Source organism: Agrobacterium sp. CNPSo 3708, from assembly GCF_028674915.1.
Taxonomy (GTDB): domain Bacteria; phylum Pseudomonadota; class Alphaproteobacteria; order Rhizobiales; family Rhizobiaceae; genus Agrobacterium; species Agrobacterium cavarae.
Genome location: NZ_JAQZSF010000003.1, coordinates 453,106 through 510,776 on the forward strand (window position 1 = coordinate 453,106; position 57,671 = coordinate 510,776).

Sequence of the window (57,671 nt, forward strand, 5' to 3'; positions counted from 1 at the left end):
TGAAGTACCGCCAGCGGGGCAGCTTGTAAGCGCGAGCGACGCTTTGAATAGAGCTGGTGTTGTCTGCATCCTGCGAGGCGCAGAGAGGATAGATGAAGGCCGACTTGAGGCCTGCCAGATATTCCAGATCATAGGCGATATCATAGGCCAGCCGCATCGGGACCAGCTTTTCCGCGATCCACTTGGCCGCCTTGCGATTGACGATATAGGCACCCGAGCCTTTTTCGCGCGTCAGTGCGATGCTCAAGGAGCGATCAGCCGTCAGCTTGCGGAAGGCATGTTTTTTCCCGTGGCTAACTGTCGATAGCCGCAGAATATCCCAATCGTTTCGATGATCGATTGCCGCCTCGACCGATTCCATGAAGCCCTGCTTGAAGACCACGTCGTCCTCCAGGATCAGCGCAAACTCTGCCTCGCTTTGCAGCAGTCGGCGTGCGCATTCCACGTGGCTCAGATAGCAGCCGATTTCCGGAGGACAGGTTCGGCGACCGTGCATAAGCTTGTAGGAAAGCTCGCTGAATTCCGGGATCGGAAATGTCAGGGCTCTGCCATCCACCGCTTCGACCCGCTCTGCCGTAAGCCCGATGGCTAAGAGCTTTTCGATCATGGCTTGGTTGCGTTGCTGTGCATTGGCCATGTTGATGAGGTAAACTGCAAGTATTGAATTAGAATTCTTGAATATATGCAATTTAACCTCAGGAGGACGAATCTGCGAAACCATGTGGTTATTGCCGAGAATCGCCCCGAGGAAAATAGTCGAAGCCGTCAGTTACTCAAAAATACGAGGTGAAAACTTAGGGGCTAGCGCGCCTTTTTTGGGCGCACGAGGCATGCTTATCGTCTTTAAGCTGGCGCGGCTTCTTTATGTTTGGGAATCAGGCCTTTTCCACGAAGCCGTCGAGCACGCGTTTCTGGCCCGCTCGGTCGAAATCGATCGTCAGCTTGTTGCCTTCGACGGTCGCGACATTGCCGTTTCCGAACTTGATATGGAAGACGCGATCTCCGACCGCAAATTTCGAGGGCGCGTCGGCCACTGACTTCGCGACCAGCTCTCCATCGATGGTTCGGGCACGCGGACCGCTCTCACCATAGCCGATCCGCTCTACCGCATGTCCCGACCGGCTGCCCCAGTTGTCGCGCGTTGCATCCGACCTGTTGGCCTGAGCGCGCTTCCAGCCGGGCGTGGCGTAATTATTGGCAAAGGGCTCGGCCTTGTCGAAGCGGGACTGGCCGTAGCCGCCGCGACCGCCATAGCCACCATAACTGCTTTCCGATGCCGTGACTTCGACATGGGATGCCGGCAGCTCATCCAGGAAGCGTGAGGGCAGGGTGGATTGCCACAGGCCGTGAATTCGGCGGTTCGAGACGAACCAGATGTGGCAGCGGCGCTTGGCGCGGGTAATGCCGACATAGGCAAGGCGTCGTTCTTCTTCGAGACCTGAGCGTCCGCCCTCATCCAGAGAGCGCTGATGTGGGAACAGACCTTCTTCCCATCCGGGCAGGAAGACGGTTTCGAATTCCAGGCCCTTGGCGGAGTGCAGCGTCATGATCGAGACGGCATCGAGCTCTTCATTCTGCTCGGCATCCATGACGAGCGCCACATGCTCCAGGAAGCCGCGCATGCTCTCGAAGGAGTCCATCGAGCGGATGAGTTCCTTCAGGTTTTCCAGGCGTCCCGGCGCTTCTGCGGTCTTGTCGGCCTGCCACATGGCGGTGTAGCCGCTTTCATCCAGAATCTGTTCTGCAAGCACCGTATGTTCGGTGTTTTCCAGCAGCCCTTGCCAGCGGCGAAAATCCTGCACCACATCGAAGAGCGCCTTGCGCGCCCTGGGCTTCAGCTCGTCCGTCTCGATAATATCGGCGGCGGCTGCCAGCATGGGGATATCGCGGGCGCGGGCATAGTCGTGCAGCGTGCGAATGGTCGTGTCGCCAAGCCCGCGCTTCGGCGTGTTGACGATGCGCTCGAAGGCCAGGTCGTCCGCCGGTTGGCAGACGAGGCGGAAATAGGCCATGGCATCGCGGATTTCCATGCGCTCATAGAAGCGTGGGCCGCCGATGACGCGGTAGTTGAGACCAAGCGTGACGAAGCGATCTTCGAATTCGCGCATCTGGAACGAGGCGCGAACGAGGATCGCCATGTCGTTGAGATTATGCTTGGTGTTGCGTTGAAGTGCCTCGATCTCTTCGCCGACGGCACGGGCTTCCTCTTCGGAATCCCATGCAGCATGCACCACGACCTTTTCGTCGTTCGGGTCGACGCGATCGGTGAAGAGCGTCTTGCCCAGACGGCCCTCATTATGGGCGATCAGGTGACCGGCTGCGCCCAGAATATGTTCGGTGGAGCGATAGTTACGCTCGAGCTTGATGACCTTGGCGCCGGGAAAATCCTTGTCGAAGCGCAGGATATTGTCCACTTCGGCACCGCGCCAGCCATAGATGGACTGATCGTCGTCGCCAACGCAGCAGACGTTTTGCGGCTCGCCCTTTGCGCGCTGCGCCAGAAGCCGCAGCCACATATATTGGCAGGTGTTGGTGTCCTGATACTCGTCCACCAGAATGTAGCGGAAGCGCTGGTGATAGTCCTTGAGGATATCGCCGTGGCGGCGGAATATGGTGATCGGGTGTAGCAGAAGATCGCCGAAGTCGCAGGCATTCAGCGTCTTCAGTCTTGCCTGATAGGCGGCATAAAGCTCGCGGCCCTTGCCATTGGCAAAGGCGCGGCTGTCGCCTTCTGGAATATCCGGCGGTGTCAGGCCTTTGTTCTTCCAATTGTCGATCATCCCGGCGAACTGTTTGGCCGGCCAGCGCTTGTCATCCAGACCTTCGGCCTGGATCAACTGCTTGATGAGCCGCACCACGTCATCGGTATCGAGAATAGTGAAGTCCGATTTCAGCCCGACGAGTTCGGCGTGCCGACGCAGAAGCTTCACGCCGATGGAGTGGAAGGTGCCAAGCCATGGCATGCCTTCGACCGCGCCGCCGACGAGGACGCCGATACGTTCCTTCATTTCGCGCGCCGCCTTGTTGGTGAAGGTCACGGCGAGGATCTGGCTTGGATAGGCTTTGTTGGTTGCGAGAATGTGGGCGATACGTGTCGTCAGCACGCGGGTCTTGCCCGTGCCGGCACCAGCAAGAACCAGCACTGGACCATCCACCGTTTCGACCGCCTCCCGCTGCTCCGGATTGAGGCCGGAGAGATAATCGGGCGTGCCACGTGCCTGATCACGCGCCGCCATGGCGCGCGCGGCAATGCCCAAGCCACCGGGTGCGGGAGCTGCGTTTGGGGCCGGACGGCGCGGCTCGTTTGGTTCTTCGTCGAAGAACGGCATATCGTCGAAACTATTGCTCATGCGGCTCAATGTAGTGATTCGGGATATAAACGCTAGAACGTCGTTCTGCTTTTATTCCCGTATTCACGGTGATCGCGACCAATAGAAGGCAAAATGCCAGTTTTATGCATGCCCGCGGCCTCTCTGCCATGTGCGTGCGATGCTGAGCCGAGGACGGTTTCAAAGCGGAATTACAACTGGCGATAAAGTATATCGGTGATTTTTCGATGTCTTGCCGCAAAATTTTCGCAAATTACAATTCGGTAAGAAACGAAATGTTGCGTTGCGTTGTTAAGCAGCAGCAAAGATACTGCCCCAAATCATTCGCCTGCCTGTCCGCGTTGCGGCACGGCTGCGGTTGTGGATGGATCACACGGAGAATTGCATGCGGGTTTGGAAGCAGGTTGGTGTCAGTCTGGCGGTCGTCGGGGCTGGTTTCTTTTTGTGGGCGTTCAATTCGTCCACAGGGCAGAACCTGCTGGCGAAGGCTGGCATCGTCACGACGGGCGAGCCTGCCGCAAACAACGCCGCCAGTGCTTCGTCCAGACCTGCAGGCCAAGGTGGCGGAGGCGGGCGCAGCAATGCCACGCTCGTGATGACCGCTCCTGCCAAGACCGGCACAGTTAACGACCGTCTCAATGCGATCGGCAACGGTGAGGCGATCCAGACCGTCGTCGTGACACCTCAGGCGTCCGGATTGATTTCCGAGATTCTCGTGTCGTCCGGTCAGAAAGTGAAGAAGGGCGATGTGCTGGCAAGGCTTGATGATGACGAGCAACTGATCGAGCGCGACAAGGCGCAGGTCTCTCTCAAAAGTGCGGTTGAAAAATCTTCCTCCTATAAAAATCTTCAGTCGGTGGCCCGTCTCGATGTTCTCGATGCGCAGATTGCCGAGGAGTCCGCCAAGCTTGCGGTCAGCACGGCCGAGCTCAATCTGAAACGGCGCAATATCGTCGCGCCGATCGACGGCATTGCCGGCATCGTCGCCATTAATGTCGGCGACAATGCAACGACACAGACCAGTATCGTCAGCATCGACGATCGTTCGAAGATCCTCGTCAATTTCTGGGCACCGGAACGATTTGCCACGGCAATCAAGGTCGGCATGCCGGTGGAAGCGACCTCAATTGCCCGCCCGGGTGAGACCTTTACGGGCCAGGTGGAGGCGGTCGACAATCGTGTGGACGAAGCAAGCCGCACCGTTCGTGTGCGCGCCGTTTTCGATAACGCCAAGGATGAGCTACGCGCCGGCATGTCCTTCAGCGTCACCATGAAGTTCGAAGGCGAAACCTATCCATCGGTCGATCCTCTGGCCGTGCAGTGGGACGCCGACGGTTCCTATGTGTGGCGCGTGAAGGACAACAAGTCGAACAAGGTCCGCGTTCAGGTGGTGCAGCGCAACCCTGACGCTGTTCTGGTGAAGGCCGAGCTTTCACCCAATGACCTCCTGGTGACGGAAGGTCTGCAGCGCGTGCGTGAAGGCGGCGCTGTGCGCATCGGCAACGAACCGAAAGCACCGGAGGTCGCCAGCCAATGAGCGGTTCATCTACTGGACAGACGCCGCCCGCAGGGCAGGACTCAAAGCTTGCCTTTACCGCGCTCTTCGTAAGACGGCCGATCCTTGCTGCGGTGATCAACACGCTGCTGGTGGTTGCCGGATTGGCAGCCCTTGTCGGCGTAGAAGTCCGTGAATTGCCGGATGTGGACCGTCCGGTCATCTCCGTGCGCACGACCTATGACGGCGCGTCGCCGCAGACGATCGACCAGGAGGTGACGCAGACGATCGAAGGCGCTGTCGCCCGTGTCAGCGGGGTCAAGTCCATCTCGTCGGCCTCGCAGTTTGGTACCAGCCGTGTGACGCTGGAATTTGGCGACAATATCGATCTCGCGGTTGCCGCCAATGACGTGCGCGACGCGATCGGTCGTGTCACCAATCAGATGCCGGAAGATGCCGATGAACCGCAGATCATCAAGGCCGATTCCGACAGCCAGCCGATCATGCGTCTTGCCGTCACCTCTTCCACGCTCAGCATGGAAGACCTGACCAAGCTTGTAGAGGATGAGGTCGTCGACCGCCTGGCTGCCGTCGATGGCGTTGCCGATGTGGAGCTTTACGGCGACCAGGAGAAGGTGTTCCGGATCGATCTCGATCAGGCGGCACTCGCAAGCCGTGGTCTCACCGTAACCGATGTATCCAACGCGCTGGCAACCGCCGCATTGGATGTTCCGGCCGGCTCGCTGAAAAGCTCCACGCAGGACATCGTGGTGCGCGCGACCGCCAATCTCACCACACCTGCCGAATTCGAAAATCTGCTGATCAAGGACAAGGTGCGTCTTCGCGATGTGGCGAGCGTGCAGCTTGGTGCCGATGATGAAAGCACATCCCTGCGTTCCAACGGCGTGCAGGGCGTCGGCCTTGGCGTGATCCGTCAGGCACAGTCCAACACGTTGAACATTTCGACCGGAGTCAAGGCAGCTGTCGATGCGATGACGCCGAACCTGCCGGAGGGCACACGAATTGTCGTTACCAGCGACGACGCTGTCTTCATCGAAGGCGCGCTTCACGAGGTGGAACTGGCGCTCGGTCTTTCTGCGCTGATCGTCGTCGTTGTTCTTTATCTCTTCCTGCGCGACTGGCGCGCGACGCTTATTCCAGCCATCACCATGCCGGTCGCGCTGATCGGCACGCTGGTGGCCATCTACATGGTTGGCTTTTCCATCAACATTCTGACGCTGCTTGCCATCGTGCTGGCGACGGGTCTTGTGGTGGACGATGCGATCGTGGTTCTGGAAAATATCGTGCGCCGCAGAGCCGAAGGGATGGGGCCGCGTGCTGCGGCCGTGCTGGGTACGCAGGAGGTGTTCTTCGCGGTTCTCGCCACCACGGCAACGCTCGCCGCTGTCTTCATTCCGCTCTCCTTCCTGCCCGGCCAGTTGGGCGGCCTGTTCCGTGAGTTCGGCTTCGTGCTGGCCTTTGCCGTTGGCTTGTCCTCGATTGTGGCGTTGACGCTCTGCCCTATGCTCGCGTCACGCATGTTGAAGAAGACTGTGGAGCATAAGACCGGCCCGCTTGCCTGGTTTGGCAATCTCTTTGCCAGCACCTACAAGAACACGCTGTCGAGCTGTCTCAACAATCCGCTGATCGTTATCGTCGTGTCGATTGCCTTTGCAGGGGTCTCCTGGGTGGCCTTTGGCATGGTGCAGAACGAATTGACGCCGCGCGAGGATCGCTCGTCGATCTTCCTGCGCGTGACTGCGCCGCAGGGCGTCAGCCTGGAATATACGCGCGACCAGTTGCAGCGCATCGAAGAGAATCTGATGCCGCTGCGCGAAAGCGGGGAAATCCGTAACGTCTATTCGATCACCGGAATGAATGGCTCGTCCAATACGGGTTTCATGGTGTTGACGCTCGCACCATGGGCGGATCGTGACCGCACGCAGAACCAGATCGCTCAGGATATCAATTCCGCCGCACAAAAGGTGCCTGCGCTTCGCGGCACGGCGCAGCAGCCGAACAGCCTGCGCATTCGCGGCGCGGGCAATGGTCTCAGCATGGCGATGGTCGGCTCCAACTATCAGGCGCTGACCGAGTCCACGCAAAAGCTGCTGCTGTCGATGGAAGAAACCGGCATGTTCGACACGCCGCGCTTCGATAACGAGCCGAACCAGGCGCAGCTTTCCGTCTCCATCGATCGCGAACGGGCATCCGATCTCGGCATCGACATCACCGGGCTGTCGCGCGCCATGCAGTCGCTCCTCGAAGGCCGCTCCATCGTCGACGTCTTTGTGAATGGTGACGCGATCCCTGTTCGTCTTCTTGCCTCCACCCGGCCGATCAACGATCCGACGGATCTTGAGAACATCTTCTTGAAGACAGATGACGGCAAGATCGTGCCGATGTCGGTGATCGCATCTCTGAAGGAAAATGCGGTCGCGCCGCAGCTGAACCGCGAGCAGCAGCTACCATCGGTCGGCTTCTCCGCCAACCTGCGCGAAGGTGTTTCTCTGGGTGATGCGGTTGCCAAGGTCAATGAACTGGCGAGCCAGATCATGCCATCCGGTGCGCGGCTGATCCCGCTCGGTGAAGCCGCCACGCTTCAGGAAAACTCCAGCGGCATGTTGCTGACCTTCGGCTTTGCCATTGCGATCATCTTCCTGGTGCTAGCGGCGCAGTTCGAAAGTGTCCTGAGTTCGTTGATCATCATGACGACGGTGCCGCTCGGTCTTGCCTGCGCGGTGATCGCGCTGCTCGTTACTGGATCAAGCCTCAATGTCTACAGTCAGATCGGCCTCGTGCTTCTGGTCGGTGTGATGGCGAAGAACGGCATTCTGATCGTGGAATTCGCCAACCATCTGCGCGATCAGGGCGCGAGCGTGCGTGAAGCCATCGAGAAGGCTTGCAGCATTCGCCTTCGCCCGGTGATGATGACGATGATCGCCACCATTCTCGGCGGTGTGCCACTGGTGCTGGCACAGGGTGCGGGTGCTGAAGCGCGTATCGCGCTGGGTTGGGTCATCGTCGGTGGTCTCGGCTTTGCAACGCTGGTGACGCTCTACATCACCCCGGTTTCGTACCTGCTCCTGGCACGCTTTGCCAAGCCGCAGGCGGATGAGGAAATTCGACTGCATCGCGAACTGGAGACCGCCATTCGCCGCCGCGCCCTGGAGGAGGAAAAGCCACTTCTCGCCGCGGAGTGATTTGGCGTCAAACACCGGACAGTCGCAAAGCCCGCGCTGGACAAAGTGAGAGCCTTGTCACATACCACGCCTTGGCCCGCGCGCGACGCGGGCTAAAAACTTGCAGCGTGGTGGAGCATGTCATGGCTTTGAAAGATGTCGTATCGGGAACACGAAACGAGGCTGGCATTGCCGCTGTTCTGACGGTGCTGAAGCGCGATCTCGGCGAAAAATTCCAGACGGGCCAGTCTTTCCGCGAACAGCACTCCCACACTACGACCTATCTGACGACCCAGCTTCCCGATGGGGTTGCCTTTGTTGAAACCGCCGACGACGTTAAGACGGTGGTAAAGGCGTGCGCGGAGCACAAGGTGCCGGTCATTCCCTTCGGAACGGGCTCTTCGCTGGAGGGCCAGGTCAATGCGCCATCCGGTGGCATTTCCATCGATTTCAGCCGGATGAACCGAATCATCGAGGTCAATGCCGAGGACTTGGACGTGACGGTCGAGCCCGGCGTCAACCGCGAGCAGCTCAACACCTATCTGCGCGATACCGGTCTGTTCTTTCCGATCGATCCCGGTGCTAATGCCTCGATTGGCGGCATGGCATCCACGCGCGCATCCGGCACGAATGCGGTGCGTTATGGCACGATGAAGGACAATGTGCTGGCCTTGACGGCTGTCACTGCCAATGGTGAGGAAATCCGTACCGGCAGGCGCGCGCGCAAATCCTCTGCCGGCTACGATCTGACGCGGCTTTTCGTCGGTGCGGAGGGCACACTCGGTGTGCTCACATCCGTTACGCTTCGTCTTCAGGGCATTCCGGAGAAGATCGCCGGCGGTGTCTGCACTTTCGAAACGATCAAGGCCGCCTGCGATGCGGTGATCATGACGATCCAGATCGGTATTCCGGTGGCTCGTATCGAGCTGCTGGACGAGGTCCAGATCCGCGCCTGCAACGCTTATTCCGGTCTGGGATACGAAGAGAGACCGACGCTTTTCGTCGAATTTCACGGGACGGAAGAAACGACTGCGCTGCAATCGCAGCAATTTGCTGAGATCGTTGCGGAATTCGGCAGCACGGATTTCAAATGGACCGGTGACGCGCAGGAGCGCAACAAGCTGTGGAAAGCCCGCCATGATGCCTATTGGGCATCGCGTGCGCTCGCGCCGCATCTCGACGGCCTTTCGACCGATGTCTGCGTTCCGATCTCGCGCCTGGCCGATTGCGTCGTGGAAACGCAGCGCGACATCATGGAAAACAACATGCTGGCGCCGATCGTCGGGCATGCGGGCGATGGCAACTTCCATGTTCTCGTGCTTTTCGACGGCAAGGATCCAGACAGTGTGGCGAAAACCGAAGCCTTTGTGGCGCGGCTCAATCGTCGTGCGCTGTCCATGGATGGCACCTGCACCGGAGAACACGGAGTGGGGCAGGGGAAGATGAGTTTTCTCGAAGAAGAGGCCGGTCCCGCACTCGATACGATGCGCGCCATCAAGCGGTCTCTTGATCCGGATAATATTTTCAATCCGGGCAAGCTCTTTCGTCTTTGATCTGGTTAGAGAGCAAAGGGCTTTCGACCAAATGATGCTTGCCCTAGGGCGAAAAACCGCTAGTTTTCAGCGGTGATTATGGGAGACGACGGGTCGTGCTCGGACGCATATTGGTTTTTCTGGGCGGACTGCTGGTTGTGGCGCTCTTTGCGGCGCTTCTGATTCCCTATTTCATCGACTGGACCGACTTCCGTCGCGACTTCGAAGATCAGGCAAGCCGCATTCTGGGCAAGAAGGTCGTGGTGCACGGACCGGTCGAAGCCCGGCTTCTGCCTTTTCCATCGGTGACGCTGCATGATGTGAGAGCAGGCACCGACGCCGATGGCTCGCCGCTCATTCAGGTGGCACGTTTTTCCATGGATGCCGAACTCGCGCCGTTTCTTTCAGGAGAAGCGCGCATCTTCGACATGCGTATCGAAGAGCCAAAAGCGAAGATCCGGCTGCTGAAGGATGGCACGCTGGACTGGATGCGTGGCGGCCGCGTCGAGATTCCGGCCCGCACCGTGGTGCTTGAAAGCGTCAACATCGAAGACGGGCAGATCGAGTTCATCGACGAGCAATCCGGTCGCAACCGCACCATCACCGGGCTGAATGCGGCGATGTCGGCAAAGTCACTCGCAGGGCCGTGGCGGGCTGAAGGTCGGGCCGCGATTGATGGCCACGCCGGATCGTTTTCGCTTTCAAGCGGCGAGCCGGACCCGACGGTCGGCCGCATGGGACTTCGCCTGCGGCTGCAGCCGGATGAGTATCCCGTCGAGATCGATCTTGATGGCGGCATTGGCGCGACGGCTGGTCGTCCTGTCTATAGCGGTTCCTTCGCCTTCAATTTCCGCCGTGACGACAATCAACAGCAGAAGGGGCAGCAGAAGCAGGATCAGTCGATCTTCTCGGCACCGCGCACACGCGGCAGCTTTGAACTGACCAACGGGCGCCTGCGCATTCCCAGCTACCGCATGGAGCTGGGCGCCATCGACAATCCCTATATCGTCACCGGCGAAGCCACGCTCGATACGGGTGCGGCGCCTGAGTTCCTGCTGACCGCCGACGGGCAGCAGATCGATTTCAACCGCTTGACGCCGGTTCCGGTCCCGTCCAGCGGCAAGACATCCCGCGTACCGACAGTGTCGGTGCGTCAGCGTATCGAGGCTTTTGCCGATCTGATTGCGCGCATTCCGGTGCCGCAGGTGCCGGGTAAGGCCAGCATCAGTCTGCCCGCGCTCATCTCCGACGACACAACCATTCGCGATATTCGGCTTGATGTGCGACCTGACGGGGCAGGGTGGCAGGTGGTGAATGCCGTTGCCGTGCTGCCAGGCCGCACACAGTTCGAGGCCAAAGGCTCGCTGACGCTGACTGATGGCCCCGCCTTTAATGGTGATCTTCTGGTTGCTTCCAACCAGCCGTCCGGCCTTGCCAATTGGCTGACGGGCAGCGTCGATCCGGCAATCCGCCAGCTCAACGCTGCCGGCTTCTCATCAAAGGTCTCGCTGACGACAAAGGCGCAGCGCTTCAACGATCTCGAACTTGCCATCGGCCGGGCATCTTTGCGCGGCAGCCTGCTGCGTCAGACGACGGATAAGGGGTCGAGCATCGATGTCGATCTTGCCGGAGACGAGATCGATCTCGACGCGCTGAAAGCGCTTGGGAGCCTTGTTCTTGGCGATCCGAATGGCGCATCCGTCTTCGATGAGCGCATCGCCGCGAAATTCAAGGCCGACCGTTTCAATATGGCGGGTGTAACGGCGAACAAGGTCGAGACCGCCTTTACGGTGTCGGACGGCGTTCTCTCGCTCGATACGATGACGGCTGGCGATATTGCCGGTGCCGAGGTGCATGCCAAGGGACAGCTGCAAGGAACACTGCTGAAATATGGCGGCAAGGGCAACATCAATCTGCGCGCCGCAGACATGCAGCCAGTGCTTGAACTGATCCGCCAGAAACTGCCACACCATCCGCTGCTGGATCGTCTGGTGAGAAGCGCTCCCTGGTACGCCAATTCGGATGTCACTGTCGATCTTTCCGTCGATAGCAACAGTGGCGGTGCCAATGCCGCCGTTTCCGGCACGATCAATGGCAGCCGTCTCTCGGCGGTTGCCAAGTTGCCGGACTTCTTCTCGATCACGGACGATACCGCGCTGACGCTGGAAGCGGTTCTCAAGAACCAGTCGACTGCGATCCTCTTCGGCCAGGCGGGGCTTGATCCGCTGCCTTTCGATGCGGATGGCGAAGGTCTGCTTTCGGTCAAGCTCAATGGCAGCCTCGGTTCTGCGATGCAGACGGATTTCCGCTTCTCCACGGAACGCACCCACTTTACGGCTGGCGGCAGCTTTTCGCTTGCGCCCGAGACCTTCGGTGAAGGCAGCGCCGATCTCGCGCTCGAAAGTGCGGATATCGAGCCTTATCTTATCATGAACGCCGTTGGCTTGCCGCAGCTTGGTGGCGGGATGTCGACCAAGGCAAATGCCAAGCTTTCCGTCGACAAGGAAAAGGCCACTTTTGCCAATCTGATTGGCCAGGCCGGCGGTAACGCCTTTTCCGGCAATGTCGCACTATCGCGTGCAGCGCCCTACAAGGTGACAGGCGATATCTCGCTTGCGAGCGTCGATATGGCGTGGCTGGGTGACGCCATGTATGGACCGGTCATCGATCCGGAAAGTGGCGGGCTGAACGCCAAGCCGGTCGCGCTTCCGTCCTTCCCTAAGATCGAGGCCGCACTGTCCGTCAAGGCGGCGAAATTTGAGGTCGGCCCCTTCGGCACCGTCACCGGATCGTCCTTCTCGATGACCCATGGAAACGGCACGCTGTCGCTTGATAATATCGCGGGCGACTGGATGGGCGGCAAACTGTCCGGAAGAATGGCGATGGCGACGGGCGAGGGGGCTGGAATCTTCCGCACCAAGCTCGCCATCTCCGGGGCCAATCCTGAAGGCATCATCTGGAAGAGCGGCAACAGCCCGGTGTCGACGGGCCGCTATGCGGCTGATGTGACGGCCGAAGCAACCGGCAAGAGTGTCCGCGAATTGCTGACATCCGCCAGCGGCTCAGGTGAAATCCGCACCAATGATCTGGTTCTGCGTGGCATCAACCCGAATGCCTTCCAGCCCTGGCTTCAAGCGGCTGCTGGCCTGCAGGGCAATATCGACGCGGCAAAAGTTCGCCCATTGGTGGATCAACAACTCTGGCAAGGTGACGTTACGCTGGGTCAGATCTCCATGCCGTTCACCATCAGCGATGGCAGCCTGAAGATGCAGAATGTCACGGCATCCACAGACCAGTTGTCCCTCAAAGGTGATCTGTCGCTGAATATTGCCGATGAAACGCTGACCGGAGGTCTTGAGCTCGACTACAAGCCGGGCATCGAGGAGCTCGCCGGTGCCACCCCTTCCATCCGGCTGAACTATGTCGGTCCTCTGGCGCAGCCAGCTTTGACGACAGATGTTTCCGGTCTCACCGGCTATCTCTCTCTTCGCGCCTTTGAAAAGGAGCGCCGCCGTGTGGAAGCGCTACAGGCGAGCGTGCTGGAAAAACAGCGGCTACGACGCGAGGTTGCGCTTTATCGCTTCCAGGCGGCGGAGCGGCAGGCGGCAAAGGAACGGGCAGAGGCGGAGGAAAGAGCAAGGAAGGCGGAAGAGGAACGGCTTAGGGCTTTGGCGCAGGAGCGTCTGCAGGCGGAGAAGGAGCAACAGGAGCGGTTGCAGCGCCAGCAGCAGACACCTGAGGCGACGCCGACGCTCAGAGTTCCGCCGACGCAGGATGTGATCAGGCAGTTTTCCGATCCGTCGAACGCATCCCCACCTCAATAAGGAGGTGACGCTTGCTGCCACGCGTCAGTGTTGGGCAAAGTGGGGTGGCTCGTCTACTTCTGACTCTTGAGCCAGATCAGCACATAGACCCTAAGCGCCGATGACAGGTTGCTGCTTTCCGATCTGTTGTCATCTATCTCCGCCAACAGGGACGCGAAGCTCATCTTCCGCTTTTCCGCAATCGCGCGGAGTTCGTCCCAAAACGCATCCTCCAATGAGATGCTTGTGCGGTGACCATGAAGAGTCGTGGAGTGCTTGCGTATCAAGGTCGCTGCTTTCCAAGCCGATTCAAGAGGGTGCCAATCTGATTCATTTTCTGCCTGCAAGTCCATGAAATGTATAGGAGCTTGCGTTCGATAACGTTGTTATGTGTCCTCGGTTCCACCACTTCTCATCCAGGATGAGCGATATCGAAAGAGAAGCTGAAAAAAGTCCGATGCTGTCGACACCATCCGGAATGTCGGGTGGGATACGCGTTTTGGTGTGTGGTGAGAAGCTCGGCCCCGTGCGCGCGCTAGCAGAAAGCATCACAGCTTCGCGATCAAGAGGGCAGGCGGCATACTGCCTTCAATGAACGAGGTGCTTAAAGCGCCTTGCGTTTCTGAATCGACGCATCGTGCCTTCCGAAAATCGAGTCCGATTTTCGGGCCGATGCTGCGAACCCGAGTTCGAGAACTGAATGCGGCAAAGCTTTTGGAGCGACGTTGCTGTGAGGTGGTAGGCGAAGATCTTGGCTGCGGAACCTATTCGGACTCGTCATCCCGACGATCAAGCTTGCCTTGGTCTAGCTGGCGCTCAGCCTTGTTATTCAAGGCGGTTGTCAGAGACTTTTCGGATTTCGTTCTGCCAAATGACAGGCGGTTTTGCTCCGCCTGTTTTTCCTTCTCGGAGCGCGCCTTCTGCTTGCGAAACTGGCGCAGGTTGACGACATCACCCGTCATGAGGCCCTCTCATTGGTCAGCACCGCGTTGAGGACAGCGCCAGCGCCTTACTTGTTCTTGCGGAAAGCATCCAGAGAGACGACCGAGCCGGCCTTCTTTTCTTCGTCCGTCTTCTTCTCTTCAGAAGGCTGAACCTTGGCTTCAGCGGGTGCAGGGTAGGCGGTGATTTCCGCTTCCTGAACCTCTTCCTCTTCGGCCAAAGGCACGTCGAATTCGAGTTCGAAGTTGACCGACGGGTCGTAGAAGCCACGGATGGCGTTGAAGGGGATAACGAGCTTTTCAGGCGTGTCGGAGAAGGACAGACCGATCTCGAAAAGGGTTTCGGTCACCTTCAGGTCCCAGAACTGGTGCTGAATGACGATCGTCATCTGCTCGGCATACTTCGCCTTGAGATGCTGCGAGATCCGCACACCCGGCGCGCCGGTGAGGAACGTGATGAAGAAGTGGTGATCGCCCGGCAGCCGGCCAGTGGCCGCAACCTCGCTCAGAACCTTGCGGATAACGCCGCGAAGGGCATCCTGTGCGAGAATGTCGTAACGGATATGATCCTGCCCCATACGGTCCTGTCTTTCCTTATTCGAACGTCTTTTACCTGAGTATACGCAATGTCTTAGTGCGCAGCAACGAAAAAGCCTTCATCGCCTGCAGCATGTTTTAGCCTTCAACCGCGGCAAATATATGCGCGATCTCAAGCGTACCAGAAGCGAGTCAGGCGCACCATATAGCGAATTTCAAGAGAGGGGAGAAGGTGGAGGTTTCTGTTGCCAGGTACCTCCGAACCCCGCCTTACGGGGCTAACCGTAAGGACTTAGAGCGGAATTCCCGCACCGCCATTAGGCAGCGAGAGCGTATTCCTTAGCGTTGTTGTCATTTGCAACTACACTTGTGACCCGATAACGGCGGTATCATGCCGAGCAAAAGTTCGATCTTTACGCCCTTGTCGATCCTATTTCGCCCCCATCAAAAGCCGGCCTTTTCTCAAGAAGCCGCCGGTTTTTGGTGGAGGCGCCGGGTACCGCCCCCGGGTCCAATAGGTTTATTCCATCGACCGTTTATCGCCATAGCCGGATTTGCATCCGGCAGAGGTCATATAGGCATTTCCGCGCGCTGAGGAAAGAGGCCTTGTGACATTTCGGTAAAGGACTTGCCCGCAGATGGTTGCATGAGATTCTTGACGCGGTTGCAGGCTTGGCACATCTTCTCCCTGAAGTGGCCGTGGATGCGATCTGGCTGCTCAACATGGAGGATGAGGACATGACGGACTATCTTGCAGATGTGAAGAAGTACGATGCCGATGCCGATGAAGGTGTGGTGAATAAGATCGTCAAATATTTGGGTATCGCGCTTCGCAATCGCGACTCGGCGCTGGTGTCGTCGTCGGATCCGGAGGAGCTTGCTCGGGTCAAGAGCGGATGGTGCGCCAAGAAGCTCGGCGTCGATGGCGCAGAGGCGGATGCCGCGATTGACGCAACCGCCAACGCGATGGCGGCAGACCGCAGCAAATCCCGTGTGACCTTCTACTACCTCGTGGCCAAGCATCTCGGAAAGCTTGATACGGTCTAGGCGCAAAAGTTGTGACGAACCGAGTCCATCGATTGGTTCCGCTGCCGGGAAGGGGTATAACAACCCCATAGAGACTCGGTGGCGGAATGACATGAAGCAATATCTCGATCTTCTTCGGCATGTGATGGAAACGGGCAGCGATCGTGGCGATCGCACCGGTACGGGCACCCGCTCTGTCTTCGGCTACCAGATGCGTTTCGATCTCTCAGAAGGCTTCCCGGTGCTGACCACCAAGAAGCTTCATCTGCGCTCCATCATCCATGAGCTGCTGTGGTTCCTGAAGGGCGACACCAACATCGCCTATCTCAAGGAACACGGCGTGACCATCTGGGACGAGTGGGCGGATGAGAAGGGCGATCTCGGGCCTGTCTACGGCGCGCAGTGGCGCTCATGGCCCGCACCGGATGGTCGCCATATCGACCAGATTCAGCTTTTGATCGAAGGCCTGAAGACCAATCCCAATTCGCGCCGTCACATCGTCTCTGCCTGGAATCCGGCGCTGGTGGACGAGATGGCGCTTCCGCCATGCCACTGCCTGTTCCAGTTCTATGTTTCGGATGGCAAGCTCTCCTGCCAGCTCTACCAGCGCTCGGCCGATATCTTCCTTGGCGTGCCGTTCAACATTGCCTCCTACGCCCTGTTGACGCTGATGGTGGCGCAGGTCACGGGTTTGAAGCCTGGTGATTTCGTTCACACGTTGGGTGACGCCCATATCTATGCGAACCACTTTGAGCAGGCGAAGTTGCAGATGACGCGGACGCCGAAGGCCTTGCCGACCATGCGGCTCAATCCGGATGTGCGGGATCTGTTTGCCTTTAAGTTCGAAGACTTTACGCTGGAGAACTACGAAGCTGATTCAAGCATCAAGGCGCCGATTGCGGTATGAGTGAACCCCGCATCATTCTGATCGCTGCCGTGTCCCGCAACAATGTTATCGGGCGCGAGCTGGACATGCCCTGGAAGCTGTCTTCCGATCTCAAGCGCTTCAAGGCTGAGACCATGGGCAAGCCGATGATCATGGGGCGCAAGACGTTTCTCTCCGTCGGCGAGCGGCCGTTGCCCGGTCGTCCGCATATCATCGTCAGCCGCAACCCGGATTATCGCCCTGACGGCGTGGAGGTCGTTTCCTCGCTTGAGGAAGCGCTGTCTCGAGCAAAATCCAAAGCTCGAGAGCTTGGTGTGGAGGCGGTTTATGTGGCCGGTGGAGGCGAAATTTACCGCCAGGCTATGCCCTTCGCCGATCAACTTTCCGTCACCCATGTGGAGGTCGAACTGGATGGCGACACGTTTTTTCCGGAAATCGATCCGGCCGTTTTTGAGAAAACCGACGAAACTGCCCTGCCAGCCGGGGAAAAAGACGATTACGCCGTGCGTTTCGCAACCTATCAGCGCCACGGTGCGGCAAAGTGAACTATTTGGGTCGATCTGGTATTAAGTTACCGCCCCTGCGTTGAAACAGACGCTTCGCCTTCTTATAACGAGGACGATATTCCCGCCGGCATCGCAAAAGCGCGTTGGAGAGGGAGCGGGAAAGTTTTTATAACAAAGAGGTATGAATGCCCTGGAGCAATCAGAATGGCGGCGGTGGCCCTTGGGGCGGCGGCGGCGGTAATAATGGCGGCGGCGGAGGAAACAACCAGGGTGGACCTTGGGGACAAGGGCCAAACCGGCCACGCGGCGGTGGCGGAGGCGGCGGTAACGGCAATGGCGGCCCGCCCGATCTGGAAGAAATCATCCGTCGCAGTCAGGATCGCTTCAAGCGCATGCTGCCGGGCGGCTTCAATGGTGGCGTCGTGGCCATCCTTGTTCTCGTGGTTCTTGCCTTTATCGGCATTCAGTCCATCTACACCGTCCAGCCGGACGAGCGCGGCGTAGAACTTCGTTTCGGCAAGCCGAAGAACGAAGTGTCGATGCCGGGTCTCCATTATCACTTCTGGCCTATCGAGACTGTCGAGATCGTCAAGGTGACAGAGCAGCAACAGAATATCGGTGCACGTGCGACGTCTTCGTCGGCTGCCACCGGCGTGATGCTGACCGGCGACCAGAACATCGTCAACGTCCAGTTCTCGGTTCTCTATACGGTCTCCGATCCGAAATCCTATCTCTTCAACGTCGATACGCCGGCTGAAACCCTTCAGCAGGTGTCTGAAAGCGCGATGCGCGAAGTCGTTGGCCGCCGTCCGGCGCAGGATATTTTCCGTGACAATCGTCAGGCGATTGCCGCCGATGTTCGCTCCATCATCCAGGCGACGATGGACAGCTACGGTGCCGGTATCTCCATCAATGCGGTTGCGATCGAGGATGCGGCACCGCCGCGCGAAGTCGCCGATGCCTTCGATGAAGTGCAGCGTGCCGAGCAGGATGAAGATCGCTTCGTGCAGGAAGCCAACCAGTACGCCAACCAGAAGCTTGGTGCGGCACGCGGTCAGGCAGCCCAGATCGTCGAAGAGGCGAACGCTTACAAGAGCCGTGTCGTCAACGAATCTCAGGGTGAGGCTCAGCGCTTCATCTCGATCTACGACCAGTACCAAACGGCACCGGAAGTGACCCGCGAGCGCATGTTCATCGAAACGATGGAGCAGGTCCTCAAGGGTTCGAACAAGATCATTATCGATGAAAAGCAGGGCGTAGTGCCATATCTGCCTCTGAATGAAATGATGCGCGGCAATACCGGCGCAGCACAGCAGGGAGGCAACTGATATGAGCAATCGTCTTACGGCAATTCTCGTTGGCCTCGCGATCCTGTTCTTCCTCGTCTACTCCTCGGTCTTCGTCGTGAATGAGCGGCAGCAGGCAATCGTCGTCCGCTTCGGTCAGATCCAGGATGTGAAGACGCAGCCAGGCCTTTACTTCAAGCTGCCATTCGCCTTCATGGATGCCGATCGCGTTCAGTATATCGAAAACCGCGCGTTGCGCTTTGACCACGACAACATTCGTGTTCAGGTTTCGGGCGGCAAGTTCTACGAAGTCGATGCTTTCGTGGTCTATCGCATCACCGATGCACGTCGCTTCCGCGAAACCGTGTCGGGCGATCAGCTCTCTGCTGAAACGCGTCTGCGCACGCGTCTCGATGCATCGCTTCGCCGGGTCTACGGTCTGCGTGGCTTCGAATCCGCTCTGTCGGATGCCCGCGCATCGATGATGCAGGAAGTGCGCGACGATCTGCGTCCTGACGCCGAGTCGCTCGGTATCAGCATCGTCGACGTCCGCATCCGTCGTACGGATCTGACGCAGGAAGTCTCGCAGCAGACCTTCGAGCGCATGAAGTCGGAGCGTCTGGCGGAAGCCGAACTGATCCGCGCCCGCGGTAACGAAGAAGGCCAGCGTCGTCGCGCTATCGCCGATCGTCAGGTCGTCGAGCTTGAATCCGATGCCCAGCGCCAGTCCGAAGTGCTGCGCGGTGAGGGTGATGCCGAACGCAACCGCATCTTCGGTGAAGCCTTCCAGCGTGACCCGGCCTTCTTCGAGTTCTACCGCTCGATGACCGCCTATACCAACGCGCTGACGGGTAACGGTACGACCCTGGTTCTGTCACCTGATTCGACCTTCTTCCGCTATTTCAACAACATCAACGGCACGCAGCCGCAGGGTGCAGCACCCGCAGTTCCGCCAGCGCCTGCCACGGCGCCGGCACAGGCGCCAGCGAACTGATTGTTGGATATACGAGATTGAAAAGGCCGCCTTGAGCGGCCTTTTCTTATGGAAGAAAATAGGTGTGATGGTCAGGGCTTTACGATAGGCCTTCATTTGCAGTGGAAGGAGCGCGAAGATTCGCGTGCTCTTCACGAAAAGGTTTTTCACACTTCATCATTCCGCCTTATGCTTGGCTACTAAAGCTTGAGGCTACTATTTGCAGATGCGAGGACGCTTGATGCCCGTGACCCGATTTTCGCCTTTCCGCAGCAGCGTTGCCGGTCTGGCCGCCTTTGCCATCGTGACCGGTGGTGTGGCTGTGCCGGTGGGTGCGATGGCGCAGACCAATGGGCCAGCTTCCGTTGCCGATCTCGCGGCGCCGCTTCTCGATGCGGTGGTGAATATTTCGACATCGCAAAGCGTGAAGGCGGAGGGCAAGGGTCCGACGCCACCGCGTATCCCGGATGGTTCGCCATTCCAGGAATTCTTCAAGGACTATTTCGACAACCAGAAGCCCGAGAGCGGAGAGAAGGTCAATTCGCTAGGCTCCGGCTTCGTCATCGATCCGGCGGGTTACGTCGTCACCAACAATCACGTCATCGAAGGCGCTGACGATATCGAGGTGATCTTCCCCAATGGTACCAAGCTCAAGGCAAAGCTCGTGGGAACCGATACCAAGACGGACTTGTCCGTTCTGAAGGTCGAGCCGAAAGCGCCGCTGAAGGCGGTGAAGTTCGGCGACTCCCGCACCATGCGCATCGGCGATTGGGTCATGGCGATCGGCAATCCTTTCGGCCTCGGCGGATCTCTGACCGTCGGCGTCGTCTCGGCTCGCGGCCGCAACATTAATGCCGGTCCCTATGACAATTTCATTCAGACCGATGCCGCCATCAACAAGGGCAACTCTGGTGGTCCGCTCTTCAACATGAAGGGTGAAGTCATCGGCATCAATACGGCGATCATTTCGCCGAGCGGTGGCTCGATCGGTATCGGCTTTGCCGTACCAACCGAGCTTGCGCAAAACATCGTGCAGCAGCTGATCGAGTTTGGCGAGACGCGTCGCGGCTGGCTTGGCGTGCGCGTTCAGCCCGTCACCGACGATATTGCCTCCAGCCTTGGCATGGACACCGCCAAGGGCGCGCTGATTTCAGGCGTTGTGAAGGGCGGTCCGGTTGAGAACGGGCCGATCAAGCCGGGTGATGTGGTGCTGAATTTCGATGGCAAGCCGATCCAGGAGATGCGTGACCTGCCGCGGATCGTGGCCGAAAGCCCGGTGGGCAAGGAAGTCGATGTCGTGGTGCTCCGCGACGGCAAGGAGGAGACGGTCAAGGTCAAGCTCGGCCAGTTGCAGGATAGTGCCGAAGATCAGCAGCCCGGCGCCGGCAGCGACGACGCCATGCCTGAAGATGGTGAGGGTGGCGAAATGACCGCGCCTGATCAGAAGAACGGCGAAACCGAGCAGCAGGCGCCCGATACACGCGAGGCAGCGCAGACTGTGCTCGGCATGAACCTCGTGACGCTGACCGACGAGTTGAAGAGCGAGAAGGGCGTCGCCGAAAGCGTTGAGGGCGTCTATGTGGCAAGCGTTGCGCCCGGTTCCATTGCAGAGCAGAAGGGCGTCAAGGCGGGCGATGTGATCGTTGAAGTCGGCCAGGATTTCATGGAAGTCCCCGGCGACGTGATGGTGCGCGTCAACGGCCTGAAGTCTGCCGGACGCAAGAATGCGCATATGATGATTGCCGACGCGCAAGGCAATCTGCGTTTTGTCGCGATACCGCTGGAATAGTCGGCTCCACGCCAAGCGTTGTGCTTGGTGAGCTTGAATTATACGGGCCGTCTTTTTTGTTAGCGGCTTACAAATTGAAGGCCGGACCATCGGATATGATGTTCCGGCCTTCTTTGTCTTGAGGTTGGCTGCCACGCCGTTGACACGGAGTTGCATGAGCTCCTCCATTGCCGAACATATTTTGCGCTCGTTCTGCCTCTGCGCTCAAGAACAGAAATATTTTTGCTCAGGATGCGCAACAGAGCAATCTCCTTTCTATATAAAAATAGTAGACAATATAGGGTTCTTCTCAAGCGGCACGTGGTGAACGGGTGCTGCAGCTGAATGGTCCGTTTCTCTGCCTGAAGGCAGATGCGGCAAAGCTTCAAAGCGAGGAACCAATGGCACGCAAGATCAGACTGGGCGCATTCCTGCCGGGCGGTGGACAGCATATCGCATCATGGCGTCATCCCGATCAGCCGGTGGATGGCGCGGTGAGCTTCGAGTTTCATAAGCAGCTGGCGCAAACCGCAGAACGCGGATTGTTCGACGCCTATTTCCTGGCGGACAATCTGGCCGTCGGCTTTGGTGGAGCGCGGGAAGGTGGCAATGCCAGGGTGGCGGGTTTTGAACCGACGACGCTGTTTTCGGCGCTGGCACCTTTCACCACAAATCTCGGCTTCATCGCTACCTCGTCCACGACCTATGAGGAGCCCTATCTGACCGCGCGCAAGTTTGCGTCTCTGGATTTGATTTCCGGCGGCAGGGCAGGGTGGAACGTGGTGACGACCACTGGCGATTCCGCCGCGCAGAACTTCAATCTCGATACCCAACTGCCCCATGCCAGCCGCTACAAGCGCGCTGCCGAGCATGTGGATGTCGTCAAGGCGCTGTGGGACAGTTTCGAGGATGATGCTTTTGTCCGCGATGTCGAAAGCGGCGTCTTCTACGACAAGGCCAAGCTGCACGAGACCAATCATCGCGGCGAGCATTTTCAGGTGCGCGGTCCGCTGAACGTGCCGCGCTCGCCGCAGGGTCACCCCGTCATCGTTCAGGCGGGGCAGTCCGAAGATGGTCGCGATCTGGCGGCCGCGACAGCCGAGGTGATCTTCACCGCGCACCAGCATCTCGAGACGGCTCAGGAGTTCTACCGCGACATCAAGACGCGCGCTCGCCGTCTCGGCCGCGATCCAAACCATATTCTCGTCATGCCGGGCGTGTCGCCCTTCGTGGGAAGAACCCTGGCGGAAGCGCAGGAGAAATATGAAAGGCTGACCTCGCTCATCCTCGAAGAGGATGGCGTCGGTCTTCTGAATGGTCTGACGGGCGGTACGCTGGACCTCAAGGGCTACGATCTCGATGGACCGCTCCCTGTCGCGCCGCCAACGGAAGGTATGAAGAGCCGGCAAGCGCTGCTGCGTCAGATTGCCGACGAGAACAACTTTACCATCCGCCAGCTCTATCAGTGGGTCGCTTCTGCCCGTGGCCACTACACGATCGTCGGCACGCCGGAAACCGTCGTCGACACGCTGCAGGAGTGGTTCGAGAACGAAGCCGCCGACGGTTTCAATATCCTGCCGCCATGGCTTCCGACTGCGCTCGACGATTTCGTCGATCTCGTTATTCCAGAGCTGCAGCGTCGCGGCCTCTTCAGGACGGAATATGAAGGGACGACTCTTCGCGAGAATCTAGGCCTGCCATATCCCGTCAATCGCTGGTCTGTAGAGCGGCCAGTTGCCCAGGCAGCGGAGTGAGGTGCGATCATGTCCTATGACGAGGTAAAGTCCACGCATTCAGGGGTTCTGGATTATCGGGGCGAGAAGCGAACGCCCGTCACTCTACAGGTGGCGAACCGCTACGTCGCGCCGTTCCTCGCCCGCTACGGGCTGGTGCTTGCCTTTCTGGCAGCCTGGCAAATTTCGAGCACGCAGGGGTGGATCAACCCGGCGGTCTTTCCACGGCTCGACATCATCGTCGCCGCTCTGTGGAAGGGCATTGTCGGCGGGGCGCTGATCGATGATATCGCGATCAGCCTACAGAGATCCGGCATTGCCTTTGCAGCGGCCGTCGCCATCGGCATTCCGCTCGGCCTTTTCATGGGGCAATTGGCGGCCGTTGAGCGCGCGCTCGACCCGCTGCTGCAATTCTTCCGCCAGACCTCGGCGCTCGCCCTCTATCCTGTCTTCATTCTGATGCTTGGGCTGGGTGAAGCATCCAAGGTCTTCGTCATCTTCTGGGCAACGCTCTTTCCGATCCTGCTATCCACCATTGGCGGCGTGAAGGAAGTGGACCGCAAGCTGATCGAAATGGCGCGCACCTATGGCGCAGGACCGATCGCGATTTTCCGTCGTGTGGTGTTGCCTGCTTCCGTTCCGGCGATTTTCGTCGGCTTGCGTCTTTCCGCCACCACCGCGCTCCTCCTGCTCATCGCTGCCGAGATGATCGGTGCGAATAAGGGTGTCGGCTTCCAGGTGATGAACGCCCAGTACAATTTCCAGATTCCGCTGATGTACGCGTCGATCCTTCTTCTGGCGCTTCTCGGGCTCGCGGCCAATGCCGGGCTCGTGCTGCTCCAGCGCAAGCTTTGCCGCTGGTCTGCGCCGTCCCATTGATCCCCGCATCGATCCCCTTCTTTCAAGTTCAAAGGATAAGACCATGACGTTCCATTCCCGCAAGCTGCTGCTCTCGGCAGCCATCCTCTTCGGCCTGACCACCATCGCCTCGGCGGAAGAGGTGAAGCTGCGCTATCTCGCGAGCCAGGGCGGTCTTGCCGCCCATGAGCTTGCCGAAAAGCTCGGCTATTTCAAAGGTACCGGTGTGAGCTTTGAAAATGTCGGCTATGCCCAAGGTGGTCCGGCTTCGCTCTTTGCCCTTGCTTCCGGCGATGTCGAAATCGGCAGCGCTGCGACATCCGCCGTGCTGAACTCGATTGCCGGCGGAAACGACTTCGTCGCCGCCTATCCGTCGAACGGCATCAATGATCAGGTCCAGTCGGTCTTCTATGTCCTCGACGACAGCCCGATCAAGTCGATCAAGGATATTGCCGGCAAGACGATTGCAGTGAATACACTTGGCGCCCATCTGGACTACACGATCCGCGAGGCGCTGCATTCGCAGGGATTGCCGGTCGATGCGGCAAAGCCGGTGGTCGTGCCGGGACCGCAGCTGGAGCAGGTGCTTCGCTCCAACCAGGTGGACATCGCCGCCTTCGGCTACTGGCAGACGACCTTCGAAGGGCTTGCGAAGACGCATGGCGGTATCCGGCCGGTTTTCGATGACACGGATGTTCTCGGCGATATTGCCGGCGGCTTCGTGGTCTTGCGTCGCGATTTCATCAAGGCGCATCCAGAAGCGGCAAAGACCTTCGTCGAACAGTCTCAACGCGCGCTTGATTACGCTCGCGAACATCCGGAGGAAACCAAGGCGATATTCGCCAAGGCCCTGAAGGAGCGCGGCGAAAATCCCGAACTGGCGAAATATTTCCTCGGTTATGGCGTCCGCCCCGGCGGCAAGGCTGTCGATCGCGACCTGCAGTTCTGGATTGACGTGCTGACGCGCGAAGGCAAGGTAGAGCAGGGCCAGCTCGTGACGGAGAAGATCCTCTATTCGCCTGAAACCGCGACCGCCAGCAATTGAGGTGATGTGATGAGCGCCGTGCAATCTCTACGGGGAGAGGTGGCGATCCGCCACCTCTCCAAATCCTACCAGTTGAATGGCAAGCCGTTCCAGGTGCTGAAAGACCTGAACCTGACGATCCGATCCGGCGAGAGCCTGGCTATCGTCGGTGCCAGCGGGTCCGGCAAGACGACATTGCTGCGCGTGCTGGCTGGGCTTGAGGAGGCCGATCGTGGTGATGTGCTGATCGATGGAAACGCGGTGCGTGGCGTCGGTCGTGAGAGGGCGGTGATTTTTCAGGAGCCGCGGCTTCTGCCCTGGTTGACCGTGCTCGACAATGTTGCCTTTGGGCTCGAGACGCAGGGATTGAGCCGGGAAGAAGCACGCAGCCGTGCCCGTCGCTACATCAACCTCGTTGGCCTGCAGCAGTTCGAAAGTGCCTATCCGCGGCAGCTCTCCGGCGGTATGGCGCAGCGTGTGGGCATTGCTCGCGCTCTCGCCGTCCAGCCGGAAATCCTGCTTCTGGACGAGCCGCTCGGCGCGCTGGATGCCATGACGAAGATCGGCATGCAGCAGGAATTGGCAAGGATCTGGCGGGAGGAAGACGTGACCACGGTTCTCGTGACGCATGATCTCGAAGAGGCGATCTATCTTGCAGACCGGATTTTGATCCTGCCGCGTGAAAAGGGTGCTGCGCCACGATTGATCGATGTCGATCTTCCGCGCCCGCGTGACCGCAGTTCGCCAGCCTTTGTTCGCCAGCGCGAGGAACTGCTGCACGTCTTTGGCCTGCATTAGCGCAAGTGCATGAAACGGGTGGCTGTCAATCAAGCTGCCCTCTAACCCTTGGCTTTCATTAAATGGAGGCCCAAGGCTGTGACACTGCTGAATAACAAAGTCGCAATTATCACTGGCGCATCATCCGGTATTGGCCGGGCGACCGCGCTGCTCTTCGCCGCAGAAGGTGCTGCGGTCGTCATCAATGCGCGTGGCGAGCAGGCGCTGAATGAGGTTGCCGAAACAATTGCCGATCTGGGCGGCCGGGTGCATGCGGTGGTCGGCGATGTCGGACTTGCGCAGACCCATGAGCGATTGGTTCAGGCGGCGGATCTGTTCGGTGGTCTTGATATTGCCGTCAACAATGCAGGCGCTGTGGGCGCGATCAAGCCGCTTGCCGAACTTTCGCTCGAAGAATGGCATCACACATTGAACGCCAATCTGACCTCAGCCTTTCTCGGTACCCGTTTCCAGGTGCCATCGATGTTGGCGCGCGGCGGCGGGGCGATTGTCTTCACCTCCAGCTTTGTCGGCACGAGTGTTGGCCTGCCCGGAATGGCCGCCTATGGCGCGGCAAAGGCGGCGCTCATGGGACTGGTGAAAGGTCTGACCGCCGACTATGCCGCGAAAGGCATTCGCGCCAATGCCTTGCTGCCCGGTGGCGTGGATACGGCAATGGCTGGAGACGACGCACAAAAAGAATGGGCCGCTAGTCTTCACGCGTTGAAGCGCATCGCAAACCCTGAGGAATTGGCGCAGGCAGCGCTCTTCCTGGCAAGTCCGATGGCGAGCTTCGTTGCCGGATCCGCCCTGTATGCCGATGGTGGTAATGCTGCGGTCAAATGAAATGTTCGGCGGCGGCATGGGATGTTATCGCGCGCGCCATTCCTCAAGCGTCAGCGCATAGGTGACGTGGGGTCTGAGATGCGGATGTGTCTCTTCCGGCACGCGCGGATGATCGAAATCGCGTGAGGGGTCACGTTTCAAACCGATGCGCTTCATCACCGCGGTGGAGCGATGGTTATTGTGGACGGCGAAAGAGACGATCTCTGTAAGGCGCTTGTCGTCGAATGCCATGGCCAGCAGCGCTTTCGCCGCCTCCGTCACGTAGCCCTTTCCCCAGTATCGGGTGGCAAGCCGCCAGCCGATTTCCATGGTGCCGGGCGCAAAGACGTCGTCGACCGTAACGGGGGCAACGCCGCAAAAGCCCATGGGCTCGCCGGTCTCGCGATTTTCCATGGCATAAAAACCGAAGCCGGTGGCGTGGATCATGGCGTTGATCCGCTCCATCATGGCGTCGGATTCTTCATCGCTTCGACGAACGGCAAAGAACTCCATCACCTCGGGATCGGCATTGATCTCGCGGAAGAGAGTGCGGTCGCTGTCCTTCCAGTCGCGCAGGATGAGGCGCGGTGTACCGTGGATGATCATACGGTAACGAAATCCGACTTGCGATAGCCCTGGAGATAAAGAAGGGCGGTCAGATCGCCGTGATCGATGCGGATCTTTGCTTCGGCTGCGACGGCAGGCTTGGCATGAAGTGCCACGCCGCTGCCGGCAAGGTGAAGCATGCCGAGATCGTTTGCGCCATCGCCAACGGCCAGCGCATCTTCCGGTGAAATACCAAGCGTGTCGGCAATGTCGATCAGGGCATCGACCTTGGCCTGCTTGCCGAGGATGGGTTCGGCCACGGTGCCGTCCAATTGTCCGTCCTGCTCACCCAGAATGTTGGCACGATTTTCCTGGAAACCGATCATGTCCGCGACACGTGTCGTGAACACCGTGAAGCCGCCGGAAACGAGCGCGGTATAGTAGCCCTTCGCCCTCATCGTCGCCACGAGTTCCTTGCCACCGGGGGTCAGCGTGATGCGCTTTTCAATCACCTCATCGATGACAGAGACGGGCAGGCCCTTCAGCAGCGCGACGCGCTCGCGCAGTGCGGGCTCGAAAGCGATCTCGCCATTCATTGCACGCGCGGTGATCGCCGAGACCTTGTCCTTCAATCCAACCTCGGCAGCCAGTTCATCAATGCATTCCTGGCCGATCATCGTGGAATCCATATCGGCGATCAGGATTTTCTTACGGCGGGTGTCCTGATCCTGAATGACGATATCGATCGGCAGGCCGGCTATCGTGGAGGACAGCGTCTTGCGCGCGGCGTCCGTATCGGCGCCTTGCGGCAGCACGATATCGCAGGCAACACCGTCTGCCAGCCAATAGAGCCCGGACGCGCCAACGGCCTGCGCCGCAGTTTCCCCAAGGGCTGCGGCAAGAACAGGATTTGACGGATTGGCGATAAGCGTGGCAACGAAAGCCATGATGAAAAACCTTGATGAACCATTTGATGCGATCCTGATAACCGGCCCGACGGCAAGCGGCAAGTCCGCGCTTGCGCTTCGTCTTGCGCGCGAACACGGCGGCGTCGTCATCAATGCAGACAGCATGCAGGTTTACGACACGCTACAAGTGCTGACGGCCCGCCCTTCAGTGGAGGAGATGGAGGGGGTGCCGCATTATCTTTACGGGCACGTCCCCGCCAACGCGCTCTATTCGACGGGTGAATGGCTGCGAGACATAACGTCACGTCTCGATGAGGTAAGGGGGAAAGGGCAGCTCCCCGTGATCGTGGGAGGCACCGGGCTCTACTTCAAGGCGCTGACCGGCGGGTTGTCGGACATGCCGGCGATCCCTGCGGATATCCGGGAAGGGTATCGGCAGCGGCTGTTGGACGAGGGAAGTGCTGATCTCTACCGCGAACTGGAAGCCCGAGATCCGGAGATGGCAGGGACGCTGATGCCGACGGATGGCCAACGGATCGTGCGAGCACTGGAGGTTTTCGAAACGACCGGGCAATCGATCCGGTTGTTTCAGACTGCAACTGGTCCGATGATCGTCAATTCCGATCGTGCGCGCAAGATCGTGGTTCTGCCGGAGCGCAGCGTTTTGCATGATCGCATCAACCGCCGTTTTGCCGGTATGATGCAAAGCGGTGCGGTGGAGGAGGTCAAGGCGCTTCTTGCTCTTGCGCTTCCCGCAGACTCGACTGCGATGAAGGCCATCGGCGTATCGCAGATTGCCGAGATGCTGGACGGTCGCATGAGTGAGGCCGAGGTCATCGAGAAAGCCGCAGCTGCGACCCGTCAATATGCCAAGCGGCAAATGACCTGGTTTCGCAACCAGATGGGGCCGGACTGGCAGCGCATCATCCCGTGACCGTCTTACAGCATCGGCCCGAAAGTCGGAATCGATTTTCTGAAAGCACGATGCGTCGATCAAAGAAGATAGAGCGTGTCGCGATCTTTTAGATTCGCTTCCTGCGCTCTAGGTCTTTGTTTTGTCGCATGTCGTTATCGCAAAACCGCTGCACAGTTTTGCGTGGACCATGCTTCAGTCCTTCTTGTAGAGGCTTCCCAAAGGTTTCTTCAGCAAGGTCTCGCGAATGGACGAGCGTGTCTCATTGGTGAAGAACGGGCGGGCGGTGTCCGGCGCTGGAGAGAGTGGTGGCTCCGGTTCCGGCTTCGATGTTGTGGCTTTGTTGATACGCGGAAGCATGTCGGGGCGGTAGGGTTCGCAGTCGCCTCCGATGGTCTCGGACGAGTCATAGGTCCAGCCCCCCATCTCGATCTCGCCGACATCCTTGGCAACCGTCGCCTCATAGCTTTGCCGGAAGCCGGAGATATCCGGGCCCGAGATTGCGCGCATCCTTTTGACGATGGAGCGCAGGTCCACATTGTCCGGCACATCTTCATGGTGGTGGCTGATGATGCCATTTGCCTTTGGCAGCATGTGCGGCGGCAGGCGGTTGAAGCGCATACGCATCGGCACGTTGATCGCTTCGCCGAAGGCAATCGCTTCGCCATTGCCAAGCGAGGACAGGAAGCTGATCGTCGACGTTGACGAGTTCGAAATCGCCGAGCGGATGATCTCCTGGTCGTTGTCGTTGGACAGGCGCATGGCAAAGACCGTGGAGCACTGCGACAGGATTGTCTGGTCGAGTTCACCGGGGCGCTGCGTGATGATGCCTAGCGAGACGCCGTATTTGCGGCCTTCCTTGGCGATGCGGGCGATGGCCTGGCGCGTTGGGAAGAAGCCAAGTCCCGGATTGGCCGGAACGTAGCGGTGCGCCTCTTCGCAGACCACCAGCGTATGGATCGAGCCTTGACCCCAAAGCGCCAATTCGAAGGCCATGCGGCAAAGAACTGAGGCGACGGAGTTGACGACTTCAGACGGGATGCCCGCAAGTTGGAATACCGAAATCGGCTTGCCATCTCCCGGCACGCGGAAGATATGCGCCACCGTCTCCATGATCGTGTCACTGATGGTGCTGTTGGAGAACATGAAGTGGTAGCGCGGATCGTTGATCGCCGCCATGATGCGTAGCTTGAGAGTGCGAAGGACAGGCTTTTCTCCGCGCCCCTCCAGCCGTCCGATGCGCTCGTCTATCAGCGCCAGAAGATCGGCAATACGGTATGGGACCGGCGTGTCGGCGGTCAGTGCGGTTTTTTCCGAGGCACGACGCATGGTCGACGCGTCTGTTCCGCGAAAAGCGCGCTTGGCTTCCGGGATGAGATCGCGCAGCACATCCAATTCGTCGGCAGGCGGCTCTTGCCCACGAAACAGCACTTCTGTGAACTCTTCGAGCTTCATAAGCCAGAAGGGCAGATCCAGCGTATCGGTGTCGATGACGACGGAGGTGTTGGGAAAGGCCGCGGCAAATTCATTATGCGGATCGAGGACCAGCACCCGCAGCTTGGGGTCCTTCTCGATGGCCTTGTTGAGAAGCAGAGTGACGGCTGTCGTTTTGCCGACGCCGGTGGAGCCGACCACGGCGAAGTGCTTGGAGAGCATTTCCGGAATATTGACGATGGCATCGACGCTCTGATCCTGGCTCAGTTGACCGATGATGCAGCTGCCTCTCGCGCTATTCTCATAGATGCGGACGAGGTCGCTGGAGCGGATGCGGTGCGCGATGGCGCCGAGATAGGGATAGCGGGTGATGCCGCTTGTAAATTGTTCGATGCCTTCTGGCGTGGAGTAGATTTCACCGAGCAGTTCGACATCGATGAGCAGCGTGTTCGGTTCGCCTTCGGACCAGAGCGGGCCATCGACATTCATGGCATAGGTGAGGGCCGCGACACGGGTTTCACCGAGATCGATGGAGATGAGGCGCCCGACCGACCACAACTGAGCAAAGCTTGGATTGGCGCTATCGGTGGTGACGGAGATTCTGGCTTTCGAGCCGCTGCAGAAGATCACGCGCCCGAGCATGCGGTTGCCCGCTGTCTGAGCGTCGCGGCGGTCGTGATTTCCAGCTTTCGCCGATGTCTGCAGATCTTCGTTAAGCACGTGTTGTCCCTGCCAGGTCGATGCCGATGTCTTCACAAGGCCGTCTTTTTCTTGTCGGCAGGTTATAGACCTTGTGGCTTTAACAAGTGGTGTAATGCCTGCGTATTTTTATTGCGTTGGCGGGCGGTCCGCGGCAATAAAGTTAAGAACCGGTGCATTTTCTCGGCATTTTGCGTTGACGCCAATCTGGTTTCTGTCTAACACTCCGCTCCATGAAAAATCTTAACGTACTTATCGTGGTGGGACGGCGCATGGGCAGGATGGTGTAACCATCCGGCGAAAGCACCCATGCGCTGAACGAGGCTCCTCTAGGGGCCTTTTTTTATGTCTCCACTTGGGCGGTCACGCCCAGCGATATCCAAAAGCCAAATCGGGATGGAACAGGCAATGACGGATAAGGATACTACGGACAACAGCAATCGCATGACCGGCGCGGAAATCGTTTTGCGCGCGCTCAAGGACAATGGCGTCGAGCATATTTTCGGCTATCCGGGCGGTGCAGTTCTCCCGATCTATGACGAGATTTTCCAGCAGGAAGAAATCCAGCACATCCTGGTTCGCCACGAACAGGGTGCCGGCCACGCTGCGGAAGGTTACGCACGCTCCACCGGCAAGGTTGGCGTCATGCTTGTTACGTCCGGCCCGGGTGCGACGAATGCGGTTACGCCGTTGCAGGATGCGCTGATGGACAGCATTCCGCTCGTCTGCATCTCCGGCCAGGTTCCCACCACGCTGATCGGCTCCGATGCCTTCCAGGAATGCGATACGGTGGGCATTACGCGCCCCTGCACCAAGCACAACTGGCTGGTCAAGGACGTCAACGAGCTGGCGGGCATCATTCATGAAGCCTTCCGTATCGCTCAGACCGGTCGCCCGGGCCCGGTCGTCGTCGACGTTCCGAAAGACATCCAGTTCGCCACCGGCACCTATACGCCGCCATCCGCTGCCATTCAGCAGAAGAGCTATACGCCGAAGGTTCAGGGCGATTTGAACGCAATCCACGCGGCGATCGAACTGATGTCGAAGGCGAGACGCCCGGTTTTCTATACCGGCGGCGGTGTCGTCAATTCCGGTCCGGAAGCCACGCGCCTGCTGCGCGAGCTGGTCGAGCTGACCGGTTTCCCGATCACGTCCACCCTGATGGGTCTCGGCTCTTATCCGGCCTCCGGGGACAAGTGGCTGGGCATGCTCGGCATGCATGGTTCTTACGAAGCCAACATGACCATGCATGATTGTGACGTCATGGTCTGTATCGGCGCGCGTTTCGACGACCGTATTACCGGCCGGCTGAATGCCTTTTCGCCCAACTCCAAGAAGATCCACATCGATATCGATCCGTCCTCGATCAACAAGAATGTTCGTGTCGATGTTCCGATCATCGGCGATGTCGGTCGTGTTCTGGAAGATATGGTTCGTCTGTGGCGGGCACTGCCTGCCAAGCCTGAAAAGGCGCAGACGGCGGAGTGGCATAGCCAGATCGCGCGCTGGAGGGCACGCAACTCGTTTGCCTACAAGAATTCCAACGACGTCATCATGCCGCAATATGCGCTGGAGCGTCTGTCGGAAGCGACCAAGGGGCACGATACCTACATCACCACCGAAGTCGGCCAGCACCAGATGTGGGCGGCACAGTTCCTCGGCTTCGAACAGCCGAACCGCTGGATGACCTCCGGTGGCCTCGGTACGATGGGTTACGGCTTTCCGGCCGCCATCGGCGTTCAGGTCGCTCATCCGGATGCGCTGGTCATCGACGTTGCCGGTGACGCCTCGATCCAGATGTGCATTCAGGAAATGTCCTGCGCCATCCAGTACAATCTGCCGGTCAAGATCTTCATTCTGAACAACCAGTATATGGGCATGGTCCGCCAGTGGCAGCAGCTGCTGCACGGCAACCGTCTGTCGAACTCCTACACCGAAGCGATGCCGGATTTCGTCAAGCTGGCGGAAGCCTATGGTGCCGTCGGCATGTATTGCGACAATCCGAAGGAGCTGGATGACAAGATTGCCGAGATGATTGCGGTGAAGAGGCCGGTGATCTTCGATTGCCGCGTTGCCAATCTCGCCAATTGCTTCCCGATGATCCCGTCTGGTAAGGCACATAACGAGATGCTGCTGCCGGATGAAGCAACGGACGAAGCCGTCGCCAATGCCATCGATGCCAAGGGCCGCCAGCTCGTTTGAGCGTGGGAAGAGGATAAAGACATGAACGCACACCTACAGCCCACCGGCTCCGCATACTTCATCCAGACGGAAACGGCGATGGTGGAAAACCACACGCTTTCCGTTCTCGTCAACAACGAGCCAGGCGTCCTCGCTCGCGTGATCGGCCTGTTCTCCGGCCGTGGCTACAACATTGAAAGCCTGACGGTTTCGGAGACCGAGCACGAGGCGCATCTGTCGCGCATCACCATCGTGACGCGCGGTACGCCCGGTGTCCTGGAGCAGATCAAGGCGCAGCTTGAGCGGATCGTTCCGGTTCACCGCGTGGTGGATCTGACGGTGCGTGCCCGCCAGGCCGGGCAGGAGCGTCCAATCGAACGCGAAGTGGCCCTTATCAAGGTTGCAGGACGCGGCGAAGATCGCGCGGAGACATTGCGACTTGCGGATGCCTTCCATGCCAAGGTGGTGGATGCGACGCTCGATCACTTCATTTTCGAGATCACCGGCAAGTCCTCCAAGATCGATCAGTTCGTTTCGATCATCAAGCCGCTCGGCCTGATCGAGATTTGCCGTACCGGCATTGCGGCGATGAACCGCGGTCCGGAGGGTATGTAAGCTCTTTTGCTTGTCGATAGAATGCTGAGGAAGGTCCCACTTCGTGGGGCCTTCTTTTTTGCTTGTTGCCTCGCCAGTCGGAGCGTGATGCGCCTAAGTGCCTGTCTGTCACGTGGGGGCGCATCGCTCGAGAACGACCTGCCGCTGCGCGCCCTTACATCTTCCGGTGTAAATATGGAGGGCAGAGCTCTGGTGTGAATGCAGGGCAGGCGAGGGCCTGCTGCTGTTGCGCCGACGCTCCTCACGTTACGTAAACTTATGATGTATAACGGTTTTTCTCGAAATTTGTAGCGCAACGCGGGCCAATTAAACTTTTATACATTTGTTCTTTCGCATAGTGGCGGCCGTTCTTCGCGCCATGACGGTGCGTTTCATCATGATAGACAAAGCAATGATCCGTGGCCTCGGAGGGGTATCGGTTGGCGGTCGCTATTGTCATCTGCAGCCTGATTTAAGCGAGGACAAATGTCGTTTTTCGAGAACGCAAAAATTCGCACCAAGATACTGAGCCTGATACTCCCGGTTTCCCTGGTTGGACTGGGGGGTGTGGGCGCTGTTGCTATCAACTACAAGAATGCCGACACCGCCTATTCCGACCTCATTTCAAAGAATAGCGCCGCCACGACTGAGCTATTTCGTGCAAATACATCTCTTGTGGCTCTAGGTTACGATACGACGCTTGGTTTATTGCAAGCGGAGCAAGGCCGTAAGCCAGCCGAAATCCAGGATGATTACAAGAAAGACGTTGGTGCGCTTTTTGCCAGGCTTGAGGCAGCGCCTAAGCTTCTTCCAGAAATCAACTCCTCCCTGTCTGGCATCACCGATCGGGCACGCGCCATCGTGAAGGCCACTGATGAAGTCTGGGTGATGATGAAGAACGGCGATTTCCTGACCGCTCGCCGTAAGCTGACTGACGTCAACGCACAAATTGCCGATTGGCGAGCCGATATCCGGGCGCTGAATGAGAATTCTCTGAAGGAGGTCGTTGATCAGTCTGACACTCTGTCTGCCGTCACCAATTCCACCATACTTTACTCTCTTATTACGCTCGGGTTGCTGTTCTCATCCGCTGTAGCCATCTCATTGCTGGTATCGTCCCGTGGAATTACCGGCCCGATCGCTCGGCTTTCCACACGCATGGTCTCTCTCGCCGGTGGCGAGACGCGCGAAGAGATCGATGGCATTGGTCGCAAGGATGAAGTGGGTGATATGGCGCAGGCCGTTGCCGTCTTCCGCGAGAATGCACTTGAGCGCATCCGTCTTGAACAGGAAGCAGATGCCAATCGCAGTCTGTCGGAGAAGGAGCGCATTGCCCGCGACGAGCAGAAGGCGAAGGAAGCCGCAGACACGCAGTTTGCCGTCGACAATCTCGCCAACGGATTGTCACGCCTGTCGGATGGCGATGTCTCCTATCGCATCAGCCAGCCTTTCGTTGCCCATCTCGATACGGTTCGCGAGAACTTCAACGCCTCTGCCGAAAAGCTGCAGTCTGCTTTGACCCGCGTGGCCGAGAATGCCCGTGGCATCGATGCCGGTGCAAACGAAATCCGTGCCGCGGCAGACGATCTTGCCAAGCGCACCGAACAGCAGGCAGCCTCGGTCGAAGAAACCGCAGCGGCACTGGAAGAAATCACCACCACGGTGAAGGACTCCACCCGTCGTGCCCAGGAAGCCGGCCATCTCGTTGCCAAGGCCCGCACGGGTGCTGAACAGTCGGGTGAGGTCGTTCGCAAGGCCGTTGTTGCCATGGAGCGGATCGAAAAGTCGTCGGGTGAAATTTCCAACATCATCAGCGTGATCGATGAGATTGCTTTCCAGACCAACCTTCTGGCACTCAATGCCGGTGTCGAAGCGGCACGTGCCGGTGAAGCAGGCAAGGGCTTTGCCGTCGTTGCCCAGGAAGTGCGTGAACTGGCGCAGCGTTCTGCCAGTGCCGCCAAGGACATCAAGGGTCTGATCTCCACCTCCAACACCCAGGTTCAGGAAGGTGTTGAGCTTGTCGGCGAGACCGGCCGTGCGCTGGAAACCATCGTTGCCGAAGTGCAGGAGATCAACCGCCACGTCATGGCGATCGTGGAAGCGGCACAGGAGCAGTCCTCCGGTCTGCAGCAGATCAATACGGCTGTGAACCAGATGGACCAGGACACGCAGAAGAATGCGGCGATGGTGGAAGAGACGACGGCAGCCAGCCATGGTCTTGCCCGCGAAGCCTCTTCGCTGAACCAACTTCTCGGCCAGTTCAAGCTGTCTGCCACCTTCGAGGCACCAGTCCGCGCCGCAACGCCTGCGGAGCGTCCGGCAGCGTCACCCGCCCGCGCGCTTGGCCGCAAGCTTGCAACCGCCTTCTCCGGCAACGCAGCCGTCAAGCAGGACTGGGAAGAGTTCTGAGAACACCTAAACGACAAGTTCAAATGATGAAGCTGGGCGTGAAGAACGCCCGGCTTTTTTGTTTCGTCTCTATGCTGTGAGCCTCAGAAACTGAATCCGAAAACGGCGCTAAACCAATGAAATGGAATCACAACATCGCTAGCGACGTCTTTCTTGTCGGCGGCGGAAAAGCAGCATCGAGCGATGCCCAGTCCTCATCGCTGATATCGAGATCGGTAGCGCCGCGATTTTCTTCGACCCGTTCCGGCTTGGCGCTTTTGGGGATGGCAAGCACGCCGTCACGTTCCAGAAGGAAGGCGAGCGCCACCTGTGCCGGCGTCGCCTGATAGGCCTTGGCGATGCGGATCAGCTCATGATTGTTGAGAATGCGGCCCTGTTCGATGGGGGAATAGGCCATGAGTGGCAGGCCCTTCTCCTGGCACCAGGGCAGGAGGTCATATTCCACGCCGCGCCTGGACAGGTTGTAAAGGACTTGGTTGACCGCGCAGTTGCGACCGTTCTCGACCTCGAACAACTCCTCCATGTCGTCCGTATCGAAATTCGACACGCCCCAGTCCCTGATCTTCCCCGACTGCTTGAGCTTTTCAAATGCCGCGACCGTTTCCTCCAGTGGGTGGGAGCCACGCCAGTGGAGAAGGTAGAGATCCAGGTGATCGACACCGAGACGTTTAAGGCTGCGTTCGCAAGCCTCGATCGTTCCCGTCGCGCTGGCGTTGAAGGGATAGACCTTGCTGACGAGGAACACCTCGTCGCGCAGATCCGCAATTGCCTTCCCAACGATCTCTTCCGATCGCCCGTCGGCATACATTTCCGCCGTATCGACAACCGTCATGCCGAGCTCGACCGCTTTGCGGATGCTTGCCACCTCCTGTGCCTCTTCGGCGTGGCTCTCGCCCATGTTCCAGGTGCCGATGCCGAGAGCGGGGATGTCTCTTCCCGAGGGTAGGGTCAGCGTTGGGATATCGTCATACATGATGGCCTCCTCCTATGTTTCTCACACAATAAACCAGAAGCGATCTCTCTCGATCCATCAAAACTTGTGCGACATGCCATTCATACCGACTGCTGGTTTTCCCCTTGGCTGGTGAATAGGATGACGCTTCAAGGGGATATTCATGACGATCGAGACTTTCATCGCACTTCTGGTGTTTGCGTTCACCACATCGATCACGCCAGGGCCGAACAATATGATGCTGTTTGCGTCCGGAGTGAATTTCGGCTTTCGCCGGACTATTCCGCACATGCTTGGTATTGGCGTGGGTTTCCTGTCGTTGCTGATCGGGGTGGGTCTTGGACTAGGTGCATTGCTGCACTCGATCCCGGTGCTCTACACCGCTTTGAAATTTGCCGGCGGCGCCTATCTCGTCTGGATTGCCTGGAAGATTGGAACGTCTCGCAGCCTCGGTGACGGAAAGGTCGGTGCCAGGCCCATGACATTTTTCGGCGCGGCTGCGTTTCAGTGGGTCAACCCGAAAGCGTGGGTGATGGCAGTCGCTGCCATGGCGACCTATACGGATGAGAGCCAGTATATGCTGACGGTGCTGCTTGTCGGTCTTGCCTTTGCGGCTGTGAACCTTCCGAGCGTTTCGACATGGGCGGGGTTCGGCTCTGTGCTGCGCGAATGGCTCTCCGTTCCGGCGCGGTTGAAATGGTTCAACATCACCATGGCGGTGCTGTTGGTGCTCAGCCTCTGGCCGATGTTGAAGTGAAGCTCAAGGGCCGGCTAAGCCTCTCGCTTCATCCAATTCCGAAAGGAAGATCGGGCTTCGTCAGCATCAGCCAAACGATCGCGATGACAGCGAAGAAGGCCGGGAAGCCGCAGGCGAACCAGATTCGGTACAGTTTGAACCATTGAGGCGGAAGAGCCGAACCGGCATCTGCCGAGGCCCTGGCAATATCGCGCAGCCTGATCTGAATCCAGACAACCGGAAGCCAGAAAAGGCCGACGAAGACGTAGAGTAGGAGCGAGAGCCAGACCCATCCCTGCGTCAGCGGCCAGCCTATCAGGCGTGCCAGAAGATAGCCGGTGATCGGTTGAAGGATGGCACCCGTTGCGGTGAAGATCGTATCGGCAATCACCACCGTTCCTGCAACATGGGCAATCAGCGTGGGGTTCTCGCTCCGACGCGCCATGACCATGAAGAAGGCGATGCCCGCACCCGTTCCGAGCAGTACCGTTGCGCCGATGACATGAGCGAGGCGGAGCAGGTCTTCCAGCGTCATGCGGCTTATCGTTCTTCCAGCGTTGCCAGCGCCGCCAGAGTGAGAACGATCGATGGCAGCACCTTCACAAGTGGCCCGAGCGGATCGAGCCAGAGCGACGGCTCAAGGACCGTTGCACCAAGAAGATAGAGTGCCGTCAACAACAGCATTCCCTGCATGGCTCTTCTGGAAAAGCGCTTGATGAGGACGGCGACGCCAAGCGCGATATCGAGCACGCAGGTGGCAAGTGTGAGGGCGGCTGCTGCAGAGCGTGGCAGGAGGGTTAGGAAGTGGCTTGCAGCACCCTCGAGATTTGCCAGCGGAACGAGGCCGGACAGCAGCCAGAAGAGCGACAGGCAGAGAATAACGATCGGTTTCAGCAGATAGAGGCGAGCGAACCAGAGGTCCTGCACGGCGGATGGATGGCGGGCCAGCGTTTCGGCGGCCGTTGCGACCGAGAGCGTGTTTGTCTGTGCCTGGGTCGACACGCCTTCGGACATCACCGCCATGGCCGTGGATCGAAGCGGCGAGCGCCAGCCGAGATAACCTGCGAGATCCGCCAACATGCTGACAGGCCTAGCTATGGCGGGTGAGAGGGAAAGAAACTTTGCAGGTGGGAGGCCGAGCCATTGGCGATGGAGCGCAACGAGGTCTTTCAGCGTCACGGTCTCATCGGCTGCCAGATGCAGGTCGCTTCCCGGCGCAATGTGTCCGCTGACGGCCCGGGATACGGCCGAGGCGACATCGTTGACCGAGACCACTCGAACGGGGCTCTCCGCATGCGCGAGAGGAACGACGCGGGGAAGACCGGCAAGTGCCCGGATGAGTGCTGTGCCGCCATGGGCGTTGCGACCGATGACGAGGGCAGGGCGGAAGATGACGTGCGGCAAACCACTCGCGGCAAGGGCTTCGTCTGCGCCGCGTTTGGTCGCGAGGAACGGCAGGTTTGCAGCGGTGCCGGAGGTTTGCGCGGAAATTTGAACGATGAGCCTGCCGCGTGCCAGAATGCAGGCTTCGTAGAGCGCCAGCATCGCGTCCAGCTGCGTGGCGGAGAGATTGTCTGCCAGACCATCTTGAAGTGCACCTGCGCAATTGACGATGACCTCATGGTCCGCCACCAGTTCTGTCCAACTGTCGGCATCCTTCATCCGCGCAAGATCACCATCGATCCAGTTGGCGAGAGGGAATTTCCGGCGGGCCGTGACGGTATTGCGCGCCAGACCGGTGACGACATGGCCGTCATTGTGCAATCTGCGAAGAATGTCCGAGCCGATGAAGCCGCTTGCACCAAGAATCAATATCTTCATGCATCTATCTAATCAAATGTGACGTGGGATGCCATTGCCTGCCTCCGCCAGTTGCGTCTTCCGGGCGGAACATTCTTCTTTCGTTCTTTTTCTGTTGCGCTTGCGGCTCGAATCCTGCGAAGAGGATGGATGCAATTTTCTCCGCAACAGGATGAAGCCCTCAAGGCTGTTTCGCGCTGGTTGAAGGAAGGCCGTTCGCCGGTATTCCGTCTCTTCGGCTATGCCGGCACGGGCAAGACCACGCTCGCCAAGCACTTTGCCGAGCATGTCGATGGCGAGGTACTGTTTGCCGCGTTTACCGGCAAGGCCGCGCAGGTTCTGCGTTCGCGTGGCGCTTCCAATGCCCGCACCATTCACTCGCTGATTTACAGGCCGCGTGGCGAGGAAGCCGTCGAGGACGAGGAAACCGGCAAGACATCGATTGCGCCGATGTTCACCATCAATCGCCAAAGCCCGCTTGCCAAGGCAGCGCTCATCATCATCGATGAATGCTCGATGGTGGATGAACAGCTCGGCAAGGACCTGATGAGCTTCGGCACGCCTGTTCTGGTGCTGGGCGATCCCGGGCAGTTGCCGCCGGTTTCAGGCGGTGGTTACTTCACCGAGCAGGAGCCGGATTATCTGCTGTCGGAAATCCATCGTCAGGCGAAGGACAACCCGATTATCCAGCTTGCCATGGATGTGCGAGAGGGACGCGAGATCATGCGCGGCGACTACGGGACCGCGCAGGTGATTTCCAAGTCGGAGGTCACCCAGTCTCTGGTGCTGGACGCGGATCAGGTTCTGGTCGGAACGAACCGGACGCGCAAGCGATACAATCAGCGGCTTCGCGAGTTGAAGGGCTTTTCGGCGGAATATCCGCAATCCGGCGACAAGCTGGTATGTCTGCGCAACGACCCTGCCAAGGGTCTGCTGAATGGGTCTCTCTGGCAGGTGATGAGTTCGTCTCGGGAGACGGTCAAGCCGGGCATCAATCTGATGATCAGGCCTGAAGACGACGATATGGATCGCGGTGCCGCGAAGATCAAACTGCTTAAAGCGGCCTTCGAGGAGACGGATACGGAAATTCCGTGGTCGACGCGCAAACGCTACGACGAGTTCGACTACGGCTATGCATTGACGGTGCACAAGGCGCAGGGTTCGCAGTGGAACAATGTCGTGCTCTTCGATGAAAGCTACGCGTTTCGCGACACGCGCGAACGCTGGCTTTACACCGCAGTGACCCGCGCGGCGGAAACGCTGACCATCGTCCGGTAGGTTTCGTGGGGCTTATCAGTGCGTTTCAGTGCTCGATGATGCCCATCGTCAGCGCTTTTGCGACCACCTGAAAGCGATTGTTGACGCCGAACTTTCCAAGAAGGCCTTCTTCCAGCCCACTCAGTTCATCTGCAGACATGCCGAGCGTGCGGCTGAGGCGTGTCGATGAATAGCCTTCCGCCATCAATTCGAGGCAGTACTTTTCCTGCTCCGTCAGATTGGAAACCGTGTCGTAGACAGGCTCGGGATAGGTCTCGTCAGACACGTCCATCAGGTTGCTGATCTGGTCGATCTGGCGATGGACGGTGGAAATCTCCAGCGTCAATTCGCGCTTGCGGGTTTCAAGCGCAGTCTGGAAAATGTCGTCTGCTGCTTCCTGGGAGGGGGCATGATCAAGCTTGCCCATGATCTCCTGAATGACCGCAACCGCAACGCCGATATCGCGCAGCAGGTTGATGACGGCCATGCGGCGAACGTCCTGGTGCGAATAGATGCGCATCAGCCCCATGCGGCGGGAGGAGAGGATCTTCTTCTCTTCATAAAAATGCAGAGTTCTGTGCGTGACCCCGAACAGATTTGCCATGTCTGCGATGACGACGGGCTCGGGCGGGAGGGAAGATGGAACCTTGACGTCCGGTAGAAAGCCCTTTGAGATCTTCGATCCCGGCGCTGCGGTTGTCTCGGTTACCTTTTTCATGGATTTTCTGCTCCATGACCCGGTGGTGAGAACGACCGTATCGCGGCCATCCTGGCCCGGCATGGTCATATCCCGGACATCCAGCTCCGGCATGGCGGCTGCGCCCATATCAGTAGCGAAAGCGGCGTCTAAACTCAAATCGATATGAGAGTCTTCTAATGAAAATGATTGCGTCATGTCGGTCCCCGATCCTTAGGGGCGAAAATGCGCGCGCGCGAAGATGGTTCCACGAAAATCTCGATTTTTTTTGGTGGCTTGCAAAATGATGCGATAAGGGGAGAGATGACGTCCGATCGGGGTCGTCATGCAGCGCCCTCCACCATGAACGCCGGGGAATGAAATGCCGACCAAACTGTCCGTCAATTTGAACGCGATTGCCATGCTGCGTAACCGGCGCGACTTGCCCTGGCCGGATGTGGCGTCCTTCGGACGTATCGCGCTGCAGGCGGGCGCGAGCGGACTGACGGTTCATCCACGACCGGACCAGCGCCACATCCGCTTCCTGGACCTGCCACTGCTTCGGGCGTTGATCGATGACGAGTTTCCGCAAGCCGAGTTCAATATGGAAGGCTATCCCACCGAGGATTTCCTTCTGCTCTGCGAAGAAAATGAGCCGGAGCAGGTGACGCTGGTACCGGACGACCCATCGCAGGCGACCTCGGACCATGGTTGGGATTTTCGCAAGCATGGTGATTTTCTCAAGCATGTCACCTCTCGTCTGAAAGCAGGCGGCATGCGGGTTTCCCTCTTCGCCGATGGCGATGCCGACCGTTCCGTCATGGAAATGGCAGCAGCCACGGGCGCTGCGCGGATCGAGCTTTACACCGGTCCCTATGGCGGCTGTTACGATGACCCGGAAGCGGCTGCGCACTGGATTGAGAAACTCGGGCAGACGGCTGATTTTGCGAAGGAATTCGGGCTTGACGTCAATGCCGGACACGATCTGACCGTGGACAATCTTCCGGCGCTGGTGAAGCGCATTCCTCATCTCGCTGAGGTATCGATCGGCCACGGCCTGACGGCAGATGCTCTCGAATACGGCATGGCCGAAACGGTTCGGCGTTTTTGCCGGGCCTGCGGTCAGGCTATTTCATAACTCACGTCAATTTTTGCCCCTACAATGAAACCGCGTACAACCTGCGCGGTTTGATTTTCTGATTGTAATGAGGGCAAGTCTTATGCAGGAACATCATGTCGTCGTCGTTGGGGGAGGCTTCGGCGGGCTACAAACTGTCCATGGTCTGAAGGGTGTGCCGACACGGATCACTCTGATTGATCGCCGCAACCATCATCTTTTTCAGCCGCTTCTTTATCAGGTCGCAACGACGGCGCTCTCGACATCGGAGATCGCTTGGCCCATCCGCCACCTGTTTCGCGACAGGCCCGAAGTCTCGACCTTGCTTGCCGAGGTATCGGGCGTTGACCGGACGAACCGCACCGTTCATCTCACCCATGGCGAGACGGTCTCCTTCGATACGCTGGTGCTCGCGACGGGTGCGCGCCATGCCTATTTCGGCAATGACGCCTGGGAAAAACATGCCCCTGGTCTGAAGACCTCAGAGGATGCGACAACCATCCGCAGGCGGTTGCTTCTTGCCTTCGAGCGCGCCGAGCTGGAGAAGACGGAGGAGGTCAAGCAGGCCTATCTCACCTTCGTCGTCATCGGCGCGGGTCCCACTGGGGTCGAAATGGCGGGCATGATCGCCGATCTCGCCAAGAAGGTTCTGCCGCCGGAGTTTCGCAATATCGATACGCGCAAGACGCGCATCATCCTGGTCGAAGCGGGCAAGCGCGTGCTGCCCGCCTTTACCGAGGAGCTATCGGAGTACAGCAAAGGCGCGCTGGAAAAACTTGGCGTCGAAGTGATGCTCGGAACGCCCGTCTCGGATTGCACCGAGGAGGGCGTCAAGGTCGGCGATCATTTCATTCCCGCACGGACCATCATCTGGGGTGCTGGCGTACAGGCCTCTCCCGCCGCCCAGTGGCTCGGTGTCAAGGCGGACCGCGCCGGGCGCACCGAGGTTGGTCCTCATCTCCACATTCCAGAGGACCCGAACATCTTCGTCATCGGCGATACGGCATCCGTTCAGCAGGCAGACGGCAAGACGGTGCCTGGCATCGCGCCTGCGGCCAAGCAACAGGGAGACCATGTCGCCAAGGTCATCAAGGCGCGACTGACGGGGAAGCCGGAGCCCGCGCCATTCAAATATATGCATAAGGGGAACCTTGCCACGATCGGCAAGCGAGCTGCGGTCATCGATTTCGGCAAGATCAAGCTGAAGGGCGTCATCGCCTGGTGGATATGGGGCCTTGCCCATATCTACTTCCTCATCGGCACACGCTCGAGGCTCGCCGTCGCCTGGAGTTGGTTGTGGATCTACCTCAGCGGCCAGCACAGTGCGCGTTTGATTACCCAACGTGATACGCTGAAGGATGAGGCGCAGCCTGTGGGAAAGACTCTCTAACGAAAAGAGGCGGGTCCTGATCAGGTCCCGCCTCGGTCTTGCCTGCCTCCTGTTACACTTGATCAGGCGTCGAGGGTCGCCATGTCGATGACGAAGCGATAGCGCACGTCGCTCTTGAGTACGCGCTCATAGGCTTCGTTGACGTCCTTGATGTCGATCTTCTCGATCTCGGAGACGATGTTGTGTTCACCGCAGAAATCCAGCATTTCCTGGGTTTCCTTGATGGAACCGATCATCGAGCCGGACAGGCTCTTGCGGCCTGGGATCAACGAGAAGGCGTGGACGGGGATCGCGTTTTCAGGTGCGCCGACCACCACCATCGAGCCATTGACCTTGAGCAGGCCGAGATAGGCGTTCCAGTCGATTTCTGCCGATACGGTGCAGATGATGAGATCGAAGGTGCCGGCAAGCTTCTCGAAGGTCGAGGCATCGCTTGTCGCGTAGTAATCCTTTGCACCGAGCTTCATGCCGTCTTCCTTCTTGGAAAGCGACTGAGACAGCACGGTGACATCCGCGCCCATGGCTGCACCAATCTTCACGCCCATGTGGCCAAGACCGCCCATGCCGACAATGGCGACCTTCTTGCCGGGACCGGCATTCCAGTGCTTGAGAGGCGAATAGAGCGTGATACCGGCGCAAAGCAGCGGGGCAGAGGCGTCGAGCGGAAGGTTGTCCGGAATGGAAAGCACATAGCCTTCCTTGACGACGATGTGGTCGGAGTAGCCGCCCTGGGTCGCCGTCTTGCCATCGCGTTCGACCGAGTTGTAGGTCTGGACGAGGCCCGGCATATATTGCTCGTTATCGACGTCACGGGTGGCGCAGCCAACGCAGCTATCGACGAAGCAGCCGACACCGACGTGATCGCCAACCTTGAAGCGGGTCACCTTGGAGCCGACGGCCGTCACGACACCAGCAATCTCGTGGCCCGGGACGATCGGATAGACCGCATTCTTCCATTCGTTGCGAACGGTATGAATGTCCGAATGGCAGATGCCTGCATATTTGATGTCGATGACGACATCATCTTCGTTCGGCTCGCGGCGTTCGAATGTGAACGGCGTAAGCGGCTTGGATGCGTCTGTTGCAGCATAACCTCTTGCAGTGGCCATCTGAAGTTCCTTTCAACTGTGGAATGGGATGGTTGATCATGCGCCCGGAATACGAAAGAGCGTTAGAGCGATCCTCCAAGCTTCTTGCATAATTCTACAAAATTGCGGTGCGCCCTCTTTGCGAAGAGGGGAAGGCATTTTAGATATGTCTCAACGGAATTGCCGTTTGCCCCAAGGTTTTCGCCCATGACGCTGCCTTTCAGCCCTTACCAGGAAATCGTCTCGATTGCCGCCCGCTATGCCAAGGCCGAGGGGGAAGTGACGACCGACATCGATGCCTTGCGGCTCAGCAAACGTTCGAGCCCGAGCGCGCCTTGCCACGGCAGCTATCATCCCTGTTTTGCCATGGTCATTCAGGGCGCCAAGAGCCTGCAACTCGGCACTGACACCATCAATTACGGGGCAGGGGATTACCTGCTGACCTCCTTCGATCTGCCGGTGGCGTGGCGTGTGGTGGAGGCAAGCCACGAGGTGCCGCATTTTTGCATTTCGATTGCGATCAACAGTGAGAAGCTTCTCGACGTGATGAGCCGGGCGCAGATCGCCCGCCCGCCAACGGCCGTCCTCAGCCAGCGTGGCATCGTGGTGAATGCCGCAACGCCCGAGCTTCTGGACGCGACGACGCGGCTTTTGCGCTTGCTCGATCGTCCAGCCGATATTCCTGCCATGGCGCCCTTGATCGAGCAGGAGATTCTCTACCGCATTCTCACGGGGCCTGCAGGTGGGCAGTTGATGAGCATTCTGGCGGCAGACAGCCATGGCAACCGGATTGCCCGTGCAATCGCGTGGCTTCGTGAGAATTACGCCCGCCCGATCCGTATCGAGGATGTGGCAGAACGGGTCGGCATGAGCGTCTCGTCCTTCCACCAGCATTTCAAGGCGGTGACGGCGATGACGCCGGTGCAGTATCAGAAGCAGTTGCGCCTCCACGAGGCGCGCCGACTGATGCTGTTGGAACGGCTGGACGCGGGCACCGCCAGTCACCGTGTGGGCTACCAGAGCCCTTCGCAGTTCAGCCGGGAATATGCCCGCGTCTATGGACTGTCGCCAGCGCGCGATGTGGAAGCGTCGCGTGAGAGCATGAGCACCGCTGCAGAGTGATCCGGCTTCCCATACCCCGGCTCTGCGCCGGAGTATGAGTGGCTAAAAGGGTTAGCCGATCAGAGCGGCTTTGTGGGCCTTGAAGAACTCCGCGGAGGTCTGCGGCTTCTTGCCCGTCAGCGTTTCGTAGTCATCGGTCAGGATTTCGAAGTTGCCGGCTGCGATATTGGCATCCGCCGAGGCCAGCATTGCAGCGACAAAACCGGGAAGGCCGGCACCTTCGATGCCCTTCTTCAGATCGTCAGGCGAAACCTTGACCGCTGTGAGCGGCTTGCCGGTCGCTTCGGAGACCAAAGCGGCAATCTGGTCTGCATCGAGCAGTTCCGGTCCCGTCAGCGTGTAGGTCTTGTTTTCCGCCTTGCCCTTGGCGAGAGCGGCTGCGGCTGCGCGAGCGCAGTCATCCCGCGAGATGTTGGAGACCTTGCCGTTGCCCGATGCCGTGAACCACTGACCACCTGCCAGATTATGCGGCATGCCGTGAAGGTAATTGTCGAGATACCAGGCATTGCGGATGATCGTGTAGGGAAGGCCGCTTGCCTTGACAGCCTCTTCCGTTCCCAGATGGTCAGGGGCAAAGGTGACGAGCGATTTGTCCGGGTTCGGCATCGAGGTGTAGGCAAGATGCTTGACGCCTGCCTTGGTCGCGGCGGCAACGGCTGCCTTGTGCTGCGTCAGGCGTTGGCCGGGAACGGCGAGAGCGTCGGTGGAAATGATGAGCAGCGTGTCGATCCCCTGAAATGCTGTCTCAAGCGAGGATGCATCGTCGAAATCGGCAGCGCGTGTCTCCACACCCTGTGCGGCGAGACCGGCGAGCTTGCTCGTATCGCGGCTGGCGGCAACGATGCTGGCCGCCGGAACCTCATAGGTTTCCAGCAGATGATGGATGATGGCCTGGCCGAGATGACCAGAGGCGCCGGTCACGAGAATCTTGCTCATAATGTCTGTCCTTTGTTGGTCTCAAAAAGAGAGTAGCTCTAAAATAAGAATTGACCGGGTGCTGTAAAGAAGGCATTTCTGACGCCCTACGTTACCAGAAGGGAACCACCGCCATGGGCGCGACAGTCTCACGGTTGAAGCCAACAGCAACGAGTGCTTCCGCGCAGGTCTCAGCGCCTCTTCCAGATTTCGCCAATCTCGATTTCGACAACTGCCCCGTGCGCGATCTGCTCAATCATATCGGCGGTAAATGGTCGACGCTGCTGTTGCAGGCGCTCGCCGAGCGCCCCTATCGCTTCGGTGAATTGCGGCGCATGGTGCCCGATATCTCACAACGGATGCTGACCCAGACGCTGCGTGATCTGCAGCGTGATGGCTATATTCACCGCGAGGTGTTTCCGACCAAGCCGCCCAGCGTGGAATATAGCATGACGCCGCTCGGGCGGTCGCTTTATCTGCCCTTGTCGCAGGTCATCAATTGGGCACTCGATCATCATGATGCGGTGAAGCAGGCGCGCGTGACGTTCGACGCCACGGCGTAACCCTTTGTGCCATATATAAATTTCAGCGGACCTTATATTGCGGCGCGTCAATTCGCACCACGGGTTCAAGAATCCTCTTGACCCTGAGAAGCGCTCCGCTTAAATGTCGCTCGAACCGTACCGTACGGTACATAATTGAGAGTGGAGTGGACAAGGTGAGGACCGATCCGATCACAGCGCAGGAATTTTCGCCGCGACAGAACGCCGTTCTGGAGCAGGCATTGCGTCTTCTGGTCGAGGGTGGAGAAAAAGCGCTGACGACGTCCGGTCTGGCACGCGCTGCCAATTGCTCCAAGGAAAGCCTCTACAAGTGGTTTGGCGACCGCGATGGTCTTCTGGCGGCCATGATCAGCTTCCAGCAGAGCAAGGTCCGCACCTTTGAGAAGGCTGGCGATCGCGTCACCGCGCCGCAGCTTGTCGATCACCTCGAAGTCTTTGCCCATGATCTGCTCGACGTTCTGGCGGGCGACGTGTCGCTGGCGCTCAACCGTCTGGCCATCGGGCAGGCGAGCCGCGATGGCTCGAAGCTCGGCAATCTTCTGCTGGAACGTGGCCGCCGTCAGATCGACAAGCGTGCCCGTGGTCTGATCGAAGCCGGTCGCCGTTGCGGCTACCTGCGCTTTGACGATCTGGAAGATGCCTATCGCAGTTTTTACGGCCTGATCGTTTCCGATCTGCATGTGCGCATGCTGCTCGGTGAGGCGCAGACCAAGGATTTTTCTGCCCGGGCACGGAAGGCGGTTGCCGCCTTCCTGACGCTTTACGGGACAGAAAAGGTACATTCGGAAAAGGGCGGGAAAACCGCCTGAGCTCCGGTTCAATCATCTGGTTTTGAATAGGGAAGGACCAAGAAATGCGCGTTTATTACGATCGTGATGCCGATCTCAATCTCATCAAGGCGAAGAATGTCGCCATCGTCGGTTACGGTTCGCAGGGCCGCGCGCATGCGCTGAACCTGAAGGACAGCGGCTCCAACAACGTCGTCATCGCTTTGAAGGCCGGTTCGCCGACCATCAAGAAGGCAGAAGCCGACGGCTTCAAGGTCATGACCGTTGCCGAAGCTGCCAAGTGGGCCGACCTGTTGATGATGGCAACGCCTGACGAACTGCAGGCCGACATCTACAAGGCCGAGATTGCCGGCAACATCCGCGACGGTGCTGCGATTGCTTTTGCCCACGGCCTCAACGTTCACTTCGGCCTCATCGAGCCTAAGGCTTCGGTAGACGTCGTCATGATCGCACCGAAGGGCCCAGGCCATACGGTTCGCGGCGAATACCAGAAGGGCGGCGGCGTTCCTTGCCTCGTTGCCGTTCACCAGAACGCCTCCGGCAACGCTCTTGAAGTTGCACTCTCCTACGCCTGTGGCGTTGGCGGCGGCCGCTCCGGCATCATCGAAACCAACTTCAAGGAAGAGTGCGAAACCGACCTCTTCGGCGAACAGGTCGTTCTGTGTGGCGGTCTCGTCGAGCTGATCCGCGCCGGTTTCGAAACGCTGGTTGAAGGCGGCTACGCGCCTGAAATGGCCTACTTCGAGTGCTTGCACGAAGTGAAGCTGATCGTCGACCTGATCTATGAAGGCGGTATCGCCAACATGAACTACTCGATCTCCAACACGGCCGAGTGGGGCGAATACGTCACCGGTCCGCGCATCATCACTGCCGAAACCAAGGCTGAAATGAAGCGCGTTCTGCACGACATCCAGACCGGCAAGTTCACCTCCGACTGGATGCAGGAATACCGTTCGGGTGCTGCCCGCTTCAAGGGTATCCGCCGCATGAACGACGTTCACCAGATCGAAGAAGTCGGCGCGAAGCTGCGCGGCATGATGCCCTGGATCGGCAAGAACAAGCTGGTCGACAAGGCTGTAAACTAAGACGGTTTGGAGCCTGCGCTGTCAGGCCAAGCACACGGAAAATGCGAGGGCGCGGAGGGAAACTTCCGCGCCCTTTTTCTTGCTGATATCAGAGAAAGCTGGTTCCATGTGCGGGAATTGGGAAGGGCGATATCATGCATGAACACGACGCATCATTCTCTGTGGCTGATCAGGACGGCATGCGAAAGCTGGAAGGGGGGGACGCCTGTTGGCGTCAATCTGGATGACACATCCCACCTGTTGTCCAGTAAAGCCAATAGAAAAAGGCTGCGCGAGTCCATCGCGCAACTCGAGAACGGTGATCTGATTGAGCGAGAACCGCCCTAGGCCTAATGGTTCGCTAAGCCGGAATTTTCAGTGCACGCTGCGCTCGCGGTCAAATCATGCCGCTGGATAAATCACGCCTTTGGTCAGAATGAAGCAGCCGTAGAAGCGAAGCTCACCCGTGGTGATGACACAATAAGCGTCCTTGGCCTTTTCGTAGAACGCAAAGCGCTCAATGCCGTACATCGGTGCCGACTTGCCTTCGGCAGCGTCGATCTCAGCCTGGACTTCACGCTGGACCGGTTCGATCTGATCCGGTGCGCCCATGACTTCCATGCGGCCGACGGAGGGCTGCAGCGGCGTGTCGAGCGGGAAGACCGAGAGGATCGCCTTGATCGCCTGGGCGGAGGTGAGGTTTTCCATACGCAGCACCTGGCCGACGGCGGTGTGCTGGGCAATGCTGTCGGATGGGAAGTTGGTGTCGGTCACGACGAGCGTGTCGGCGTGGCCCATGGCGCGCAGCGCGTGCAGCACATCGGCGTTCAGCGCAGGGTGGATATTCTTGAGCATTTCGTCTCCTCCGGACAGCAAATCAATCGGTGCGCAATCCATCCTTAAATTTGCCGCCCGTCAATCCATTGCCGAGCAGATTGTGAAGTCGTCGAAGAGATTGTATGGGAAGTCCGCAACTTGGGAGAGGACGCAAAAAATCTGATAAACCGTACCGAAAACTGATAAGTCAGTATTGCTGACCTATCGATGTTTTTGTACATGTTTGCGTCATAAAACGAAATATGAGGAAACAGACCCATGCTCGATTGGGAACAAATCTTCGCCACCCGCTCGTCGCGGATGAAAGCGTCCGAAATCCGGGAGCTTCTCAAGCTTCTGGACCAACCGGACATCATTTCCTTTGCGGGGGGTATTCCCGATCCGGCGCTGTTTCCCGATGCGGAATTCAAGGAAGCCTATGCGGACATCTTCTCCGGCCCCCAGGTCAATTCAGCGCTCCAGTATTCGGTGAGCGAAGGCTACAAGCCGCTGCGCGAATGGATCGTCAAGGACATGGCGAAGATCGGCATTGAATGCTCGGTCGATAACGTCTTCATCACGTCCGGTTCGCAGCAGGCGCTGGATTATCTCGGCAAGCTGTTCCTGTCGCCGAACGATACCGCACTCGTCACATGGCCGACCTATCTCGGCGCGCTGTCTGCCTTCAACGCCTATGAGCCGAACTACGACCAGCTCAACCCGGGCGGCAATCGCACGCCTGAGACCTATCGCGACAACGCGACCAAGGCCGGTGGTTCGGTCAAGTTCGCCTATCTCTCTGCCGACTTTTCAAACCCGACGGGTGAGACGGTCGATCTGGCAGGTCGCAAGAAACTGCTGGAACTCGCCGATGAGCTCGATATCGCGGTCATCGAAGATGGTGCCTATCAGAACCTGCGTTTCGACGGTCAGCCGGTGACGCCGATCATGGCGCTGGACATCGAGCGCAATGGCGGCATCGAAAAGACCCGTACCATCTATTCCGGCAGCTTCTCCAAGACGCTGGCGCCGGGCCTTCGCGTCGGCTTCGTCGTCGCCGCAATGCCGGTCATCCGTAAGCTGGTTCTGATGAAACAGGCTGCAGACCTGCATTCCTCCACCATCAACCAGATGGCGATCGAGCATGTCGCATCCCGCGGTTTCGACGGTCAGGTTGCCAAGATCAAGGCTGCCTATAGCGCGCGTCGCGATGCCATGCTGGCCGCGCTCGACAAATACATGCCGAAGACGGCACGCTGGACGAAGCCGGAAGGCGGCATGTTCGTCTGGGTGACGTTGCCGGAAGGTCTCGACGGTGCGGAGCTTCTGGCGCAATCGCTTTCCAGCGAGCGCGTGGCCTTCGTTCCAGGCAAGGCCTTCTTTGCCGATGGTTCGGGCAGCAACACGCTGCGCATCAGCTTCTCCTGCGCCAATGAGCAGATGATCGATGAAGGCATCAAGCGCCTCGGCCGCCTGATCGCCAATGCCGAGACCACGACCAGAGCGACGATGCCGATCGTGTGAGGTGAGGGAAGGGCGCTGTCCCTTCTCACCATGACAAACTGATGCTGGCCGACGTTGAAAGCGGCCAGCATTCGAAGTGAGCCTTCGCTCCGTTGTCTTAAGGATCTTTGCGCCGGTGCCACGCATCGCGCAACACGTCCGCTTTCCATGTGAAGGATATGCGCCATGGCCAGAACCTACCCCTTCCATCAGGTCGATGTCTTTTCTGCCAAGCCCCTGAAGGGCAATCCGCTTGCCGTGGTCTGCGATGCCGACGACTGGTCGGATGAGGAGATGGCGGCTTTCGCCAACTGGACCAATCTCAGCGAGACGACCTTTCTGATGAAGCCGACGGTTGAGGGTGCGGACTACCGTGTGCGGATTTTTACGCCGGTGGGCGAGTTGCCCTTTGCCGGTCATCCCACACTCGGCACCTGCCATGTCTATCGCTCGCATTCCGGGCAGACCGGCAAAGATGAGATCGTCCAGCAATGTGAGGCAGGTCTGATCAAGATTAGGATCACCGGCGAAAGGCTTGCTTTTGCGGCTCCGCCGTTGCGGAAGTTCGGCGCGGTCGATCCAGTATCTATTTCGCAGGTCGCAGCGGCACTGGGGCTCTCGCCAGAGGTGATCCTCGATGCAAGCTGGACGGATAATGGTCCGGGTTGGGTGTCGCTGCTTCTCAGGAGCCGCGCCGATGTTCTTGCCATCAAGCCGAATTTTTCTGCAATCGGTGGCTTCAAAGTCGGTGTCGTCGCGCGCTGCAAAGCGGAAGACGGGATCGATGCGGACTTCGAAGTGCGAGCCTTCTTTGAAGGTGGCGAAGATCCGGTGACCGGTAGTCTCAATGCTGGCCTTGCGCAGTGGCTGATCGGCGCTGGTGTGGCGCCTGATCGCTATATCGCCAGCCAAGGGACTGCTCTTGGTCGGGCAGGGCGCGTCAGCGTCGACAAGATCGGCGACGACATCTGGGTCGGCGGGCAGGTGACGACTTTGATCGAAGGAAAGGTTACGCTTTAACCGCGAATTTGACAGTCAAATCCTGTCTGTCACATACATGTTATGCAGGTGTGTTTTAGCGGTCCCAGCTTCAAACAGGGACCGCACTCATGAAAACGCTTCTTTCAGCCTTCACTGCCGTCGTGTCGCTCGGTCTTCTCATGGGCAGCGCAAATGCTGCCGATCTGGTGCTCTACACCAGCCAGCCCAATGAGGATGCCCAGGCGACCGTAGATGGCTTCAAGGCCGCCAATCCCGGTATCGATGTCGAATGGGTGCGCGACGGAACGCCGAAGATCATGGCGAAGCTGATGGCCGAGATCGAGGCGGGCAATCCGGTTGCCGACGTTCTGCTGATCGCCGATACCGTGACGCTGGAACGCATGAAGCAGGCCGGACAGTTGATGGCCTACAAGTCGCCGGAAGCGGCCCATTACGACGCTACGCTGTTCGATGCGGATGGCTATTATTACTCCACGAAGCTCATCACCACCGGCATCATGTATAACACGCAGGCTGCGATGAAGCCGACGAGCTGGAAGGATCTGGAGAAGCCGGAAGCCAAGGGCCTCGTGACCATGCCGAGCCCGCTGACCTCCGGTGCGGCCCTGATCCATGCACAGACGCTGGCGGCCGTGCCAGGCCTTGGCTGGGATTACTACAAGGCGCTGAAGGACAATGGCGCGATTGCTGCCGGTGGTAACGGCGCGGTTCTGAAATCCGTCGCTTCCGGCGAGAAGGCTTACGGCGTCGTCGTCGACTACATGCCGATCCGTGAAAAAGCCAAGGGCGCGCCGATCGAGTTTGTCTTCCCGAGCGAAGGTGTGTCTGCCGTGACCGAGCCGGTCGGCATCCTTGCCCACACCAAGCATGCGGATGCGGCCAAGAAGTTCGTTGACTATGTGCTTTCCACCAAGGGACAGGAAGGCTTCGTCAAGCTCGGCTATATTCCTGCGCGCAACGATGTCGCTCTGCCAGCCGGCTTCCCCGCTCGCGACCAGATCAAGGTGCTGCCGCTGAACCCGGCAGAAGCGCTGAAGAATTCCGAAAAGGATCTCAAGACCTTCTCCGATATCTTCGGCGGCTCCAAGGGCTGATCCTTCTCTATGCCAGCTTTTTCAACTCATGGAAGCAGCCAGCCACGCTGGCTGTTTCCTTTTGTCGTCACAGTCGTCTTTGTGCTCAGCGCCTTGCCACTGGGGCGACTGGCCTATACCGGCATCATATCGTCACTGAAAGGTGACATTTGGCCGTTGCTGAGCGATCCGGCTTTGTGGCAGGCCGTGGTCAACACCCTCTCCACCTCGTTTTTCGGCATGCTGATCTCGCTTGCGATTGGCGGCGGTTTTGCGCTGGCGCTGACGCTTTGCAATATTCGCGGCAAGTCTCTGCTGAGCTTCCTCTTCATGCTGCCGATGATGATCCCGCCACAGGTGACGGCGCTCTCCTGGATCGGCATGACCGGGCCTTCCAGCACGCTGTTGAAGGCAATCGGTCTGGCGCCGCCGCTCGGCTCTGCTCAGCCGCTCTATTCGATCTTCGGCATTTCGCTTCTTCTTGGCGTCCAGCACGCGCCGCTCGTCTATCTCTCGTTGCGGTCCGGGTTGCTGGCGTTGCCGCAGGATGGGATCGAGGCGGCGAAGCTCTCGGGTGCATCCTCCTGGCGGGTGCTCAAGGACATCATCCTGCCGCTCTCCATGCCGGGTCTGATTGCCGGTGCCGCGATCGCCTTTGTCTCGGGGGTCGGCAACTTCGGCATATCCGCCATTCTCGGCATACCGGCCTCCATCTTCACCCTGCCGACGCTGATCTACAGCCGCTTCTCCAGTTTCGGCAGCAGCACCTTTGGCGATATCGCCATGCTGTCCGGCATGATCGCGATCATCTCGGTTCTCGGCCTCGCAATCCAGGAACGGGCAATGAAGGGGCGTGATTATCGCATCATCGGGCTTTCCGGCAAGGCGGCCACCTTCCAGCTTGGGACATGGCGTCTGATCGTCGAGGCCCTTCTGTGGCTCTCCATCCTCATCATTCTCGTCGCGCCTTTGACGGCGCTCGTCGCAAGCTCACTTGCTCCGGCCTACGGTGTGCCGCTGACGCTGAACACGGCGACGATCCATGCGTATGAGGAAATCCTGTTTCGGCAGGCCGTGACCCGCACGGCCTTCATCAATTCGCTTTTTCTGGCGACAGTCACCTCCTTGTGTCTCCTGCTGGTGACTGTGCTGACGGCCTATTTCCTTGTGCGTGGCAAAAGCCGGTTCATGTTCCTGCTGTCAGCGTTGGTGGATATTCCCTACGCGCTGCCGGGCGTGGTCATTTCCGTGTCCTATGTGTTGCTGTTCGCGGCCCCGATCCCGCTTGTCGGCATCACGCTTTACGGCACGCTGTGGATCATTCTGCTGGCCTACTTCTCCTCCTTCTTCGCCGTGAGCCTGAAGCCGATGGTCAGTGCTTTCACCCAGTTCGACCCGGTGCTGGAAGAGGCGGCAAGGCTTTCGGGGGCCGGTTTCTGGAGGCGGATGAAGGACATCATCCTGCCGCTCGTCGGCCCCGCTGCGGGCGCCTCCGTCATTCTGGTCTTTCTGATTGCCTGCAATGAATTGACCGTCTCCGCGCTGCTCTGGTCGGCGGGTACGCAGACCCTCGGCGTGGTGATCTATAATCTCGATGATAGCGGCAGTTTCGATCTCGCCTCGGCACTCTCGGTGCTGGTGGTGGCGATGGTGATTGTGCTGATGCTGCTGCTCGAACTGCTCGGCCGCAAGCTGCCGAAGGGAGTTGTGCCTTGGCGAAACTGATCCTCAACCGTTTGTCGAAAAGCTTTGGCGGCGGCAAGCCTGCGGTCAATGATGTGTCGATGACGATCCGCGAAGGCGGCTTTCTGGCACTGCTTGGTCCTTCCGGCTGCGGCAAGACGACAGTGCTGCGGATGATCGCAGGCTTCGAGCAGCCGAGCGACGGGGCGATCCTTCTGGGTGAGCGGGTGCTGGCGGATGCCGGCAGCATGGTGCCGCCGGAGCGCCGCAACATGGCGATGGTCTTCCAGTCCTACGCATTATGGCCGCATATGACGGTGGCGGAAAATACCGGCTATCCGCTGAAGGTGCGTGGCATTTCCGGTGAGCGTTACCGCCGCAAGGTGATGGATGCGCTTGCAACCGTGCGGCTCGACGCTTACGCCGAGCGTCGCCCATCGGAGCTTTCGGGCGGGCAGCGTCAGCGCGTCGCGCTTGCGCGCTGCCTTGTGACCGAGCCCGACGTTGTGCTTCTCGACGAGCCGCTTGCCAATCTCGACCGGCATCTTCGCCAGGAGATGGAAGAGACATTTCGCGAGTTCCACGCCACCTCCGGTGCGACAATGGTCTATGTGACGCATGATCAGGCCGAAGCCATGGCGCTTGCGACAGATGTTGCAGTGATGTCGGAAGGCAGGCTGTTGCAGATGGCGCCACCGGCGGCGCTCTATGCAAGACCTGAGGGACGGCTCGTCGGCTCGCTGGTGGGCCAGGGCGCCATTGTCTCGCTCAAGCTCCCGGAAGCTGCGCCGCGGGCGCTGGATTGGGAGATGCTGAAAACAGCCATGCAGGCTGAAGAGGGAATATCTCCGGCAAGTGACATTCTTGTCCGCCCCCAGGACGTGCTCCAGGACGCCGAGGGTATCACCTGCCGGGTGAGCAGCATTTTGTATGAGGGCGAGCGTTACGCGCTGCGCCTCACCTTGCCGGATGGGCAGGCACTGCGTGCCTATTCCCGGGAGCCTGCGGCACTAGGGGCGATCTATCCCGTCGCCATCCGCTCGGCCTGGCGATTATAAACTGGGTCACTTGGCTTCCAGTCAGAAGCGACTAAGTTGGGCATTCATTCGGGAATGATTCATGTCGCTGCGGCTTGCCACTTTCAATATCGAGAACCTGATGACCCGGTTCGATTTCACCGGGTTTCGCAACCAGACCCGTCGCGATCGTGCCATGCAGCTTTTCGATGTGCGCGACGAGGCGACCTATAATGCGCTGGAAAGTGCGCGCATGCTGGCCTCTACCGATGACACGCGCCAGCTTTCGGCGCTCGCCATTGCCGATGCGGATGCCGACATCCTTTGCCTGCAGGAAGTCGATAACATGGCGGCCTTGCAGGCCTTCGAATATGGCTATCTCTACCGCATGGTCGGCAATGGCTACCGCCACAAATATCTGGTGGAAGGCAATGACAGCCGTGGCATCGATGTGGCTGTGGTCATGCGTGACGAGACCTTGGATGGCGAGAAGATCGAGCTTGTCGATATTCGCAGCCATGCAGCACTCACCTATCGCAATCTCGACCTGTTCAACGACGAACTGGTGCTGACCAATGCCATTGATGACAAGATCTTCAAGCGCGACTGCCTGGAGCTTGAGCTTAAGATCGGCGGCAAGCCTTTCTCTCTCTTCGTCACCCACCTGAAATCCATGAGCAATGCCCGCGAATCCACCGATGCGCGGCTTGGGACCATGCCGATCCGTGAGGCGGAAGTGCGCGCGATCCGTCGCATCATCGAGAACCGCTTCGGTCTGGATCAGGTGCGGCACAGCGATTTCGCCATCTGCGGGGACATGAACGATTATCAGGAGCGGGTCGTCATCGCCGGCAACCGCCGGACCGGCCACAGCTTCAGGCCGGTGACGGAGGCGCGTAGTGCGCTAGATCTCCTGACCAGGGATGGCTTTGCCATCAACCCGAT

Annotated in this window: 48 protein-coding genes and 1 other RNA gene (2 of these 49 only partly in view); 33 read left to right on the top strand and 16 right to left on the bottom strand. The window is 58.9% G+C overall.

The genetic code is table 11. The annotated features are described in order from the left end of the window. Both PVA19_RS09620 and PVA19_RS09625 read right to left on the bottom strand, forming a co-directional pair. Positions 1-688 carry the 5' portion of a glycosyltransferase family 25 protein gene (locus PVA19_RS09620; protein ID WP_274102207.1) on the bottom strand. It extends 221 nt beyond the left edge of the window, so only the first 688 of its 909 coding nucleotides appear in the window; its start codon is at positions 686-688; its stop codon lies off the left edge, out of view. A gap of 187 nt (positions 689-875) precedes the next feature. Beyond that, positions 876-3,350, bottom strand: coding sequence for an ATP-dependent helicase (locus tag PVA19_RS09625; protein WP_062441120.1), 2,475 nt, complete (start codon positions 3,348-3,350; stop codon positions 876-878). Positions 3,351-3,714: 364 nt separating this feature from the next. Between PVA19_RS09625 and PVA19_RS09630 the strand changes: the two genes are divergently transcribed. From PVA19_RS09630 to PVA19_RS09645, 4 genes are all read left to right on the top strand, one after another. Then, positions 3,715-4,866, top strand: a complete 1,152-nt coding sequence (locus PVA19_RS09630; protein WP_274102208.1) for an efflux RND transporter periplasmic adaptor subunit — start codon at positions 3,715-3,717, stop codon at positions 4,864-4,866. After that, positions 4,863-8,027 (top strand): efflux RND transporter permease subunit, encoded by a 3,165-nt coding sequence (locus PVA19_RS09635; protein WP_274102209.1) that lies wholly within the window; start codon positions 4,863-4,865, stop codon positions 8,025-8,027. The genes PVA19_RS09630 and PVA19_RS09635 overlap by 4 nt, the downstream gene beginning before the upstream one ends. Positions 8,028-8,149: 122 nt before the next feature. Next, positions 8,150-9,559 (top strand): FAD-binding oxidoreductase, encoded by a 1,410-nt coding sequence (locus PVA19_RS09640; RefSeq protein WP_274102210.1) that lies wholly within the window; start codon positions 8,150-8,152, stop codon positions 9,557-9,559. Between the two features lie 95 nt (positions 9,560-9,654). After that, complete coding sequence (locus tag PVA19_RS09645) at positions 9,655-13,362, top strand: AsmA family protein (protein ID WP_274102211.1); 3,708 nt, start codon at positions 9,655-9,657, stop codon at positions 13,360-13,362. A gap of 53 nt (positions 13,363-13,415) precedes the next feature. On the opposite strand, the gene PVA19_RS09650 is transcribed toward PVA19_RS09645, so the two are convergent. From PVA19_RS09650 to ssrA, 4 genes are all read right to left on the bottom strand, one after another. Next, entirely contained in the window at positions 13,416-13,628 is a 213-nt protein-coding gene (locus PVA19_RS09650; RefSeq protein WP_062426641.1) for a ribbon-helix-helix domain-containing protein, read from the bottom strand. Positions 13,629-14,105: 477 nt separating this feature from the next. Next, positions 14,106-14,303 (bottom strand): DUF4169 family protein, encoded by a 198-nt coding sequence (locus PVA19_RS09655; protein WP_274102212.1) that lies wholly within the window; start codon positions 14,301-14,303, stop codon positions 14,106-14,108. 47 nt (positions 14,304-14,350) lie between these two features. After that, the gene (locus tag PVA19_RS09660) at positions 14,351-14,860 is read right to left on the bottom strand and encodes an SspB family protein (protein ID WP_062426554.1); all 510 of its coding nucleotides are present in this window, start codon (positions 14,858-14,860) and stop codon (positions 14,351-14,353) included. A 190-nt stretch (positions 14,861-15,050) separates the two neighbouring features. Continuing rightward, positions 15,051-15,423, bottom strand: a transfer-messenger RNA (tmRNA) gene (gene ssrA / locus PVA19_RS09665). A gap of 134 nt (positions 15,424-15,557) precedes the next feature. Between ssrA and PVA19_RS09670 the strand changes: the two genes are divergently transcribed. The 11 genes from PVA19_RS09670 to PVA19_RS09720 all read left to right on the top strand — a co-directional run bounded on the left by PVA19_RS09670 (position 15,558) and on the right by PVA19_RS09720 (position 26,502). Continuing rightward, positions 15,558-15,866 carry a DUF2853 family protein gene (locus PVA19_RS09670; protein WP_274102278.1) on the top strand — a complete coding sequence of 103 codons (309 nt, stop codon included), beginning with the start codon at positions 15,558-15,560 and terminating at the stop codon, positions 15,864-15,866. Between the two features lie 91 nt (positions 15,867-15,957). After that, entirely contained in the window at positions 15,958-16,752 is a 795-nt protein-coding gene (locus tag PVA19_RS09675; protein ID WP_062426556.1) for a thymidylate synthase, read from the top strand. Then, positions 16,749-17,276, top strand: coding sequence for a dihydrofolate reductase (locus PVA19_RS09680; protein WP_274102214.1), 528 nt, complete (start codon positions 16,749-16,751; stop codon positions 17,274-17,276). The genes PVA19_RS09675 and PVA19_RS09680 overlap by 4 nt, the downstream gene beginning before the upstream one ends. 146 nt (positions 17,277-17,422) lie before the next feature. After that, the gene (gene hflK, locus PVA19_RS09685; protein WP_113177649.1) at positions 17,423-18,565 is read left to right on the top strand and encodes an FtsH protease activity modulator HflK; all 1,143 of its coding nucleotides are present in this window, start codon (positions 17,423-17,425) and stop codon (positions 18,563-18,565) included. Between the two features lies 1 nt (position 18,566). Further along, positions 18,567-19,517: a protease modulator HflC gene (hflC, locus tag PVA19_RS09690; RefSeq protein WP_113327924.1), complete on the top strand. Its 951-nt coding sequence runs from the start codon at positions 18,567-18,569 to the stop codon at positions 19,515-19,517. A 220-nt stretch (positions 19,518-19,737) separates the two neighbouring features. Beyond that, the gene (locus tag PVA19_RS09695; protein ID WP_274102215.1) at positions 19,738-21,285 is read left to right on the top strand and encodes a Do family serine endopeptidase; all 1,548 of its coding nucleotides are present in this window, start codon (positions 19,738-19,740) and stop codon (positions 21,283-21,285) included. A gap of 380 nt (positions 21,286-21,665) precedes the next feature. Next, the gene (locus PVA19_RS09700) at positions 21,666-23,018 is read left to right on the top strand and encodes an LLM class flavin-dependent oxidoreductase (RefSeq protein WP_274102216.1); all 1,353 of its coding nucleotides are present in this window, start codon (positions 21,666-21,668) and stop codon (positions 23,016-23,018) included. A 9-nt stretch (positions 23,019-23,027) separates the two neighbouring features. Beyond that, positions 23,028-23,876 (top strand): ABC transporter permease, encoded by an 849-nt coding sequence (locus tag PVA19_RS09705; protein ID WP_274102217.1) that lies wholly within the window; start codon positions 23,028-23,030, stop codon positions 23,874-23,876. A 43-nt stretch (positions 23,877-23,919) separates the two neighbouring features. Further along, positions 23,920-24,900 (top strand): ABC transporter substrate-binding protein, encoded by a 981-nt coding sequence (locus PVA19_RS09710; RefSeq protein ID WP_274102218.1) that lies wholly within the window; start codon positions 23,920-23,922, stop codon positions 24,898-24,900. A gap of 9 nt (positions 24,901-24,909) precedes the next feature. Next, complete coding sequence (locus PVA19_RS09715) at positions 24,910-25,677, top strand: ABC transporter ATP-binding protein (protein WP_062440629.1); 768 nt, start codon at positions 24,910-24,912, stop codon at positions 25,675-25,677. A 78-nt stretch (positions 25,678-25,755) separates the two neighbouring features. Next, the gene (locus PVA19_RS09720; protein WP_274102219.1) at positions 25,756-26,502 is read left to right on the top strand and encodes an SDR family oxidoreductase; all 747 of its coding nucleotides are present in this window, start codon (positions 25,756-25,758) and stop codon (positions 26,500-26,502) included. Between the two features lie 24 nt (positions 26,503-26,526). On the opposite strand, the gene PVA19_RS09725 is transcribed toward PVA19_RS09720, so the two are convergent. Next, positions 26,527-27,087, bottom strand: coding sequence for a GNAT family N-acetyltransferase (locus PVA19_RS09725; protein WP_274102220.1), 561 nt, complete (start codon positions 27,085-27,087; stop codon positions 26,527-26,529). After that, positions 27,084-27,974, bottom strand: a complete 891-nt coding sequence (serB, locus tag PVA19_RS09730) for a phosphoserine phosphatase SerB (protein ID WP_274102221.1) — start codon at positions 27,972-27,974, stop codon at positions 27,084-27,086. The genes PVA19_RS09725 and serB overlap by 4 nt, the downstream gene beginning before the upstream one ends. On the opposite strand from serB, the gene miaA reads away from it, so the two are divergent. Beyond that, the gene (gene miaA / locus PVA19_RS09735; RefSeq protein ID WP_274102222.1) at positions 27,973-28,869 is read left to right on the top strand and encodes a tRNA (adenosine(37)-N6)-dimethylallyltransferase MiaA; all 897 of its coding nucleotides are present in this window, start codon (positions 27,973-27,975) and stop codon (positions 28,867-28,869) included. The two genes, serB and miaA, sit on opposite strands and share 2 nt — an antisense overlap. Positions 28,870-29,043: 174 nt before the next feature. Here miaA and PVA19_RS09740 read toward each other — a convergent pair whose 3' ends face one another. After that, positions 29,044-31,002: an ATP-binding protein gene (locus tag PVA19_RS09740; RefSeq protein ID WP_274102223.1), complete on the bottom strand. Its 1,959-nt coding sequence runs from the start codon at positions 31,000-31,002 to the stop codon at positions 29,044-29,046. Between the two features lie 387 nt (positions 31,003-31,389). On the opposite strand from PVA19_RS09740, the gene PVA19_RS09745 reads away from it, so the two are divergent. The 3 genes from PVA19_RS09745 (at position 31,390) to PVA19_RS09755 (ending at position 36,165) form a co-directional block, all read left to right on the top strand. Next, complete coding sequence (locus PVA19_RS09745) at positions 31,390-33,183, top strand: acetolactate synthase 3 large subunit (protein WP_113261702.1); 1,794 nt, start codon at positions 31,390-31,392, stop codon at positions 33,181-33,183. Between the two features lie 21 nt (positions 33,184-33,204). Further along, positions 33,205-33,777 (top strand): acetolactate synthase small subunit, encoded by a 573-nt coding sequence (ilvN, locus tag PVA19_RS09750; protein ID WP_062426570.1) that lies wholly within the window; start codon positions 33,205-33,207, stop codon positions 33,775-33,777. Between the two features lie 465 nt (positions 33,778-34,242). Continuing rightward, positions 34,243-36,165: a methyl-accepting chemotaxis protein gene (locus tag PVA19_RS09755; RefSeq protein WP_274102224.1), complete on the top strand. Its 1,923-nt coding sequence runs from the start codon at positions 34,243-34,245 to the stop codon at positions 36,163-36,165. A gap of 127 nt (positions 36,166-36,292) precedes the next feature. On the opposite strand, the gene PVA19_RS09760 is transcribed toward PVA19_RS09755, so the two are convergent. Next, positions 36,293-37,138 carry an aldo/keto reductase gene (locus PVA19_RS09760; protein WP_113177629.1) on the bottom strand — a complete coding sequence of 282 codons (846 nt, stop codon included), beginning with the start codon at positions 37,136-37,138 and terminating at the stop codon, positions 36,293-36,295. A gap of 142 nt (positions 37,139-37,280) precedes the next feature. Here PVA19_RS09760 and PVA19_RS09765 point away from each other — a divergent pair, with 142 nt between their 5' ends. Further along, the gene (locus PVA19_RS09765; RefSeq protein ID WP_062598552.1) at positions 37,281-37,874 is read left to right on the top strand and encodes a LysE family translocator; all 594 of its coding nucleotides are present in this window, start codon (positions 37,281-37,283) and stop codon (positions 37,872-37,874) included. Between the two features lie 28 nt (positions 37,875-37,902). On the opposite strand, the gene PVA19_RS09770 is transcribed toward PVA19_RS09765, so the two are convergent. Both PVA19_RS09770 and PVA19_RS09775 read right to left on the bottom strand, forming a co-directional pair. Then, positions 37,903-38,388 carry a DUF2269 family protein gene (locus PVA19_RS09770; protein ID WP_274102225.1) on the bottom strand — a complete coding sequence of 162 codons (486 nt, stop codon included), beginning with the start codon at positions 38,386-38,388 and terminating at the stop codon, positions 37,903-37,905. 5 nt (positions 38,389-38,393) lie between these two features. Continuing rightward, positions 38,394-39,674 carry an SDR family oxidoreductase gene (locus PVA19_RS09775; RefSeq protein WP_274102226.1) on the bottom strand — a complete coding sequence of 427 codons (1,281 nt, stop codon included), beginning with the start codon at positions 39,672-39,674 and terminating at the stop codon, positions 38,394-38,396. Positions 39,675-39,803: 129 nt separating this feature from the next. Here PVA19_RS09775 and PVA19_RS09780 point away from each other — a divergent pair, with 129 nt between their 5' ends. Beyond that, complete coding sequence (locus tag PVA19_RS09780; protein ID WP_062426576.1) at positions 39,804-40,931, top strand: ATP-dependent DNA helicase; 1,128 nt, start codon at positions 39,804-39,806, stop codon at positions 40,929-40,931. 25 nt (positions 40,932-40,956) lie between these two features. On the opposite strand, the gene PVA19_RS09785 is transcribed toward PVA19_RS09780, so the two are convergent. Further along, on the bottom strand, positions 40,957-41,766 hold the full coding sequence (locus PVA19_RS09785; RefSeq protein ID WP_274102228.1) for a MerR family transcriptional regulator: 810 nt from the start codon (positions 41,764-41,766) through the stop codon (positions 40,957-40,959). A 202-nt stretch (positions 41,767-41,968) separates the two neighbouring features. Between PVA19_RS09785 and PVA19_RS09790 the strand changes: the two genes are divergently transcribed. Next, positions 41,969-42,724 carry a pyridoxine 5'-phosphate synthase gene (locus tag PVA19_RS09790; RefSeq protein WP_113327935.1) on the top strand — a complete coding sequence of 252 codons (756 nt, stop codon included), beginning with the start codon at positions 41,969-41,971 and terminating at the stop codon, positions 42,722-42,724. 82 nt (positions 42,725-42,806) lie between these two features. Continuing rightward, entirely contained in the window at positions 42,807-44,093 is a 1,287-nt protein-coding gene (locus PVA19_RS09795) for an NAD(P)/FAD-dependent oxidoreductase (protein WP_274102229.1), read from the top strand. A 62-nt stretch (positions 44,094-44,155) separates the two neighbouring features. Here PVA19_RS09795 and PVA19_RS09800 read toward each other — a convergent pair whose 3' ends face one another. Next, positions 44,156-45,202: an NAD(P)-dependent alcohol dehydrogenase gene (locus PVA19_RS09800; protein WP_062440666.1), complete on the bottom strand. Its 1,047-nt coding sequence runs from the start codon at positions 45,200-45,202 to the stop codon at positions 44,156-44,158. 186 nt (positions 45,203-45,388) lie between these two features. Here PVA19_RS09800 and PVA19_RS09805 point away from each other — a divergent pair, with 186 nt between their 5' ends. After that, positions 45,389-46,303: an AraC family transcriptional regulator gene (locus PVA19_RS09805; RefSeq protein WP_062426580.1), complete on the top strand. Its 915-nt coding sequence runs from the start codon at positions 45,389-45,391 to the stop codon at positions 46,301-46,303. A 51-nt stretch (positions 46,304-46,354) separates the two neighbouring features. Here PVA19_RS09805 and PVA19_RS09810 read toward each other — a convergent pair whose 3' ends face one another. Then, entirely contained in the window at positions 46,355-47,242 is an 888-nt protein-coding gene (locus PVA19_RS09810; protein WP_274102279.1) for an SDR family oxidoreductase, read from the bottom strand. A 110-nt stretch (positions 47,243-47,352) separates the two neighbouring features. Between PVA19_RS09810 and PVA19_RS09815 the strand changes: the two genes are divergently transcribed. The 3 genes from PVA19_RS09815 (at position 47,353) to ilvC (ending at position 49,654) form a co-directional block, all read left to right on the top strand. Further along, entirely contained in the window at positions 47,353-47,781 is a 429-nt protein-coding gene (locus PVA19_RS09815; RefSeq protein WP_274102230.1) for a winged helix-turn-helix transcriptional regulator, read from the top strand. 155 nt (positions 47,782-47,936) lie between these two features. Next, entirely contained in the window at positions 47,937-48,590 is a 654-nt protein-coding gene (locus tag PVA19_RS09820) for a TetR/AcrR family transcriptional regulator (RefSeq protein WP_274102280.1), read from the top strand. Between the two features lie 44 nt (positions 48,591-48,634). After that, on the top strand, positions 48,635-49,654 hold the full coding sequence (gene ilvC, locus PVA19_RS09825) for a ketol-acid reductoisomerase (protein WP_062440673.1): 1,020 nt from the start codon (positions 48,635-48,637) through the stop codon (positions 49,652-49,654). Positions 49,655-50,035: 381 nt separating this feature from the next. Here the strand turns inward: ilvC and PVA19_RS09830 are convergent, their stop codons facing one another. Further along, complete coding sequence (locus tag PVA19_RS09830; RefSeq protein ID WP_062440687.1) at positions 50,036-50,488, bottom strand: RbsD/FucU family protein; 453 nt, start codon at positions 50,486-50,488, stop codon at positions 50,036-50,038. 240 nt (positions 50,489-50,728) lie between these two features. Between PVA19_RS09830 and PVA19_RS09835 the strand changes: the two genes are divergently transcribed. The 6 genes from PVA19_RS09835 to PVA19_RS09860 all read left to right on the top strand — a co-directional run. Then, the gene (locus PVA19_RS09835) at positions 50,729-51,973 is read left to right on the top strand and encodes an aminotransferase-like domain-containing protein (RefSeq protein ID WP_062426585.1); all 1,245 of its coding nucleotides are present in this window, start codon (positions 50,729-50,731) and stop codon (positions 51,971-51,973) included. A 165-nt stretch (positions 51,974-52,138) separates the two neighbouring features. Further along, complete coding sequence (locus tag PVA19_RS09840) at positions 52,139-52,972, top strand: PhzF family phenazine biosynthesis protein (RefSeq protein ID WP_274102231.1); 834 nt, start codon at positions 52,139-52,141, stop codon at positions 52,970-52,972. 89 nt (positions 52,973-53,061) lie between these two features. Then, on the top strand, positions 53,062-54,048 hold the full coding sequence (locus PVA19_RS09845; protein WP_274102232.1) for an ABC transporter substrate-binding protein: 987 nt from the start codon (positions 53,062-53,064) through the stop codon (positions 54,046-54,048). 9 nt (positions 54,049-54,057) lie between these two features. Continuing rightward, positions 54,058-55,752: an ABC transporter permease gene (locus tag PVA19_RS09850; protein WP_274102233.1), complete on the top strand. Its 1,695-nt coding sequence runs from the start codon at positions 54,058-54,060 to the stop codon at positions 55,750-55,752. Beyond that, a complete protein-coding gene (locus PVA19_RS09855; protein WP_274102234.1) occupies positions 55,740-56,768 on the top strand; it encodes an ABC transporter ATP-binding protein in 1,029 nt (342 codons plus the stop codon). The genes PVA19_RS09850 and PVA19_RS09855 overlap by 13 nt, the downstream gene beginning before the upstream one ends. Before the next feature lie 61 nt (positions 56,769-56,829). Further along, positions 56,830-57,671 carry the 5' portion of an endonuclease/exonuclease/phosphatase family protein gene (locus tag PVA19_RS09860; protein ID WP_274102235.1) on the top strand. Its footprint extends 268 nt past the window's final position, so the window shows 842 of its 1,110 coding nt (coding positions 1-842); its start codon is at positions 56,830-56,832; its stop codon lies beyond the right edge, outside the window.

Bases quoted from the DNA above. Each gene is read 5' to 3' on its own strand.
- ilvN (WP_062426570.1), top strand. From the start codon at position 33,205: ATGAACGCACACCTACAGCCCACCGGCTCCGCATACTTCATCCAGACG.
- PVA19_RS09805 (WP_062426580.1), top strand. From the start codon at position 45,389: ATGACGCTGCCTTTCAGCCCTTACCAGGAAATCGTCTCGATTGCCGCC.
- PVA19_RS09705 (WP_274102217.1), top strand. From the start codon at position 23,028: ATGTCCTATGACGAGGTAAAGTCCACGCATTCAGGGGTTCTGGATTAT.
- PVA19_RS09745 (WP_113261702.1), top strand. From the start codon at position 31,390: ATGACGGATAAGGATACTACGGACAACAGCAATCGCATGACCGGCGCG.
- PVA19_RS09770 (WP_274102225.1), bottom strand. From the start codon at position 38,388: ATGACGCTGGAAGACCTGCTCCGCCTCGCTCATGTCATCGGCGCAACG.
- PVA19_RS09725 (WP_274102220.1), bottom strand. From the start codon at position 27,087: ATGATCATCCACGGTACACCGCGCCTCATCCTGCGCGACTGGAAGGAC.
- PVA19_RS09630 (WP_274102208.1), top strand. From the start codon at position 3,715: ATGCGGGTTTGGAAGCAGGTTGGTGTCAGTCTGGCGGTCGTCGGGGCT.
- PVA19_RS09680 (WP_274102214.1), top strand. From the start codon at position 16,749: ATGAGTGAACCCCGCATCATTCTGATCGCTGCCGTGTCCCGCAACAAT.
- PVA19_RS09835 (WP_062426585.1), top strand. From the start codon at position 50,729: ATGCTCGATTGGGAACAAATCTTCGCCACCCGCTCGTCGCGGATGAAA.
- PVA19_RS09700 (WP_274102216.1), top strand. From the start codon at position 21,666: ATGGCACGCAAGATCAGACTGGGCGCATTCCTGCCGGGCGGTGGACAG.
- PVA19_RS09830 (WP_062440687.1), bottom strand. From the start codon at position 50,488: ATGCTCAAGAATATCCACCCTGCGCTGAACGCCGATGTGCTGCACGCG.
- PVA19_RS09765 (WP_062598552.1), top strand. From the start codon at position 37,281: ATGACGATCGAGACTTTCATCGCACTTCTGGTGTTTGCGTTCACCACA.
- serB (WP_274102221.1), bottom strand. From the start codon at position 27,974: ATGGCTTTCGTTGCCACGCTTATCGCCAATCCGTCAAATCCTGTTCTT.
- PVA19_RS09625 (WP_062441120.1), bottom strand. From the start codon at position 3,350: ATGAGCAATAGTTTCGACGATATGCCGTTCTTCGACGAAGAACCAAAC.
- hflK (WP_113177649.1), top strand. From the start codon at position 17,423: ATGCCCTGGAGCAATCAGAATGGCGGCGGTGGCCCTTGGGGCGGCGGC.
- ilvC (WP_062440673.1), top strand. From the start codon at position 48,635: ATGCGCGTTTATTACGATCGTGATGCCGATCTCAATCTCATCAAGGCG.
- PVA19_RS09755 (WP_274102224.1), top strand. From the start codon at position 34,243: ATGTCGTTTTTCGAGAACGCAAAAATTCGCACCAAGATACTGAGCCTG.
- PVA19_RS09655 (WP_274102212.1), bottom strand. From the start codon at position 14,303: ATGACGGGTGATGTCGTCAACCTGCGCCAGTTTCGCAAGCAGAAGGCG.
- PVA19_RS09710 (WP_274102218.1), top strand. From the start codon at position 23,920: ATGACGTTCCATTCCCGCAAGCTGCTGCTCTCGGCAGCCATCCTCTTC.
- PVA19_RS09845 (WP_274102232.1), top strand. From the start codon at position 53,062: ATGAAAACGCTTCTTTCAGCCTTCACTGCCGTCGTGTCGCTCGGTCTT.
- PVA19_RS09635 (WP_274102209.1), top strand. From the start codon at position 4,863: ATGAGCGGTTCATCTACTGGACAGACGCCGCCCGCAGGGCAGGACTCA.
- PVA19_RS09760 (WP_113177629.1), bottom strand. From the start codon at position 37,138: ATGTATGACGATATCCCAACGCTGACCCTACCCTCGGGAAGAGACATC.
- PVA19_RS09795 (WP_274102229.1), top strand. From the start codon at position 42,807: ATGCAGGAACATCATGTCGTCGTCGTTGGGGGAGGCTTCGGCGGGCTA.
- PVA19_RS09790 (WP_113327935.1), top strand. From the start codon at position 41,969: ATGCCGACCAAACTGTCCGTCAATTTGAACGCGATTGCCATGCTGCGT.
- miaA (WP_274102222.1), top strand. From the start codon at position 27,973: ATGATGAAAAACCTTGATGAACCATTTGATGCGATCCTGATAACCGGC.
- hflC (WP_113327924.1), top strand. From the start codon at position 18,567: ATGAGCAATCGTCTTACGGCAATTCTCGTTGGCCTCGCGATCCTGTTC.
- PVA19_RS09670 (WP_274102278.1), top strand. From the start codon at position 15,558: ATGACGGACTATCTTGCAGATGTGAAGAAGTACGATGCCGATGCCGAT.
- PVA19_RS09840 (WP_274102231.1), top strand. From the start codon at position 52,139: ATGGCCAGAACCTACCCCTTCCATCAGGTCGATGTCTTTTCTGCCAAG.
- PVA19_RS09800 (WP_062440666.1), bottom strand. From the start codon at position 45,202: ATGGCCACTGCAAGAGGTTATGCTGCAACAGACGCATCCAAGCCGCTT.
- PVA19_RS09695 (WP_274102215.1), top strand. From the start codon at position 19,738: ATGCCCGTGACCCGATTTTCGCCTTTCCGCAGCAGCGTTGCCGGTCTG.
- PVA19_RS09715 (WP_062440629.1), top strand. From the start codon at position 24,910: ATGAGCGCCGTGCAATCTCTACGGGGAGAGGTGGCGATCCGCCACCTC.
- PVA19_RS09850 (WP_274102233.1), top strand. From the start codon at position 54,058: ATGCCAGCTTTTTCAACTCATGGAAGCAGCCAGCCACGCTGGCTGTTT.
- PVA19_RS09640 (WP_274102210.1), top strand. From the start codon at position 8,150: ATGGCTTTGAAAGATGTCGTATCGGGAACACGAAACGAGGCTGGCATT.
- PVA19_RS09660 (WP_062426554.1), bottom strand. From the start codon at position 14,860: ATGGGGCAGGATCATATCCGTTACGACATTCTCGCACAGGATGCCCTT.
- PVA19_RS09675 (WP_062426556.1), top strand. From the start codon at position 15,958: ATGAAGCAATATCTCGATCTTCTTCGGCATGTGATGGAAACGGGCAGC.
- PVA19_RS09780 (WP_062426576.1), top strand. From the start codon at position 39,804: ATGCAATTTTCTCCGCAACAGGATGAAGCCCTCAAGGCTGTTTCGCGC.
- PVA19_RS09775 (WP_274102226.1), bottom strand. From the start codon at position 39,674: ATGAAGATATTGATTCTTGGTGCAAGCGGCTTCATCGGCTCGGACATT.
- PVA19_RS09815 (WP_274102230.1), top strand. From the start codon at position 47,353: ATGGGCGCGACAGTCTCACGGTTGAAGCCAACAGCAACGAGTGCTTCC.